Annotated in this window: 47 protein-coding genes and 1 riboswitch (1 of these 48 cut by a window edge); of the genes, 17 read left to right on the top strand and 30 right to left on the bottom strand. The window is 39.0% G+C overall.

Annotated features, from left to right (window positions below):
• The 3 genes from ACERII_RS03585 to ACERII_RS03575 form a co-directional block, all read left to right on the top strand.
• Positions 1-901 carry the 3' portion of an ABC transporter substrate-binding protein gene (locus ACERII_RS03585; RefSeq protein WP_373640105.1) on the top strand. It extends 800 nt beyond the left edge of the window, so the window shows 901 of its 1,701 coding nt (coding positions 801-1,701); its start codon lies off the left edge, out of view; it ends in the stop codon at positions 899-901.
• Between the two features lie 141 nt (positions 902-1,042).
• Positions 1,043-2,044, top strand: a complete 1,002-nt coding sequence (locus ACERII_RS03580; RefSeq protein WP_373640206.1) for an ABC transporter permease — start codon at positions 1,043-1,045, stop codon at positions 2,042-2,044.
• A gap of 21 nt (positions 2,045-2,065) precedes the next feature.
• On the top strand, positions 2,066-2,986 hold the full coding sequence (locus ACERII_RS03575; protein ID WP_373640104.1) for an ABC transporter permease: 921 nt from the start codon (positions 2,066-2,068) through the stop codon (positions 2,984-2,986).
• A gap of 754 nt (positions 2,987-3,740) precedes the next feature.
• On the opposite strand, the gene ACERII_RS03570 is transcribed toward ACERII_RS03575, so the two are convergent.
• Positions 3,741-4,889 carry a thiolase family protein gene (locus tag ACERII_RS03570; RefSeq protein ID WP_373640103.1) on the bottom strand — a complete coding sequence of 383 codons (1,149 nt, stop codon included), beginning with the start codon at positions 4,887-4,889 and terminating at the stop codon, positions 3,741-3,743.
• A gap of 101 nt (positions 4,890-4,990) precedes the next feature.
• Positions 4,991-5,485: a large conductance mechanosensitive channel protein MscL gene (mscL, locus tag ACERII_RS03565; protein WP_373640101.1), complete on the bottom strand. Its 495-nt coding sequence runs from the start codon at positions 5,483-5,485 to the stop codon at positions 4,991-4,993.
• A gap of 185 nt (positions 5,486-5,670) precedes the next feature.
• Between mscL and ACERII_RS03560 the strand changes: the two genes are divergently transcribed.
• From ACERII_RS03560 to ACERII_RS03530, 7 genes are all read left to right on the top strand, one after another.
• On the top strand, positions 5,671-7,218 hold the full coding sequence (locus tag ACERII_RS03560; protein ID WP_373640100.1) for an FAD-dependent oxidoreductase: 1,548 nt from the start codon (positions 5,671-5,673) through the stop codon (positions 7,216-7,218).
• Between the two features lie 110 nt (positions 7,219-7,328).
• The gene (locus tag ACERII_RS03555; protein WP_373640098.1) at positions 7,329-8,495 is read left to right on the top strand and encodes a M20 family metallopeptidase; all 1,167 of its coding nucleotides are present in this window, start codon (positions 7,329-7,331) and stop codon (positions 8,493-8,495) included.
• 451 nt (positions 8,496-8,946) lie between these two features.
• The gene (locus ACERII_RS03550) at positions 8,947-10,248 is read left to right on the top strand and encodes a homoserine dehydrogenase (RefSeq protein ID WP_373640096.1); all 1,302 of its coding nucleotides are present in this window, start codon (positions 8,947-8,949) and stop codon (positions 10,246-10,248) included.
• Positions 10,245-11,309, top strand: a complete 1,065-nt coding sequence (gene thrC, locus ACERII_RS03545; RefSeq protein WP_373640094.1) for a threonine synthase — start codon at positions 10,245-10,247, stop codon at positions 11,307-11,309. Before ACERII_RS03550 ends, thrC begins: the two co-directional genes overlap by 4 nt.
• Entirely contained in the window at positions 11,306-12,220 is a 915-nt protein-coding gene (thrB, locus tag ACERII_RS03540) for a homoserine kinase (protein WP_373640093.1), read from the top strand. Before thrC ends, thrB begins: the two co-directional genes overlap by 4 nt.
• A 401-nt stretch (positions 12,221-12,621) precedes the next feature.
• The gene (locus ACERII_RS03535; RefSeq protein ID WP_373640091.1) at positions 12,622-13,716 is read left to right on the top strand and encodes a saccharopine dehydrogenase family protein; all 1,095 of its coding nucleotides are present in this window, start codon (positions 12,622-12,624) and stop codon (positions 13,714-13,716) included.
• A gap of 220 nt (positions 13,717-13,936) precedes the next feature.
• Positions 13,937-14,428: a CarD family transcriptional regulator gene (locus ACERII_RS03530; RefSeq protein ID WP_373640089.1), complete on the top strand. Its 492-nt coding sequence runs from the start codon at positions 13,937-13,939 to the stop codon at positions 14,426-14,428.
• Between the two features lie 775 nt (positions 14,429-15,203).
• Here ACERII_RS03530 and ACERII_RS03525 read toward each other — a convergent pair.
• On the bottom strand, positions 15,204-15,404 hold the full coding sequence (locus ACERII_RS03525; RefSeq protein WP_373640088.1) for a cold-shock protein: 201 nt from the start codon (positions 15,402-15,404) through the stop codon (positions 15,204-15,206).
• A 353-nt stretch (positions 15,405-15,757) separates the two neighbouring features.
• Complete coding sequence (locus ACERII_RS03520) at positions 15,758-17,401, bottom strand: glutamine--tRNA ligase/YqeY domain fusion protein (protein ID WP_373640087.1); 1,644 nt, start codon at positions 17,399-17,401, stop codon at positions 15,758-15,760.
• A 363-nt stretch (positions 17,402-17,764) separates the two neighbouring features.
• Here ACERII_RS03520 and ACERII_RS03515 point away from each other — a divergent pair, with 363 nt between their 5' ends.
• The 3 genes from ACERII_RS03515 to queF all read left to right on the top strand — a co-directional run bounded on the left by ACERII_RS03515 (position 17,765) and on the right by queF (position 19,943).
• Positions 17,765-18,577, top strand: a complete 813-nt coding sequence (locus ACERII_RS03515; protein WP_373640086.1) for a DUF2935 domain-containing protein — start codon at positions 17,765-17,767, stop codon at positions 18,575-18,577.
• A gap of 201 nt (positions 18,578-18,778) precedes the next feature.
• Positions 18,779-19,459, top strand: a complete 681-nt coding sequence (locus ACERII_RS03510) for a queuosine precursor transporter (RefSeq protein WP_373640085.1) — start codon at positions 18,779-18,781, stop codon at positions 19,457-19,459.
• Positions 19,449-19,943 (top strand): preQ(1) synthase, encoded by a 495-nt coding sequence (gene queF / locus ACERII_RS03505; protein ID WP_373640083.1) that lies wholly within the window; start codon positions 19,449-19,451, stop codon positions 19,941-19,943. Before ACERII_RS03510 ends, queF begins: the two co-directional genes overlap by 11 nt.
• 553 nt (positions 19,944-20,496) lie before the next feature.
• Here the strand turns inward: queF and ACERII_RS03500 are convergent.
• The 5 genes from ACERII_RS03500 to ACERII_RS03480 all read right to left on the bottom strand — a co-directional run bounded on the left by ACERII_RS03500 (position 20,497) and on the right by ACERII_RS03480 (position 25,044).
• Positions 20,497-21,255 carry a SurA N-terminal domain-containing protein gene (locus ACERII_RS03500; protein WP_373640081.1) on the bottom strand — a complete coding sequence of 253 codons (759 nt, stop codon included), beginning with the start codon at positions 21,253-21,255 and terminating at the stop codon, positions 20,497-20,499.
• Between the two features lie 410 nt (positions 21,256-21,665).
• The gene (yidC, locus tag ACERII_RS03495; RefSeq protein WP_373640080.1) at positions 21,666-22,499 is read right to left on the bottom strand and encodes a membrane protein insertase YidC; all 834 of its coding nucleotides are present in this window, start codon (positions 22,497-22,499) and stop codon (positions 21,666-21,668) included.
• Positions 22,448-22,810 carry a hypothetical protein gene (locus ACERII_RS03490; RefSeq protein ID WP_373640078.1) on the bottom strand — a complete coding sequence of 121 codons (363 nt, stop codon included), beginning with the start codon at positions 22,808-22,810 and terminating at the stop codon, positions 22,448-22,450. The genes yidC and ACERII_RS03490 overlap by 52 nt, the downstream gene beginning before the upstream one ends.
• Before the next feature lie 211 nt (positions 22,811-23,021).
• On the bottom strand, positions 23,022-24,005 hold the full coding sequence (locus ACERII_RS03485; protein ID WP_373640076.1) for a Gfo/Idh/MocA family protein: 984 nt from the start codon (positions 24,003-24,005) through the stop codon (positions 23,022-23,024).
• A gap of 88 nt (positions 24,006-24,093) precedes the next feature.
• Positions 24,094-25,044 (bottom strand): dimethylarginine dimethylaminohydrolase family protein, encoded by a 951-nt coding sequence (locus tag ACERII_RS03480; protein ID WP_373640075.1) that lies wholly within the window; start codon positions 25,042-25,044, stop codon positions 24,094-24,096.
• Positions 25,045-25,227: 183 nt separating this feature from the next.
• On the opposite strand from ACERII_RS03480, the gene ACERII_RS03475 reads away from it, so the two are divergent.
• Complete coding sequence (locus ACERII_RS03475; protein WP_373640073.1) at positions 25,228-25,542, top strand: hypothetical protein; 315 nt, start codon at positions 25,228-25,230, stop codon at positions 25,540-25,542.
• Between the two features lie 78 nt (positions 25,543-25,620).
• Positions 25,621-26,328: a CPBP family intramembrane glutamic endopeptidase gene (locus tag ACERII_RS03470; RefSeq protein WP_373640072.1), complete on the top strand. Its 708-nt coding sequence runs from the start codon at positions 25,621-25,623 to the stop codon at positions 26,326-26,328.
• Positions 26,329-27,057: 729 nt separating this feature from the next.
• Here the strand turns inward: ACERII_RS03470 and ACERII_RS03465 are convergent.
• A complete protein-coding gene (locus ACERII_RS03465) occupies positions 27,058-28,041 on the bottom strand; it encodes an aldo/keto reductase (RefSeq protein ID WP_373640071.1) in 984 nt (327 codons plus the stop codon).
• 184 nt (positions 28,042-28,225) lie between these two features.
• Here ACERII_RS03465 and ACERII_RS03460 point away from each other — a divergent pair, with 184 nt between their 5' ends.
• Positions 28,226-28,417, top strand: a complete 192-nt coding sequence (locus ACERII_RS03460; protein WP_373640069.1) for a YwbE family protein — start codon at positions 28,226-28,228, stop codon at positions 28,415-28,417.
• Positions 28,418-28,606: 189 nt separating this feature from the next.
• On the opposite strand, the gene nrdG is transcribed toward ACERII_RS03460, so the two are convergent.
• The 6 genes from nrdG to ACERII_RS03430 all read right to left on the bottom strand — a co-directional run bounded on the left by nrdG (position 28,607) and on the right by ACERII_RS03430 (position 38,140).
• Positions 28,607-29,104 carry an anaerobic ribonucleoside-triphosphate reductase activating protein gene (gene nrdG / locus ACERII_RS03455; protein WP_373640204.1) on the bottom strand — a complete coding sequence of 166 codons (498 nt, stop codon included), beginning with the start codon at positions 29,102-29,104 and terminating at the stop codon, positions 28,607-28,609.
• Positions 29,098-30,921 (bottom strand): anaerobic ribonucleoside triphosphate reductase, encoded by a 1,824-nt coding sequence (locus tag ACERII_RS03450; protein ID WP_373640067.1) that lies wholly within the window; start codon positions 30,919-30,921, stop codon positions 29,098-29,100. The genes nrdG and ACERII_RS03450 overlap by 7 nt, the downstream gene beginning before the upstream one ends.
• 32 nt (positions 30,922-30,953) lie before the next feature.
• The gene (locus tag ACERII_RS03445) at positions 30,954-31,988 is read right to left on the bottom strand and encodes a ribonucleotide-diphosphate reductase subunit beta (RefSeq protein WP_373640066.1); all 1,035 of its coding nucleotides are present in this window, start codon (positions 31,986-31,988) and stop codon (positions 30,954-30,956) included.
• Between the two features lie 73 nt (positions 31,989-32,061).
• Entirely contained in the window at positions 32,062-34,224 is a 2,163-nt protein-coding gene (locus ACERII_RS03440) for a ribonucleoside-diphosphate reductase subunit alpha (protein ID WP_373640202.1), read from the bottom strand.
• 191 nt (positions 34,225-34,415) lie between these two features.
• A riboswitch (cobalamin riboswitch) is annotated at positions 34,416-34,612 on the bottom strand.
• Positions 34,613-34,981: 369 nt separating this feature from the next.
• Positions 34,982-35,773 (bottom strand): formate dehydrogenase accessory sulfurtransferase FdhD, encoded by a 792-nt coding sequence (gene fdhD / locus ACERII_RS03435; protein WP_373640064.1) that lies wholly within the window; start codon positions 35,771-35,773, stop codon positions 34,982-34,984.
• Positions 35,774-35,788: 15 nt separating this feature from the next.
• Entirely contained in the window at positions 35,789-38,140 is a 2,352-nt protein-coding gene (locus tag ACERII_RS03430; RefSeq protein WP_373640062.1) for an FdhF/YdeP family oxidoreductase, read from the bottom strand.
• Positions 38,141-38,448: 308 nt separating this feature from the next.
• On the opposite strand from ACERII_RS03430, the gene ACERII_RS03425 reads away from it, so the two are divergent.
• Entirely contained in the window at positions 38,449-39,345 is an 897-nt protein-coding gene (locus ACERII_RS03425; protein ID WP_373640061.1) for an AraC family transcriptional regulator, read from the top strand.
• Positions 39,346-39,492: 147 nt separating this feature from the next.
• On the opposite strand, the gene ACERII_RS03420 is transcribed toward ACERII_RS03425, so the two are convergent.
• The 14 genes from ACERII_RS03420 to argC all read right to left on the bottom strand — a co-directional run bounded on the left by ACERII_RS03420 (position 39,493) and on the right by argC (position 56,947).
• Positions 39,493-40,227: a Cof-type HAD-IIB family hydrolase gene (locus tag ACERII_RS03420; protein ID WP_373640060.1), complete on the bottom strand. Its 735-nt coding sequence runs from the start codon at positions 40,225-40,227 to the stop codon at positions 39,493-39,495.
• 21 nt (positions 40,228-40,248) lie between these two features.
• Complete coding sequence (locus tag ACERII_RS03415) at positions 40,249-41,496, bottom strand: ATP-binding protein (protein ID WP_373640058.1); 1,248 nt, start codon at positions 41,494-41,496, stop codon at positions 40,249-40,251.
• A 114-nt stretch (positions 41,497-41,610) separates the two neighbouring features.
• Entirely contained in the window at positions 41,611-42,291 is a 681-nt protein-coding gene (locus tag ACERII_RS03410; RefSeq protein ID WP_373640056.1) for a Na-translocating system protein MpsC family protein, read from the bottom strand.
• Between the two features lie 168 nt (positions 42,292-42,459).
• Positions 42,460-43,158 (bottom strand): Na-translocating system protein MpsC family protein, encoded by a 699-nt coding sequence (locus tag ACERII_RS03405; RefSeq protein ID WP_373640055.1) that lies wholly within the window; start codon positions 43,156-43,158, stop codon positions 42,460-42,462.
• Positions 43,159-43,562: 404 nt separating this feature from the next.
• Positions 43,563-43,838, bottom strand: a complete 276-nt coding sequence (locus ACERII_RS03400) for a thiamine-binding protein (RefSeq protein WP_373640053.1) — start codon at positions 43,836-43,838, stop codon at positions 43,563-43,565.
• Positions 43,839-44,123: 285 nt separating this feature from the next.
• Entirely contained in the window at positions 44,124-45,497 is a 1,374-nt protein-coding gene (gene argH, locus ACERII_RS03395) for an argininosuccinate lyase (protein WP_373640051.1), read from the bottom strand.
• A gap of 478 nt (positions 45,498-45,975) precedes the next feature.
• A complete protein-coding gene (locus ACERII_RS03390; protein ID WP_373640049.1) occupies positions 45,976-47,247 on the bottom strand; it encodes an argininosuccinate synthase in 1,272 nt (423 codons plus the stop codon).
• 68 nt (positions 47,248-47,315) lie between these two features.
• The gene (gene argF / locus ACERII_RS03385) at positions 47,316-48,296 is read right to left on the bottom strand and encodes an ornithine carbamoyltransferase (RefSeq protein ID WP_373640048.1); all 981 of its coding nucleotides are present in this window, start codon (positions 48,294-48,296) and stop codon (positions 47,316-47,318) included.
• Positions 48,287-51,547 carry a carbamoyl-phosphate synthase (glutamine-hydrolyzing) large subunit gene (gene carB, locus ACERII_RS03380; protein WP_373640046.1) on the bottom strand — a complete coding sequence of 1,087 codons (3,261 nt, stop codon included), beginning with the start codon at positions 51,545-51,547 and terminating at the stop codon, positions 48,287-48,289. The genes argF and carB overlap by 10 nt, the downstream gene beginning before the upstream one ends.
• A complete protein-coding gene (locus ACERII_RS03375) occupies positions 51,534-52,619 on the bottom strand; it encodes a carbamoyl phosphate synthase small subunit (RefSeq protein ID WP_373640044.1) in 1,086 nt (361 codons plus the stop codon). Before ACERII_RS03375 ends, carB begins: the two co-directional genes overlap by 14 nt.
• The gene (locus ACERII_RS03370; RefSeq protein ID WP_373640042.1) at positions 52,616-53,830 is read right to left on the bottom strand and encodes an acetylornithine transaminase; all 1,215 of its coding nucleotides are present in this window, start codon (positions 53,828-53,830) and stop codon (positions 52,616-52,618) included. The genes ACERII_RS03375 and ACERII_RS03370 overlap by 4 nt, the downstream gene beginning before the upstream one ends.
• Positions 53,823-54,623, bottom strand: a complete 801-nt coding sequence (argB, locus tag ACERII_RS03365; RefSeq protein ID WP_373640041.1) for an acetylglutamate kinase — start codon at positions 54,621-54,623, stop codon at positions 53,823-53,825. Before argB ends, ACERII_RS03370 begins: the two co-directional genes overlap by 8 nt.
• Positions 54,624-54,635: 12 nt before the next feature.
• Positions 54,636-55,862 (bottom strand): bifunctional ornithine acetyltransferase/N-acetylglutamate synthase, encoded by a 1,227-nt coding sequence (argJ, locus tag ACERII_RS03360; protein ID WP_373640040.1) that lies wholly within the window; start codon positions 55,860-55,862, stop codon positions 54,636-54,638.
• A gap of 41 nt (positions 55,863-55,903) precedes the next feature.
• Positions 55,904-56,947, bottom strand: a complete 1,044-nt coding sequence (gene argC / locus ACERII_RS03355; protein ID WP_373640039.1) for an N-acetyl-gamma-glutamyl-phosphate reductase — start codon at positions 56,945-56,947, stop codon at positions 55,904-55,906.
• Positions 56,948-57,671: the final 724 nt, after the last annotated feature.

Raw genomic sequence — 57,671 nt, 5'->3', positions numbered from 1 at the left:
ACCTAAGTTAGATCGAGTTATCTTTACAGTTGTACCTGATAACTCCGCTCGATTAACGGCATTACGTTCTGGTGATATCGATATTATGGATGGTTTAGAACCAGACGATGTGGAACGTATTAAAGCGGAAGATGGGTTAACCGTATTCGAACGTACTACAAACAATATTGGTTACTTAGGTTTTAATATGGATAAAGCTCCATTTGATAACCCAATAGTACGTCAAGCACTAAACCATGCGGTTGATAAAGAGTCACTTATCGCTATTTTATACGCTGGGCTTGCTGAGCCTGCGAAAAACATCATTCCACCAATGTATCTTGGTTACAATGATGCAGTAGAAGCATACGATTATAATCCTGACAAAGCTATTGAATTATTAGCGGAAGCTGGTTTTGCTGATGGACTAGAATTCGATTTATGGACTATGCCTGTAGCACGTCCGTACATGCCAGATCCACAAAGAGCTGCTGAGGTTCTTCAAGAAAACTTTGCAGCGGTTGGTGTTACAGCTAAGATCGTTTCTCATGAGTGGGCAACATACTTAGATCTAACTCAACAAGGTGCACAAGATGTATTTATGTTAGGTTGGTCTGGAACAAACGGTGACCCTGACTACTTCTTCGGTAACCTATTACACAGCAGTGCAATTCCAGGTGGTAACCGTACATTCTACCGTAACTCAGAAGTGGATGATTTATTAAACAAAGCAAAAGTAAGTGTAGACTTTGATGAGCGTGATGCTCTTTATAAAGAGGCACAATTATTAATTCACGAAGATGCTCCAATGATTCCGCTTGTTCACACAACACCAGTGTTAGCTGGTAGCGAGCGAGTGAAAGGATATGTGGCACACCCATCTACAAGTGAGGTACTATCTCACGTTGAAATAGTAGAATAATACAACCTTCGTTTTAAAAAATAAGGCTTGTGTTTGAGGGCAGTTGTAGAATCTTTGCTCTACGTAAAGAACCTCTTCTGCCCTCTTTCTTTTTTACATATTTTCATTTGATATAAGACATGGAAGCTAGAGGTGAAATTTATGGTTTCGTATACGATACGAAGAATACTCATGCTAATTCCTGTTCTGATAGGAATGTCGTTAATAACTTACTCTATCATTCACCTTATCCCAGGGAATCCGGCTCAAGTTATACTAGGTGAACAAGCGTCTCCTCAAGCAATTGCTGATTTAGAAGAACAGTTAGGGTTAAATGAACCTTTCTTTGTTCAATACGGAAATTACATGATGGACCTATTACGAGGAGATCTAGGCACATCACTAAGAACGAAGAGTGCTATCTCAGAAGAAGTATGGCCCTATTTAGCCGCAACGATGGAACTAACCTTTTTCGCCATGCTATTTGCAATTATTGTAGGAGTCAACGCAGGTATTATTAGTGCATGGAAGCAAAACTCCTTGTTTGATTATACAAGTATGATCATTGCATTAGTCGGGGTCTCCATGCCGATATTTTGGCTAGGATTAATGCAACAGTGGGTATTCGCACAAGAATTAGGATGGCTCCCTGCTACAGGTCGTGGAAATCCACGAGATCCGGTTGAAACAACGACATATTTTTATATTATTGATACGGTCCTTAATGGAAGATGGGATCAAACCTGGACTTCTATAAGACATTTAGTTTTACCAAGTATCGCACTAGGTACAATCCCTATGGCTATCATTGCACGTATGACCCGCTCTAGCATGTTAGAGGTGTTACGTTCTGATTATATTCGGACGATCGAAGCAAAAGGTTCGAGTATGGTCTCTGTTATTTACCGTCACGGATTTAAAAATGCTGTTATTCCCGTACTTACCGTAGTAGGTTTACAAACTGGAACACTTCTAGGCGGTGCCATCTTAACGGAAACCATCTTTAGTTGGCCAGGAATTGGTCGTTATGTGTTCGATGCAATAGGAAATCGTGATTACCCTGTTATTCAGTCTGGAATCCTCATTATTGCAACGATGTTTGTAATTATTAATCTCATTGTAGATCTTCTGTACACCTACATCGATCCGAGGATTAAATATTAGACGAGAAGGGGGAGAAAAATCATGAGTACAGTTACGAAAACAACAAAAAGTCCTTTACCAGGCCCTAATAAACAAGAGTTTGAACCTCAAAAAGTAGAATCTATTTCTCCTTGGAGAGAAGCCTTCTGGCAATTAAGGAAAAACAAACTAGCGATCGTTGGTTTTGTTATCATATTTACTTTTATTTTTGTAGCTATCTTAGCCCCATTCTTAACTACTTTTGAGTACAATACAATGAGGGCTGTTGATCGTTTGCAGGGTCCATCAAGCACATATTGGTTCGGAACCGACTACTCTGGAAGAGATATTTTTACTAGGATTATATACGGTGCTAGAGTTTCCTTAATGGTTGGATTTTTCGCAGTAACTGGTGCATTGATTTTTGGTACACTGCTTGGGATTTTGGCTGGATATTATGGGAAATGGGCGGATATGCTGATTTCCCGAGTTTTTGATATTATGCTTGCCTTTCCAAGTATTCTACTTGCGATCGCAATTGTAGCTATTTTAGGTCCATCTTTACAAAACGCCATGATTGCTATTGCAATTATTAATATTCCAATATTTGGACGACTCGTTCGCTCTAAGGTTATCTCCATTCGTCAAGAAGAGTATATAATGGCAGCAAAGGCACAAGGGATGAAAAATGGTCGTATTTTATTTCATCATGTCCTTCCTAATAGTCTTGCACCGATTATCGTTCAAGCTACATTAAGCTTCGGTACCGCTATTTTAGAGGCAGCAGCACTAGGATTCCTTGGTTTAGGTGCTCAACCACCAACACCTGAGTGGGGTCGCATGCTCTCTGATTCAAGGCAGTATATCCAGACGGCACCTTGGACGGTGTTGTTCCCAGGTATATCGATTATGTTAGTTGTACTAGGGTTTAATATGATTGGTGATGGTCTTCGAGATGCGTTAGATCCGAAGATGAAGAACTAGTGAGAAATGCTTGCTAAGCCAGGCGCCGCCAGTTGGACGCCTATTAGAAAAATTAGAACGTTAGCTAATCTAAAAAGGTGTGTCATTTGGTTGTTGCTTGGACCAAATGACACACCTTTGTTTTTTGTAGGAATTCAAACCGCTCTTCGATTCCCGTTGCTTCCTTCTTAACGCTCCTTCGGGAATTCAAACCGCTCTTCGATTCCCGTTGCTCCCTTCTTAACACTCCTTCGGGAATTGAAACCGCTCTTCAATTCCCGTCGCTCCCTTTCCGACGCTCCTTCGGGAATTCAAACCACTCTTCGATTCCCGTTGCTCCCTTTCCGACGCTCCTTCGGGAATTCAAACCACTCTTCGATTCCCGTTGCTCCCTTCTTAACGCTCCTTCGGGAATTCAAACCGCTCTTCAATTCCCGTTGCTCCCTTCTTAACGCTCCTTCGGGAATTCAAACCGCTCTTCAATTCCCGTCGCTCCCTTTCCGACACTCCTTTTGCCATAAAACTCTGGGGATTCAGACGAAATGGTAATTAAACAGCTTTTGTTTGCTAATACCTCTTGTAATTTCACCTGAAATGGTAATTAAGAAGGTTTTATTTTCCAAAAAATATTCAAATTTCACCTCAAATGGAAATTAAACAGCTCTTATTTTGCCAAAACCTCTTCTAATTTCATCCGAAATGGCAGTTAAACCAGCTTTCCCTACCTAAAGCGCACAAGACCCATTTTACTACCACTGAGTCCAGCTCCCATCTACTAAATTCGCTCGATTATCGTCGTATTCGCCATCCCAAAGCCTTCGCATATCGCTTGTAGACCATATTTCCCACCAGTTTTTTCGAGGGCATTCATTAATGTAATCATCACTCGAGCGCCGCTAGCTCCTAATGGATGGCCCAGTGCAATCGCTCCACCATGAATATTTAACTTATCCATATCTCCCTTCATTTCCTTGAGCCAAGCTAAAGGCACAGGTGCAAAAGCTTCATTCACCTCATACAAGTCTATATCACCCATTGTAAGCCCAGCCTTCTCTAATGCTTTTTTCGATGCAGGAATAGGACCTGTAAGCATCATCGTAGGATCTGATCCTACAACAGTCCGAGTTACGATTCGAAATGTCGGCTTCAATCCTAATTTCTCTGCTTTCTCTCTGCTCATTATAAGGATCGCGGATGCGCCATCACTAATTTGAGATGCGTTTCCTGCAGTGATCACACCATTCTCTTTGAAAACTGTTTTTAGTTGACCTAGCTTCTCAAGTGTAGAGCCTTCTCGAGGTCCTTCATCATGCTGTACCAACTCTTTCGTTCCGTCTTCATTTACTACTTCTATAGGCAGGATTTCAGAAGAAAACACACCTTCTTTTTGAGCACGTAATGCTCGTTCATGACTTTGTAATGCAAACTGATCTAATTCTGTTCTCGTCATACCCCATTTTTCCGCAATACGCTCGGCAGATAGTCCTTGGTTAATCATTTCATACTTCTCCTTTAAAACCGGACTGTAATCCGTTCCCTGCATATTTGAAAACATAGGTACACGAGACATACTTTCCACACCGGATGCGATAACAACGTCCATATCTCCACTTGCAATGGCCTGAGATGCAAAGTGAACAGCTTGTTGGCTCGAACCACATTGGCGATCAATCGTTACACCAGGTACCTCCATTGGGAAGTCAGCCATCAAGAGAGCGGAACGCGCGATATCCGGCGCTTGCTCACCTACTTGTCCAACACAACCAGTTATCACATCTTCCACTTCTTTCGGATCTACTTTTGCTTTTTTCATAAGTCCTGAAAGAGTTTTTGCTAATAGTTCATCTGGACGAATTCCGCTTAGCTTTCCTTTTCTTCTTCCTATAGGAGTTCTTATATACTCGACGATAACTGTTTCTCTCATTTGTATACACCATCCTTATACCAGGGCTCTTAGTACACGTATTTTTTATCCAACAGGGAAAATCCTGCTTTTTCTGAAAACTTTCGAAATACTCTTGCTCGTCAACGTATTTTCACAATAGTTTCGTGACGCGTGCCATTTCTATTATAATTACGTTTATCCTCATCAATGCTAGACGTACACTTTGGACAACGTTTTGCCCGTAAAGGAATATCGGAAAAACAATAGGGACAGGTTTTTGATTTTGTGGAATCCATCGATACTCGTCGGAGTTTGTTCATTTGAATAATAATTAAATAGGCGGCGAATGCGATAATAACAAAATGTAAAATGGTTTCAAGGAACATTCCATAATTTATAGTGGCTGCCCCTGCTGCTTCAGCCTCAGCAAGACTAGTGTAATGTCCACCTGATAAGTTAATATATAGATTCGAGAAATTAACTCTTCCTAAAAATAATCCTAATGGTGGCATCAGCATATCAGAAACAAAGGAAGTCACAATTTTTCCGAAAGCAGCCCCGATTATGACACCTATCCCCATATCGACGACATTCCCTCTTACTGCGAACTCTTTAAATCCTTGAAAAAAACTCATAGAAACACTTCTCCTCCATCGTTTATAGCTTCTACACCTCTCTCCTTCAATGTATGAGGTTGTCCATTATAAATATGCCAAAACAATTATTCACACCATTTTTTTACATTGGATGCATAGAAATCTATCTTCCTAGTCAAAAATAGATAGTAGTATTGGTCTTTTAAATGTAAGGAGGAGAATTCATGAGTAAACTTCCAAAATATCCTGAATCCTATTGGCTAGCGTCAACAACTCGACCTGCCTTTGATAAGCTAATGGAGAACCGAGAGTTTGATGTGGTTATTGTAGGTGGTGGTATTACTGGGATCACAACTGGCTACTTATTAAGCCAAGAAGGTGTAAAGGTAGCAATTTTAGAAGCATCACGCATTATGAACGGAACAACTGGACATACAACTGCGAAAATTACGGCACAACACAACATTATCTACGATGAATTAATAGAGCATTTCGGTGAAGACTTTGCCAAACAATATTATGAATCTAATATGAATGCACTTGGCTTTATCCGTTCTACTATTGAAAAATATAATCTGGATTGTGAGTTCGAGGAAAAGGATGCGGTTTTATATGGAGCTAGTAGCCAATCCGTGCGCAAACTAGAGAAAGAATATAAAGCATATCAAAAACTAGGAATACCTTCAGAGATGATTGATTCTCTTCCATTCCCTGGTCAAATAGAAAAAGGGCTAGTAATGAAAGGGCAAGCACAGTTCCATCCATTACAATACGTTGGAAAACTTGTAAACGAGTTTATCGCAAACGGTGGCGAGATATTTGAAGATACTACAGCCGTTAGTGTTATGACAGAATCGCAAACTGGGATGGACAGTTTAAATGTAGAAACGAATGATGGACATTACATATCATGTCATAAAGTAATGGCTTGCAGTCACTACCCTTTCTATGAGGGAGAAGGCTATTATTTTATGAGAATGCATCCAGAACGCTCTTACATTGTTGCTGGAAAAGGAAATGTGGAGCATTTAGATGGGATGTATTTAAGTGTAGATAGCCCTAGCAGATCTGTTCGTACAGTAAAAATTAATGGAGAAACTCACCTACTCCTTGCAGGTGAGGGCCACAAAACTGGACAAGGGAAGCCTGAAATGGAGCATTACGAGGCACTACAAGCTTTCGGCGAAGAAATATTCCAAGTAACGGATTTTCCGTATCGTTGGTCTGCACAGGATTTTTACACACAAGATAATGTTCCTTATATTGGGCCAGCTTCTGCAAATGAAACAAATATCTTTGTGGCAACAGGTTATCGTAAATGGGGTATGAGTACTAGTACGGTGGCGGCAAATGTGTTAAGAGATTATGTGTTTGAAAAGAATACACCGGAAATGGAGATCTACTCTACAGAACGGTTTCATGCAGATCCTAGCTTAAAGCATTTCTTTAAAGAAAATTGGAATGTCACAAAGCATTTCGTCAAGGGAAAGCTGGAAAGATTAAGAAAAACACCAGCAGATGTGGAAATTGGTCAAGGGGCTGTTGTCCATATTAACGGAAGCCGTGCAGGTGCTTACCGAGATGAAGATGGCATTCTTCATTGTGTCGATACAACATGTAAACATATGGGCTGCGAGGTAGAATGGAATAACGGCGATAATACGTGGGATTGTCCATGTCACGGATCACGTTTTTCCTATACCGGTGAGGTTATCGATGGACCTGCAAAAGAGGCTCTACGTAAAGTTCATCCTGAAGAAGGTTTAAGTTAATATTTTTCAGAAGGGTAGTTCCTGATTGAAAAGAACTGCCCTTTTACTCTTTATAAAGTTTGGATAAAAGATTATGATTCTTATATAGATAATGCCTTAGGAGGTTACATATGAGAGATACAATTATTCAAGCAATGGAAACTAATAGGTCAGAATATTACCGGATTAGTCAATTTATTGGTAAAAATCCTGAATTAGGTAATCAAGAATTTAAAGCGTGCAAAGTATTAACGGAAGAATTAGAGAACCATGGTTTTCAGGTAAAAACTGGTATTGTCAATCAACCCACCGCGTTTGAAGCTGTTTACGATAGTGGAAAACCAGGACCACATATTGGGTATATGTCAGAGTACGACGCCCTTCCAGAGGTAGGACATGCTTGCGGACATAATTTAATCGGTACGATGGGGATTGCAGCTGGGATTGCATTAAGTAAGGTGATTGCAGAAACCGGTGGGAAAGTGTATGTATACGGAACACCTGCCGAAGAAACTCGCGGAGCAAAGGTTACGATGGCCGATGATGGAGTACTAGATCACCTAGATGTTGCAATCATGGCACATCCAAGTGATTCTTATGTGAAAAGCGGTTCTTCCCTAGCGATGGATGCATTACAGTTTGCATTCAGAGGTCGTTCAGCCCACGCAGCAGCAGCTCCACATGAGGGGATTAACGCTTTAGACGCTGTGATTCACACATTTAATGGTATCAATGCGTTAAGACAGCATGTGAAAGACGATGTGCGAATTCACGGAATTATTCCAGAAGGTGGAAAAGCTGCCAACGTAGTTCCTGATTATGCGGTTGCTCAATTTTATGTACGTTCAGAAAAACGAGCAACGTTAAATCCAGTAGTGGAGAAAGTGAAGGCATGTGCCGAAGCTGGTGCTTTAGCTACTGGAGCAACGTTAGAAATATCTAACTATGAATATTCGTATGATGACATGATAACGAACGAAGTATTATCAGATTGTTTTACTAAAAACCTTATGGAACTTGGTATCTCACGGGAACAAATTGGGGAAAAAAGTGGTGGAGGTTCTCTTGATATGGGGAATGTGAGTCATCGCGTTCCTTCCATTCACCCATTCGTTAAAATTAGTGAAACTCCTATTATTGCTCATACGCATGAGTTTCGTGAAGCTGCTTTAAGCGACTATGGATTCGATGGAATGATGACTGCAGCAAAAACGATGGCATTAACAGGTCTTGATGTGTTAACGAATGCTGGATTACTTCAACAAATAAAGAACGAATTTAAAAAAGGTAACTTATAAAAATCTCTGTTAAAAGTTGCTGTTGCTATTGAGGTGGCTGCTACACATTGAACGTGACTTGCTAGACAAAATTGGGTTGAGCATGCCTGGTTTTGTCTCGAATCAAGCTCTTTCTAGACAATTTTGGGGTGGGCACCCTTCATTTTGTCTCGAATCCAGCTTTTGCTAGACAATATTGGGGTGTACATGCTCGGTCTTGTCTCGAATACCACTTACATCCATAACGTTGCTAAAAATTTCATAAAAATGTGCTATTCTCACGAAATCACCACTAAACCCTATGTTACCAAATATGATTCCGCTTACATTATTGTAAGTTTTTTGTTTTTTCTTACTATAAATAACTAAATCACTCTTTAGGGGTTGTAATCATCCCCATTCCCCACTATAATGTCTCTTATATATACACAGGTGTCTTTCTTAAGTAGACACAACCGAAGGGGCGAGGACAATGGTTCAGAAAGTTTCCGTAGGACTTTTAGGGTTAGGAACTGTAGGAAGCGGAGTCGTAGAAATCATAGATAATCATCAAGACAAATTAATGCACCAAGTTGGGTGCGAAGTAAAGATCAGTAAAATTTTGGTTCACGATGTGGATAAAAAACGCGACGTCTATTTAAACGGTACTAGACTCACGAATAACGTGGATGATATCTTGAATGATTCTGAGATAGATGTAGTTATTGAAGTAATGGGCGGAATTGATGACACGAAGGAATATATTCTGCAAGCACTTCGTAACAAAAAACATGTTATAACAGCAAATAAAGATTTAATGGCACTTCATGGTAAAGAACTTTTACAAACTGCTGCGGAAAACCAATGTGACCTTTTCTATGAAGCTAGTGTTGCTGGTGGAATTCCTATCCTAAGAAGTTTAGTAGAAGGGTTAGCTTCTGATCGTATTACAAAAATGATGGGAATTGTCAACGGAACAACAAATTATATTTTAACAAAAATGTCTCAAGAAGGCCGAAAATACGACGAAGTTTTAAAAGAAGCTCAAGAGCTTGGGTATGCGGAAGCAGATCCAACTTCCGATGTGGAAGGGTTAGATGCAGCACGAAAAATAGCGATTCTAGGAACACTCGGTTTTTCCATGCATATAGATCTTGATGATGTTTCTGTCTCAGGAATATCTCAAGTAACAAAAGAAGATCTAGAATATAGCGATCAGCTAGGATATACGATGAAACTCATCGGGCTAGCGATCCGTACGGGGGAAAAAGTAGAAATTAGTGTGCAACCAACATTAGTTCCTCATTCTCACCCGTTGGCATCCGTTCATAACGAGTTTAATGCCGTTTATGTATACGGTGAAGCTGTTGGTGAAACGATGTTTTACGGTCCAGGTGCCGGAAAGCTTCCTACTGCAACTGCGGTAGTATCGGATTTAGTAGAAGTTGTGAAAAACATGCGCCTTGGAGTTAACGGAAACTCAGCCGTTGTTCCTCAATTCAAGAAAAATCTAAAGTCTGCAGAAGATATTACTGCTAAATATTTTTTACGCATTCACGCCAAAGATCAACCAGGAACATTTGCAGCATTAACATCTTTGTTTTCCGAGCAAAGTGTTAGCTTAGAAAAAATCTTGCAACTTCCTGTTGAAGATAGTAAATTAGCTGAAATTATTATCATTACTCATAAGGCAACAAAACAAAATTTCGAAAATATTTTGATGCAGCTCAAGGATTTAGATGTAGTAGAAGCTGTGAAAAGTAGCTACCGAGTTGAAGGAGATGGCGTACGATGAAAAGATGGCAAGGACTTATCCAAGAATATAAAGAGTTTCTACCAGTAAACGAAAATACACCTACATTATCATTAAGTGAGGGAAACACTCCCCTCATTCCTTTAGAAAGCCTTTCTGAAAAATGGGGTGTGGAGCTCTACGTGAAATACGAAGGTGCTAACCCTACTGGATCATTCAAAGACCGTGGAATGGTTATGGCAGTTGCAAAAGCGAAGGAAGCAGGAAGCGAGGCAATTATGTGTGCTTCTACAGGAAACACTTCTGCGGCGGCTGCAGCTTATGCGGCTCGCGCAAACCTTCGTTGTATTATCGTTATCCCAGATGGAAAAATCGCGATGGGGAAATTAGCTCAAGCGGTTATGTATGGTGCTGAAATTTATGCTATTAAAGGAAACTTCGATAATGCGTTACAAATGGTACGTAATTTAGCTGAAGTGTCGCCTATTACGTTAGTGAACTCCGTGAATCCGTATCGTATTGAAGGTCAGAAAACGGCTGCTTTTGAAGTATGCGAACAGTTAGGCTCAGCTCCTGATGTATTAGCAATTCCAGTTGGAAACGCTGGTAACATCACTGCATACTGGAAAGGCTTTAAGGAATACCATGAGAAAAATAACACTGGATTACCTCAAATGAGAGGCTTTGAAGCAGAAGGTGCGGCTGCCATTGTTCGTAACGAAGTGATTGAAGATCCTGAAACGATCGCAACGGCTATCCGTATCGGAAACCCAGCTAGTTGGGATAAGGCAGTAGAAGCCGCTAACTCTTCCAATGGTGCTATCGATTATGTAACAGATGAAGAAATTCTTGAAGCATATAAGCTACTTGCACAAGAAGAAGGTGTTTTCGCAGAACCTGCTTCCTGCGCTTCTATCGCTGGAGTGAAAAAGGATATTGCTGCTGGAAAAATCAAGAAGGGCGCGAAGGTAGTAGCAGTTCTTACTGGCAATGGTTTAAAAGATCCTAATTGTGCAATCGATACTGCGTCATTTGAACCAGTAGTTCTTCCGAATGAAGAAGAAGTGGTGTTTGATCACATTCTAGGTCGTGTTAAATCATGATCCTGTTTTCCATTACAGTACCAGGAAGTACAGCTAACCTTGGACCTGGGTTCGATTCCATTGGGCTAGCTGTCGATAGGTATTTAACATTACAAGTAAAAAAAAGTGATACTTGGGAATTCGAATCTACCTCTGAAGAGTTAGAAGGATTACCAACAGGGAAGGATAATTTAATTTATCAGATAACCGCCTCTATCGCAGAGGATTTCGGTCGCGAGCTCCCTCCATGCTCTGTTTCAATGTATAGTGACATCCCTATGTCACGTGGATTAGGAAGTAGTGCCGCTGCGATCGTTGCAGGGATTGAGCTTGCCGACCAGCTTCTATCGCTTGATTTATCTGTGGATGACAAAGCGAAGCGAGCAAGTGCATTTGAAGGTCATCCTGATAATGTTACTGCTTCTCTATATGGTGGATTAGTAATTGGTAGCCATCGAGAAGATGACACAAACATTATTTTAGGTGGATATCCTGATGTGGAAATGGTTGCAGTTGTTCCAAAATATGAACTTAAAACTAAGGAATCAAGAGGGCTATTACCAGAACAGCTTTCATTTCGGGAAGCTGTTGAAGCAAGTAGTGTAAGTAACGTCCTTGTAGCTGCCTTATTGCAAAACAATTGGGATGTTGTTGGAAAAATGATGAGTAAAGATCTTTTTCACCAACCATACCGAGAAGCAGTAGTTCCTGAATTAAAAGTCGCAAACGAACTTGCTCCCGAGCTTCCTGTTTATGGAGTAACGTTAAGTGGTGCAGGACCTATCGTCTTGTTTTTCGCTCATAAAGGCAAAGGTGAATTCGTGAAAAACGCACTATCAGAGCATTTCAACAACCATGCTATCCAATTACTAAAAGTGGATACAAACGGAGTGACTGTTCGACAGGCAGTTTCTTCCGAGAATGTTTTATAAAACAAAGTTGGATAAATAGTAACGGGTCCGTTACCAATAGCAAAATAATACAATGTAGTTTACCTATCAAATTGTTGTTCATTTGATAGGTTTTTTTGTGTGATTTGTAGGTAATTCCCACAGGTATGCTATGCGGTTTATATGTGCAAACAAGGATACAATGCTAAGCAATATATACTCCTTAATAAAAAGAAAACTTGTATATCCCCTAACGTAAAGGCTCACAACAAATATACAAAAACATAACATTCAAACCAGTGTTTATTCGATATAATAAAATATATACGTGCAAAAGGTGGGTTTCTATTTACTACCGAGGGAACGTTTGCACAAGGTTTTTTCGCTGTCCTTGTACAGCAAACAGGAAAAACTCTGGAACTATAAGGGAGTAGATTTTTCAAATGAAAAATATTTTAGTAATTGGTGGTTATGGTCAAGTAGGTAGTGTTATTTGTAGAAATTTATCTCAAAGTTATCCTAAGAAAGTCATCGCTGCTGGTAGAAATTTTGAAAAGGCTAAAAATTTTTCCTTGTCAACGAAAGAAAAAGTACTCCCTCTGGAAATAGACATTTATAACTTGGATGAAACCCATGACATATTTAAACAGACACAATTAGTAATAATGTGCCTTGACCAAAAAGATACAAGTTTTGTTGAAAAATGTATAAATAATAAAATTGATTACATAGATATATCCCCTTCTTATAGTACTTTATCAAAAATGGAAAGTCTAAACCCTAAAGCACTTGAATCAGGATCAACTCTAGTTTTAGGAGTAGGCTTAGCCCCCGGTATATCTAATTTAATGGTAAAAAAGCTAACCTCTCAATTTGATAAAGTTAACAGAACAGATATATATTTAATGCTTGGCATTGGTGAAAAGCATGGAATTGATGGAGTAGAATGGTTGCTAAACAATATCAATAATACATATTCCATAATTGAGAATGGACAAAAAAGAAAAGTAGATAGTTTTACGGAAGGTAAATATTTAGAGTTACCTAAGAAGTATGGAAAAAGAAAAGCCTATAGATTTGACCTTGCTGATCAACATATTGTCTCTAAAACTCTTAACCTAGACAATGTATCTTCTCGATTATTCTATGACTCCGCTATTACTACAAATGAATTAGCAATACTAAAAAAATTAGGTGTTTTTAAGCTTATGAGATTAAAGTTCTTTAGCAAATTTTTTGTAAAAATATTTGATGGAGCTTTACATATTTTTGATTTTTTAAAAATCGGTTCAAATGAATACTTAGTAAAAGCTGAAGTGTATGGAGAAATTGAAGGTAAGAAAGGTACTATTGAATCTGTTTTATTTGGTTCAAATAATACAGAGATAACAGGGAATGTTGCTTCAATAATTGGAAATAAGATAATCCAAAATAAATACTCACCAGGTGTACACTTCATAGAGCAGCTTTTTGACTTAGATGAAATACTATCCGTTCTAGATGGTACAATTTCTTATCAGTATGAAGTGAAATCTTGAACTAAGAGTTCCGTAAATTTTACTATATTCGGAATCCATCGTCATTACACTTTACTTAATCATGATTCAAAGTATCAAATTATAATTCGACACTACATTCAGTACTTTTGCATTTTTGTTTTTTAAACAAAAAGTTATTGACAACAAAATATTGAATATGATATTATTAAAAATTTGATAAAAAACACCACGTATGTTAAGGTTAAGAAAGTTACTAAATATGGAGGTGGGGTATTTGTTTCAAATTGGCGATAAAATTGTTTATTCCGTGCACGGAGCAGGTATTATTAAAGGCATAGAAGAAAAGGAAATCTCAGGGGACAAACAACAGTATTATATCATAAAAATGATTATCGGTAATATGCAAGTCATGATTCCTAAGGGGAAAATAGTGAGTTCATGTATACGCCCTGTTACTGACATAAATGCATTAAAACACATCATACACATTTTTCAGCATGGAAAATCAGATAGAGTGCTGACATGGAAACAAAGGTATAAAGTGAACACGGACAAAATAAAAACTGGTAAAATACAAGATTGTGCGGAAGTTGTACGTGATTTAATGCGTATAAAGAAAGAAAAAGCTCTTAATTCAAGCGAAAAGAAAATGTTAGATAACGCACATGACTTTTTGATTAGTGAACTGGGATTAATTAAAGGGATTACTGATAATCAAATAAAAAGTTTTTATGAAGGTTCTTCAAGATAATGATTACTGCTCCCGAAAATATCTTGAATGTTTTGGGGAATATTATAAAAAGTAAATCCTTTCAAATTCAACTTCTTCAACTCACCTTTAGAGCATTAACCTCTTTTGTTATTTCTACAATCTAATCCATTTAGATATTTTAAATTTCTTTAACGAACGTTTGAAGATCTCATCTAATAACTCGAAAAAATAGTCACTTGAATTCTTCCATTTTAATTCACACCGGCAAGGACAAAGAGACTTAGTGATGATATAGAGATCGGTCTTTCATTGTTTTAGGTATACAATATTTTTTAAACTCTATCTTTAAGGTTTTTTACATCTACCGATACAGTGAGTAGTAATTGTTTCTCTTCTTTACGCAAAAAAACGTATTAGTATCTTCAAGAACAAAAGCGCAAACGCCTAAGATTACGAGCGACCAGCAAATAACCTACCAGATTAAAAGTGCGATCTTACACTTTTGTATCTGGTAGGTTATTTGACCTCGAGCAAGTAGGCGCTGGAGCTAGACTTCTTTCCATGACACAACTGGTTATCCGGCGATTATTTTATAATTTAGCTAAACAACTAGAAAAATGTTTCCCAGAACAGGGAAACCATTTTTTAGTTTTATACCAAAAGGAAAGATTACTATTGATGGTTTTAAATCTTTTTCCATTACCAGTACCATCTCCCTATTCGAACGTTGAGTAAGTTTATCTTATTGAATTTGAGGAGAACATAAAAAAAACAGGCACTATTTAAAGAGCCTGTTTGTATAAAAGATTTAAGATTAAGCTTTTTCAACGTTAGCAGCTTGAGCTCCACGAGCACCTTGCTCAACGTCAAACGTTACTCTTTGACCTTCGTCTAATGATTTGAAGCCTTCACTTTGGATAGCAGAGAAGTGTACGAATACATCGTCTCCATCTTCACGTTCGATAAAGCCAAAACCTTTTTCTGCATTAAACCATTTTACTGTACCTTTTTCCATTTTTGTTGCCTCCTAGTGCGTTACCACACATTTTATTACTATCCCTGCCCAAAGTATCATCAAGACGAAAAGTCCATATTCATACTATCATTTACGCCGAACAAAAATAATTCTTCTTTATCATAGCAGAAAACGGGGATATTTGCAAATTTTTGGTATTTAACAAAAAAATATAATTCCTACAAAGGAAAAAACAAACTATCAATAAATAAATTATATTGACCATTTTGTCTATGTTCTCTAGGTTGAATTAGGTTTGTATCTCAAGTATAGACGCTATATTTTTACGAATTAATCATAAACATATAAAAAGCTATGTACTCCTTTATATAGGATACACAGCTTTTATTATGTTAAAGCTTAAACGAGCTTTTTAGCTCTACAATTCGGTTAAACACAAGTTTCTCGTCCGTTGAATCATTCGGATCTACATTAAAGTATCCGTGACGGAAGAACTGGAACTTGTCATTTTCCTTTGCGTCACTCATGTTTTGCTCAACATATCCTGAAGCAACCTCAAGAGAGTTTGGATTCACTTGTTCAAGGAAATCACTGCCACCTTTTTCATCTAAGATAAGAGAGTCATAAAGACGGAATTCCGCTTCTTTTGCGTTCGTTGCTTCGACCCAATGCAATGTTCCTTTTACTTTTCTACCAGTAAAACCTGTACCACTTTTTGTCTCAGGGTCATACGTACAATGAAGCTCCACTACATTGCCTTCTTCATCTTTTATAACATCATTACATGTAATAAAGTATGCATGCTTTAAGCGAACTTCATTTCCTGGAAATAGACGGAAGTATTTTTTTGGAGGATCCTCCATAAAATCGCTTTGCTCAATATAAATCTCACGGGAAAACGGAATTTTTCGTGTTCCCATATCTTCATTTTCTGGATTGATTTCTGCGTCCAACCACTCCACTTCTCCCTCTGGATAGTTTGTAATAACTACCTTCAGTGGGTGCAAGACGGACATGGTTCTTGGTGCCTTTAATTTGAGATCTTCGCGGATAAAATGCTCTAGCATACGAACGTCCACTAAGTTATCCGCACGAGCAACACCAATTTCACGACAGAACTTTTTAATTGCTTCTGGAGTATAACCACGTCGTCGTAAACCAGAAATAGTTGGCATACGTGGATCATCCCAACCATCCACAAAGTTTTCATCAACTAACTGCTTTAATTTACGCTTACTCATAACTGTATTCGTTAAGTTCAGTCTAGCGAACTCAATTTGTTTTGGTTTTGCCTCCATCTCACATTGCTCTACAACCCAGTTATATAATGGGCGTTGGTCTTCAAACTCCAATGTACAAATGGAGTGAGTAACACCTTCAATTGCATCCTCTAATGGGTGTGCAAAGCTGTACATCGGGTAGATACACCAATCATCACCTGTATTATGGTGTGTAGCATGAGCAATACGATAAATAACTGGATCACGCATATTGATGTTTGGAGAAGACATATCTATTTTTGCTCGTACGACTTTTTCACCGTTTTGGAATTCACCTTTTTTCATTCGGTCAAATAGATCTAAGTTTTCCTCAATAGAGCGGCTACGTGATGGACTTTCCTTACCAGGTTCTTTTAGTGTTCCGCGATATTCACGAATCTCTTCTTGAGACATATCTTCTACATAAGCAAGGCCCTTTTTAATAAGAAGAACAGCACGATTATACATTTCATCAAAGTAATTAGATGCATAACGTAATTCATCCCATTCGTACCCTAACCATGAGATACTATCTTTGATTGATTCCACATATTCTACATCTTCTTTTAATGGGTTTGTATCATCAAAACGAAGATTCGTTCTCCCACCAAATTCATCTGCAAGCTCAAAGTTTAGAACGATGGACTTTGCATGACCAATATGTAAATACCCGTTTGGTTCTGGAGGAAATCGTGTAACTATCTCGTTATATCCGTTTGCCAAATCTTCTTTTATAATGTGCTTAATAAAATTAGATGACGTGTTATTTTCGCTCATACGTAACCAACCTTTCCTCTCATTTTTCCATTATTTTCGTTATATCACAAAAAAGCTTATTTATCTATGTATTTAAGGATGTTCACCCTTCGATTGTAATATAAGAAGATTGAGCATTTCATTTACTTTTCTCTCAACTATATATGTTTTTGGTATAACCATATTATTTTACCATGATTTCACTTGTTTTCGTACTTATACTCATTATTGGTGAAAAAAGGTGTTTGCATTCATTATTATAGGATTTTATCATGTACAGCAGTGATTTTAGCTCAACACAGATGAATATTTTTAAAACTTTTCATTTTCTCCCAAACTTTAGCATATGAATGGAAAGGTGTATAGATAATGGGGGTGGAACATTTGGCAAAAAATTTCCGAGATGAAGCTTTATTTGAATTAAATTTCTGGCTTCAGGTTTTAGGAGATCACAGTCGATTCATACATGATACATTATCTCCAAGTGAAAAGGACTACGTGGAGCACGCAAACTATTTTATCGAGCGCTTCGATCAACTATTGGAAGGTGCTCGTAAACCATCATTAAATGACCAAAACCTTATGTCTCTTTTGGAAAAATCAGAGGTGGAAGGAAAAAAACTTAGAGAACTTAAACTAGCTATTTTAAAGGATCATTTAGTCGGCAACGTAAAAATAAAATTACCGCCTTCCTTTCTAAACCATATGGTGAATGAGTTGGATGAAGCATTACGATTGCTTTCTTATTTTGTGAAAGGGAAGATTCCACCAGACGTCCATGCGCTTCACCATGACTTAATTTGGTTGTTAGATGCAGCTGGACACGCAAATGCGATCCACGATGATATGGATCATGTCGAGTCAAAGATACGGAAAAAAAGTTACATGTTCACAAAGGAATGGGAAGCCTTCTACTTAAAAGCAGTAGAAATGGCTGGGTACCTTCGCGCAAATGTCACTCACTTCCCAGCATTGTCAAAGTTTCATAAAGACATTGAGTTAGAAATGGAATTATTTAAGACGTTTTTACGTGAAATAGAAGAAATGGAGTTAAATAAAGAAACACTAAGTGTATTTGAACCACTCATGGCTGATCACATGTTTAGGGAAGAATGCTACTACTTAATGAAATTAGCAGAAACAACGGAGCTATCACCACCGAAATGTGATCCAACAAAACCTAGAACAGAAACATAAGGGGAACAGGAAGGAAAGTTCACAATATTGCCACGGGCCTGGTCCCTGAACTTTTGTTCAGGGACCAGGCCCGTGACTATTTATTGAACAAAATTCCTTGAATTTCCCTTATACTTTTTTCGTGTTTTATGATAAAGTAGTTTAGTTAGCGGAGTTCGAAACCATCCTCCGCTTTATAAATAAAAACTAGGAGCTGATAAAATGAATAACACGATTACAATGGACGAGAGTAAGTTAACAAAGCTTATCTTATTAGCGGGTCTTTTTATTGCTGCATTGCTCGTCTCCAACGTCATTTCTACGAAGCTTTTTGATATAGGCGGAGTAGTATTAACTGCAGGGTTGTTAGCATATCCCCTTACCTTCTTAATTTCTGACTCTATTTCAGAAGTTTACGGTAAATCAATTGCTAAAAAGGTCATCCTCATTGGATTACTAGCAAATATTCTCATGCTTGGTTTTTTCTATGTTGCGATTTCATTACCAGCAGCATCTTTCTGGCCAATGCAAGGAGAGTTTGAAGCAATTCTTGGAGCTGTTCCAAGAGTAGTTGCAGCATCGTTAGTTGCCTACTTCTTCTCCCAGCTGTTTGATGTGAACTTGTTTCATAAACTAAAAGAGAAAACACAAGGGAAACACCTTTGGTTACGTAATAATGGTAGTACGTTAGCGAGCCAGCTGTTAGATTCCATCATCTTCGTGTTTATTGCCTTTTATGGAACAATGCCACTATCTGCATTATTTGTCATGATTGGTACACAATATCTTGTGAAGCTACTCATCGCATTAGCGGATACACCATTCATTTACTTAACAGTGAAATGGTTAAATAACGATAAAAAAGCAACGCCAAAAAAGGAGGCAGTAGCACATGTCTCATAAACATGATCGAAGTGATGAAGTAAACTTGCTAGGTGAAGCAGGCACACAATATCATTTTGAATACAATCCTGGGATCTTAGAATCATTCGAGAATCGTCATGATTATCGTGATTATTTTGTAAAGTTTAACTGCCCTGAGTTTACAAGCCTTTGTCCAAAAACAGGTCAGCCTGACTTTGCAACAATATATATAAGCTATATACCAGATAAAAAAATGGTAGAAAGCAAATCATTGAAACTTTATCTATTTAGTTTTCGCAACCACGGAGATTTCCATGAGGATTGCATGAACATCATTCTAAATGATTTAGTAAAGTTAATGGATCCTCGTTACATTGAGGTTTGGGGTAAATTTACGCCACGTGGTGGGATATCCATCGACCCTTATGTGAACTACGGAAAACCAGATACAAAGTGGGAAAAATTCGCTGAAAGCCGTTTGCTTCAGCATGACCTATATCCTGAGAATATAGATAATCGTTAAGGTTATTTGAAAACGAAGACTTTTGCTATGGTCCTTCATAGCGACGTCTTCGTTTTTTTGTCTAGAGATGCAACCTATTGTCCAAACATCGACAAAGTAGAGTTTTAATAAGGTAAATGGGTTTTAAATCTCGGTTCTTATCACCATTCTTATTTGTTTTTGACAATTAGTAAGCGATATCTGAATTTTTTTAGCTTCATTTCCGTCACCATGTACCAGACAGAGGGTCGATTCTCACTTTTAGCAAGTTCTAAAATTAATTTTGCGCAAATTCCGGTTATGGAATTCCACATATTTGGTAAATGTAAAAATAGAGCCTCAGTATCTAACAATTCAACTGTCTTTTCTAACAAATAGAACTTGTATACTAACAATTGAACTGTCTTTACTAACAATTCAAGCGTGTTTACTAACAATTTGTCGAAACTTGTCAAATAATCAACGGAAATTCCCCTACAAAAAAATAAAATTTCCAATATAAGTTTTTGTAATTAATTATCTAAATATAAGAAAAGCCGCCTAATCCAATGAAGATTAGCGGCTTTCTTTCTTTTTATATATTTATCGTAATATCGCTTTCTTCTCTAATGCGCTCTAGTATCTCCGCATACTGACCTTCTTGATGTTCCATTTCAAGGTAATCGCGAATTTCACCTTGAACCTCCTCAAGTGGTGGGATTTCGCTATCTTCTCCACTCTCTTCTATCTGTGCAACTAAGTTATCATACTCTTCTTGGATTTGTTCATCCGTAATGGTTGTAGAATCTAGTTGCTGCTCAATAAATTTTTGTCTTTTCACGAACATTGCAATATCGTCACGGAGCTCATCTATGGACGCGCCTTGCTGTTCAAGGATTTGAACAAGATCTTCTTCTGATGGTATTTGGTTTTGTGCCATCACCGTTTCTAATTCTTGTTTCACTTCCTCATCAGTTGCATCTAACCCTGCTTTTTCCGCCTCAAAGTTAAGTGTCTTTTCGGTAATAAATTGCTCTAGAAGCTGTTGTTCCAGCATCGTTAAGTATTCAGCTGCCTCTTCACCTTGGAAGTCGAACCCTTGAGCTTGTAGCATAAGGGCTTCTTCTTCAAGAGCTGTTACATATACTTCCCTTTCAAGCTCTTCCCCATTGACGACAGCAATCACCTCAGGATAATCCTCTATATTAAATAGGGCTTCCGCACTTTGCAATTCATTTCCTGCATCACCAGGTGGTTGGCCCCCTTCTAACATTTCTGAACTATTATCATTACTACACGCCATCAATCCTATAAAAGTAAGCGAGATTATTGCGGCTCCAATAACTTTCTTCATTCAAAACATCCTTTCTTTTATAACAACATTGGGGCAATTGTAACATATATTTTTTGGACGTGTTGGCTGAGCTAACCCTTTCATTACGTTGAAAAATAGGGAAATTTGTAATTATGAAATGATGTGGGAAACCAAGGATTTCAAATCCCTTTCATAGCGGCTTCGGGGAAAAATAAAGTGTACAAGTTAAAAAATTGTGGGAAAGTCTATAAATTCTTGTTTTATAAGATTACCAATGATTTTCTAGACAATCTTCAGCTTGTTCACCTCTAGTTTGTCTCGCATCTGCCGCTATCAAGACATTTTCAAACCCGCCCTCTCCCAAACAACAGCCTAAATCACGAAAAACCCCCTCCCACACAGAAATCCTGTGTGAAAGGGGGCGAGACTCATGTCACATCTTATCAACTTTATTTTTCCACTGAAGCCGCCAAAGCTGGTGCAGGTGACTTATACATCCACTTAGATAATAACGTTTGGAAAATAAGGAACAAACCACCGATCGTCCAATATAACGGAAGTGCTGCTGCCATACCAAACGAGATCGCACCCATCATGACCGGCATTAAATACCCTACGATCGCCATGATTTTTTGTTGCTCAGGCGCTATTTCCATACCGATCTGTGTTGTCTTGAATTGAACAAAATACACGAGCGTCGCCAAAAACGGTAGAATCATATCTGGTTCACCTAAGTTGAACCATAAAAATGAATGCTCCGCAATTTCAGGCGTTCTCATAATTGCCCAATAGAAACCAATTAAAATTGGAAACTGAATTAACATCGGTAAACAACCAATCGACTTGATTGGATTAAATTTATGCTCCTGATAAAGCTTCATTAGCTCCATTTGCATTTTTTTCGTAGCTTCTGGATCAGGCTTCTCGCCTTCCTTTGCTTTGAATTTCTCTTTTAACGCTTCTATTTCAGGCTTCATAACAGCCATTTTTTCCCGCGTAATTTTTTGATTTTTATATTGCTTCATCATTAGCGGCATTAACGCCAAACGAATGATAAGCGTCATTAGAATTAACGATAACCCGTAATTCCCATCAAACAAATTTGCCAACGCTTTAATTAAAAACGAGAACGGATACACCACATAGTGATTAAAGAATCCCGTTGTTTCCGAATTTATCGGCTCGTTCGTTTGTCCACAGCCCGTTAACGTTAATAACACAAGTCCTATTACTATAAAAGCCCCATATTTTTTAAAGAATTTGAATACAGATTTGTTTTCCATGATTGTCCTCCTTGAGTAGTTAAACTTAGATGTTTTAAAACCAGAAGGAAATAATCCGCATCATCTTCAGGAGCTTCCTTTCGCTTCACAATCCGTGTAATAAAAGTTAGCTGCTGCCCACGTTCCTCATACACAGCACTCTCCTGTAGAGAATCCCCATGAATCACCTGTAGCTTTCCATTCGACATACACCGATGCTTCACAAAGGTATCCTTAAGCATCAAATTGCAAAGATGGAACGTCAATATCGAAATACAAACACTAAACGACAGAAGTATAGGAACAACATCATTAGAAAACTCAAAAATCATCTGCATTCACCTCCTTTAAGTAAACGTTTCACAATCTCTCATGCATATCATCTTAGATTTGAGAATAAAAGTCAAAGAATAATTTTAGACTTTTTTCCATTATTACCTAACTAACGACTTATTCTGCAACATGAACCGTTTATTTATGCGACTTTTATAACATTTTCCACAAATATGTCTATTTTGTAGCAGGTCCACCAAGCCACCAGCATTACTCATCAGCTGGAAAGACTACCCCCAACTGCCTTCTTGCTTCCTCTATTATTTTCGAAGTAATCCGAGAAGTTTCATAACTATTTATATCCGACTCAATCTTCCCCTCATTAATAAGAGAAACAAACTCCTCCATCTCATACCGCATAGACCCCGAATCCTGTGCAACAGTGTGATCCTCATACCCACCATCGTTATAACGGATCTCCACCTTTTCCGGCGTATGGATCTTATCAATCAAAATACTCCCAAGCTCCCCTTGAATCTCCGAAGGCAAATACGAATTACTAATCTTCGAATACACAACCGTAGCCTCCATATCCTCATACTGCAAGGAAATTGTGCCTTGTCCATCCACACCAGACTCCAGTTTTACCCCCATCGCCTGAACACGTTGTGGCGCACCAAACAGATATACCGCAGGATAAACACAATAAATACCAATATCCATTACCGCACCATTGGAAAACTCCGGACGAAACGCATTCAAAACCGTACCATCCTTATATGCATCATACCGAGAAGAATACTGACAATAACTAGCCACATACTTCCGAACCTTCCCGATCTTATGTAAGTTCTCCCTAATGACTTGAAAGTTTGGTAAAAACGTAGTCTTTACGGCCTCCATTAAGAGTACCCTATTCCTAGTCGCCACTTCCTTCATCCGTTTAAATTCCTTTTCGTTCGAAGCGATGGGTTTCTCGCAAAGTACATGTTTTCCATGCTCCATACAGATAATCGCTTGCTCACAATGCAGTGAGTTCGGACTCGCTATGTAAACAGCATCGACATGATCCCCCTGGACCATACTTTCGATATCAGTAAAGACGTTTTCCACTCCATACTTCTCCGCAAATGCACTCCCTTTTTCCTCCGTACGAGAATATACAGCCGATAAAGAAAAACCTTTTACATCCTTCGCATCACTTAATAACCTCTCCGTAATCCAATTTGTACCGATAACACCTAACCGTACCATCGTTATCATCCTCCTCTACCCATCATTATAGTCAAAAAAGACCTAATACGAACACTCTTCACTCCGCATTAGGCCTTACTCTTATTTTTTACCCTAAAACAGGATCACGGCGTAAGAATGCTGTCATACAATGCACCGCTCCCCATCCGTTCATGATTTCGTCCATGTCTACGTCAATAACTTGCACATCATGACTTTCTAACAATGCTTTCGTATGAGGGTTACCAGAAGGCATAACGACTTTTCCTGGCTCTAACGCCACAAAGTTCATGCTCATCCCTTGTTTTAATTCCTCAATATTCGTTAACTCAATAATTTCTATTCCTAAATCTAGCAATTGTTTTGCACAATCATACGTTACATGCCATGGGAAAACAAGAAGCTTCGTCTCATCTACCATATTCATGTATCCATCTAAGTGAATGGATCCATAAGGTATTTGCGTTCGAATGATATTTTTCACACCAAGATTACGCAACTCTGATTCCACTTGAACAGCTCCCGATTCATTTGTGCGGCTACCTGTACCAATTATAATGGTATCTCGGTTCACCCACATGGCGCTGGCACCTTCAAAATAGCCATCACCGTTGATCGTTTTAATAATCGGCACCCCTAATGAAGCTAGTGTTTTAGCAACTGCTTTTTCTTCCCCACGGCGGGCAGGGATGGCAGGGCGACAAACGATCGCTCCTTCTGGTGTCATAAGCATTAAGTCTCTCATAAACATAGCATTCGGGCGATCTGTACGTTGCCCTTCCACATAGTGAACGTCTACGCCATGATCTCGGTAAATGTTTGCAAGCTCATCTTGCTGTTGTCTCGCACGAACTGGGTTCATTGCTGCTCGGAAACGATATTCCGCGAAATTATCATCCGTAATCCCTTCTACCTCTTGTCCTGGTCGATGCATCAGCACTGCGCGAAGCTTTCCAACCTCCGAATCACAGTACCAATCTCCCCATAAATCCTTCATTTCATCGGAAAACGTTTGTTCGGAAGGAAACCAACGCTCCCCCTGTACTTTCACTCCTGCCATCTCTATCCCACCTTTATTCATGATCCTATTATTCTATTATTTCGTTACTCGAATCATAACATAATTATAATACTTGCGGGAGAGGGAAGAGGGGGATTTGTGGGAGGTGCAACGAGACAATGGAATATTGTCTAGGATACGGATGATAATGTATCTAAAACAATAGATTCAGAATTAGATACTGTGGTAGAATCATTGGAGACAAATGTTATTCATCCAGGTGATGATTTTATACCACAAGCTCGAATAGCTATCTGGTTTAGGGATGCAATAGTAGGCTGGCTAGTAGATTCAGGGATAGAGTATATAACAGGAAGAGCACCTACTGACTGGTTTATATTAGGATATGATCGAATTGTCACCAACATAATGTCTATCGGTAGAACGTGGACAAAACCAATATATGTTACAACAACTGGTAATGTCGTTACAAGTTGTCCTCCTGAGTACACTTGTCCAATTGCTCCTTGGGAGACTGAACCAGAAGATGAAAAATAGAGAGACATAGATACAAATACAACCTAACTAACGTCTATTGATTAGTTAGGTTGTATTATTGGAAAAGAGGTATAAGATATGAGGTTTAGTTTTTCAGATGTAATGAGAACTATTATACTCGTTTTAATCTGGACTACATTGTTTAACATAGCTATAGGACTTTTACTAGATACTGTGGATGGCTTCAATAATCACCCTGATTCAACTATATTAAAAGGAAACATATATAAAATTAATTTTTTTATTGTTGCTATCATTTGCATAAGAAAGTATTTACTCACAAAGAACAACCTCAAGTGGAATTCATTAGGGTTTGTTCCTTTGTCCAAAAAACAAATAGTATTATTACTATGGAAAATACCTTTAATATGGATTTTGTTTATAGGTGTCACCTCCACCTTTTTACATTTTCTTTTTATGAGAGATATTGATACATCTGACGTTGTTGGTACTTCAGATTTTGCAGGCTTAACCGATCTAGATGTTACTTTTTTAGTAGTGTTCTTAGAGGTGGCTATTTTGTCACCTATTCTCGAGGAAATTATATTTAGAGGCGGTATTTTACAAGCATTAAAATTAAAATACAACGCTCATATAGCAGTGTGGGGAAGTTCCTTAATGTTTATGCTTATACATCAGTGGTCAATTGTAATTTTACCAGGAATATTTGTTTTGGGACTAATACTAGGATACCTTTACCATAAATATAACAACATTTATGCACCTATAGGTTTTCATATTTTTGTTAACGGCTTTAACGTTATCGCTGTCAATACGTTAGTTTAATAAAAGATACTCAATGCTACGGCTTATTTACAATGATGGAAGTATTCTTTCTTCTGTCTTAGTATTTTTTACTTTGCCATCGTATGAAGCAGTTTTTCCATTTGTATTTAAGTTCTCTTCTGTAAAAAATAAATGGAGATGACTGTTGTGAAGCGGGAAGCGGGGAAGGAGTATATATCCAAATCAATATGTTTTAATAACTATCTTAGACTCGCATATTGAAGGTAACAAAAAGTTTGTGAAGGAAGTTGTATTAGCCAGACCTTTAAGGTTTCAAGGATTTCTCTTACCTTCTCCAAATTTCAATCTGAAATATTGTCAATGATTTTATACAAATCTTCTCTTTTTACAGCCCTAATAATTCCTCCATGCACTTACTTCTTTTAATAATATTATTCACATTTCAAACATAGTTTCTGCTTGGTTACAGCAATACAATCAACATAGCAGAACATTACGATCTTTACTTCAGTAAAATACTGTTTCTATTGTTTCACCATTCTTTCAAAAACATGTAGGTCAATACTTTAACAGGAAAAGCTCTATTCGTTATATAGATAAAGTTTTTGTTTTTTTAGAAACTAAAAAGAGACCAACTCTTAAGAATTGGTCTCGCTGTATTTTTTCTTCCTCTATACGGTACTAGATGCCGTACTTCCATTTTGCTATGTTCAAATACTTCAAAAAAGCTAACTTGAGCAAATTACTCACTCTTTTACATCAAAAATACTAATAAGCACCTCTTACATTGCTATGCACTTCTGCTTCATAAAAAGACTTTAGTTTTTCCAATTCGGCTTCCGTGAATGCTGGTACTTCTGTCGCTGCTAGGTTGTCTTCTACTTGCTTAACATTTTTAAAGCCTGGAATTACTGTTGTGATCTCTTCCTGATCTAGTATCCAGCGAAGGCTTGCTCTCGTCATGTTGCCACGACCTTCTGCGATCCAGCGCAGTTGTTCACTAAGCTCTACACCTTTGTTGAATTCAATTCCCGCAAATGTTTCTCCCACGTTGAACGCTTGTCCATCTTTATTGAAGTTACGGTGATCATCTGCTTCAAATGCTGCATTTTTCGTAAACTTCCCTGTTAATAAACCACTAGCTAAAGGTACTCGTGCAAGAATTCCAACACCTTTCGCTTTCGCTTGTGGGAACAACTCTGCTAATGGCTTTTGACGGAATATGTTAAAAATAACTTGGAGTGCTTTTACATTGGGGTTTTCCAAACAAAGTAAGCCTTCATCTACCGTCTCCACACTTACTCCATAGTGGCGAATTTTCCCTTCTTGTTGAAGCTTATCCAACACTTCAAAAACCTTACCATCTTGTAAAATTTCCATTGGAGGACAGTGGATTTGATATAAATCAATTCGCTCACGTTGTAGACGCTTTAAGCTGTTTTCACAATAAGTTCGTACCGTTTCCTCCGAGTATGTTTTCGGATCAAATATATCTCCTGCACGGCAGAACTTCGTCCCTATGTAAATGTCATCTTCTTTTCCTTTTGTTGCCTTCGCAAGTAGCTCCTCACTATGGCCGCTACCGTAAACGTCTGCAGTATCAAAAAAGTTTACTCCTGCGTCCATGGCAACTTGTAATGCGCGTAATGATTCCGCATCGTCTGTTGTGCCCCAGTTACCTCCAATTGCCCAAGTACCAAAGCTCAATTCACTCACACGTAAATCCGTATTTCCTAATTGTCGATACTTCATTACCTTCACACTCCAATGTTTAATTTTTCTTTCACTAATGTAAGCACATTCATTTTAACATATTCACACCAAACATCTCACATTTGGACTGTGACAGATTTGTATAACCTAGATAGTTACGGTACATTAATGGAGAAGGAAGTGAAAAACTTTTTCTTCATGAAAGATTAGGAGTGATGACAAAATGAATGGACAATCAAGGAAAGATATTGTTCCTGGTATAGAAGTGAATATCGTTTTAAAGCAAGATCAACTTACTGGAAAACTTACAAGAGGTATTGTGAAGGATGTTTTAACAAAATCAAGCAACCATCCACACGGGATCAAAGTTCGCTTACAAGATGGACAGGTAGGTAGAGTAAAGGAAGTTCTCTAGTAAGAAGGGAATTTTCTTTTTGAAGTATTTTGTTTATAAAGACAAGATTGCATGAGAAATGCTCGAAATTGTCCTTATGAACCTCTCATAAGGACAAAACACCATGCTAAAAGCCCGTAATTGTCCTTATGAGCCGCCCCAAGGACAAAAACTGAGGTTTGCCGCTGATGGGCGGTTTTTTAAAACAAACTACCCAACAACTGCGTTCAACCTCTCTTCTACTTCCTCTCTCTCTAAACTATTAATTCTAATGATATGTTGATTTTTACTTCCGCGGAAAGGTAAGGTGACATCCATCTCCTTTAGAATAAATGGTCCATCGACGATAACGTCCGCTAACAGAAGAAGCTCTAGTTCATACGTAGATCCACGCTGCAAAAGCTCACTCCACGTATACCCTGTATAAATCCAAAGATTCTTCCCCGCCCCCTTTATGCGTTTAGCAAGGGGAAGAATCGCTTCTGCTTGAAAAAACGGCTCACCACCTGAGAGTGTGACATCATCATGAGGATATTTTTCAATCTCCTCCATCAAATCTTCTACAGTATACGAAACGCCGTTATTGATGCTCCAAGTGCTTGGATTGTGACAGCCAAAGCATTGATGTGGACAACCAGCAAAGAATAGGACGGTTCGTAGACCTTCTCCGTCGACAATGGACTCATGAATTATCGAAGACACTACCATCTGTGTTTCACTCGCTTCTGCTCTTCCTCTTTCTTCGCTTTGTTCCATCGCTTCAGATCACCTACTAAATAGCCAGTAATCCGACGAATCCTTTCTATATTAGAAGCATCCTTTTCTCCACACTGCGGACAACTCTCCCCAATCATTCCATGAAAACCACACGTTTTACAACGATCCACAGGATGATTGATCGACCCATAGCCAAGCCCATGCTGTTTCATCAGCTTCACAATTTGCATCATAGCGGTTGGATTAGCACTCGCATTTCCATCCAATTCAATATACGTGATATGACCTGCATTACAAAGCGTATGAAATGGCGCTTCTCTTCTAATTTTTTCTCCAATGGAGATGGTCGACTGTACAGGCACATGAAACGAATTTGTGTAAAAAGACTTGTCTGTTACATGATCGATTTCTCCAAAGTGCTCACGATCTCTTTTGATAAATTTCCCTGATAACCCTTCTGCAGGAGTTGCCAACAACGAAAAGTTTAACCCAAATTCAGCAGTGGCATCGTCCATTTTTTTCCGCAAAAAAGAAACGATCTTTTGTCCTAATTCCCATGTCTCCTCACATTCACCATGGTGCTTTCCTGTTAAAACAAGTAATGCTTCCGCTAGGCCAATAAATCCTAAACTTAACGTTCCTTGCTTCAACAACTCAGCCACCGAGGAATTAGCTGATAGTTCCTCTCCATCTCTCCAAATTCCTTGAGAATATAAAAACGGAAACTCTTCTGCTCGTCGCTCACATTGAAACCGAAAACGTTCTAACAATTGCCTTACAACTAGATCTGACACCTTCTCCAGTTTCGCAAAAAAATTGGAAAGAAACCCTTCTGATTGTAGAGCTATCTTAACTAAATTCACGGATGTAAAGGATAGATTCCCTCTCCCAATGGATGTTTCATCGCCATGAATATTTCCCATCACTCTCGTTCGGCAGCCCATGTAGGCAACCTCAGATTCAGGATCACCAGTATCAAATTGCTTATTAAAGGCGCTATCTAGAAAACTAAAATTAGGGAATAACCGTTTGCTGGTTGTTTCCACAGCAAGCTGAAACAAGTCATAATTTGGATCCCCTTCTTTACCACTTACCCCATCCTTCACCTTAAAGATTTGAATAGGAAAAATAGGGGTTTCTCCATTTCCTAAGCCAGCTTGTGTTGCCAACAGCAACTGCTTCATCAGCAGCCGACCTTCTTTGGAGGTGTCTGTACCATAATTAATAGATACGAAAGGGATTTGCCCCCCACCTCTGGAGTGCATGGAATTAGCATTATGAATAAACGCTTCGCATCCTTGGTATGTAGCTTTCTCTGTTTTTTCCCAAGCCAATTTCTCCCGCTCTTCTTCGGTTTCTGAAAAACTAGAGTCATAGTAAGACTCATAGGTTTTCCGAACATACGGCGCTAAATCATAGTCAAAGCATGGGAAAGCTTGTCCACCGTGCTGCATGTTTTGGTTAGCCTGTAAAATAATCGACGCTAAAGATAATGCCGTTTCTATGGTCTTTGGTGGTCGAATGGACCCATGACCTGTGTTGAAACCCCTTTTTAATAGTTTTCCTAACGGGATTTGACAACATGTTGTTGAACCTGTTGGATAAAAATCTTTGTCGTGTATATAGATGAGATTTTCCTTTTCTGCATTTCTTACTTCTTCTGTCAGTAGATGCTCGTCTGTGTACCATTTTGCTGTTAATGACGCAAATTGGCCTAGCTTACCAAGTGGAGTTCCCCCATCCACGTTGGCATTTTCTTTCCCCTCTTCACAGCAATTCTCCGAGATTGCTTGTAGTGTTTCTATCATATTCAACTTGATCCCCATCCCCTATTTCATTTTTACAAATCGTCAAATCCGTTATCAGTTGATACTTTTGTGTATTGGCGTGATTTTTGTTCAAAGAAGTCTGTTTTCCCGCTATTTACGTCTTCGTATATTTTTATCCAGCGCATTGGGTTGGAACGATAGCCCTCAAACGGTCTCTCTACACCTAGTTCATTCACTCGTTTGTTCGCCATGAACTTGATATATGCTTCTAGCTCATCTATATCAATGCCTTGGATTTTATCCCCGATGATATATTTTGCCCAGTTGATCTCTAGCTCCGCCGCTTTCGTAAATGTACGTTGAACAAATTTATGATTTTCAGGTGTATTTAGCTCTGGGTTTTCCCTAAGCAATTCTTTAAAAATATTAGCAAACAAATGCACGTGAAGCTGCTCATCCCGATTAATATAATTAATCATTGTGGACGTTGATACCATCTTCTGATTACGTGCTAAGTTGTAGAAAAAGCTAAATCCCGAGTAAAAATTAAGTCCTTCTAATATCACATCGTACACAATCGATTCCAAGAATGTTTGCGGAGTCGGATTGCTAACAAATGCTTCATATCCTTGAGCAATAAAATCATTTCGCTCCCTAAGAACACTGTCATGCTTCCAATACTCAAAGATTTCGTCCTGCTTTGACTTCGTTGTTACACTTGATAAAACGTACGAGTAGCTTTGGTTATGAACGACCTCTTGAAACGATAAAACCGTCATTAACGCCGACAAACTAGAGTCCGTTAAATACCGCGCTACTTGCATGGAATAGTCCGTTTGAATACTATCTAAAAACGCTAGCAGTCCAATAATTTTATCGAACGCCTCTTTCTCATGAGACTCTAGCAAATCATACTGACGAACGTCGTTGGACATATTGATTTCAAACGGTGTCCAAAAGTTTGCTAACATATTTTTATATAAAGGATAAGCCCATGGAAAACGAACATCATCCCAATTTAACACGTTCGAACTCTCTCCATTAATAATCCCTGTGGACGCATTCGGTGCCGTCACATCATACAACTTTCTTTCTTGTAATTTCATGTGTTGATTACCCCTTCCATCTATTTAACTTGCAATTTGAACGAGGGGATATCCCCTCGTTCAAACCTCTATATTAGCTCGAACAACTCTCACAATCTTCTAGTTCGCTTGATGTGGAACGAACATAATACGTCGTTTTCAAGCCTTCCTTCCAAGCCGCAACATGAATATCTAACAGTTCCTTCGCCTTCACTGTGTTTTTCACATAAATATTGAAGGAAATCCCTTGATCGATATGCTTTTGTCTCGCACCATTTTGCTTTATGCTCCAGTGTTGGTCCGTTTCATGTGCTGCTTTGTAAAACCACGTTGTTTCCGCTGAAATGTCTGGAGCTGTAACTGGAATTCGGAAGTTCTTCTTTTCCTCCGCATATTCTTTTCGATAAATCGGATCGATGGATGCTGTTGTACCCGCAATAATTGCCGTGGACGAGTTAGGAGCAACCGCCATTAAATATCCGTTTCGAAGTCCGTTCTCTTTCACTTTTGCTGTCAGGTCAGACCATTTCTCGTTCGAATACCCTCTTTTTGAAAAAAATGAACCTGTCTCCCAATCAGATCCTTCGAATACTTTGAAGGATCCCTTTTCTTTTGACAACTCCATACTAGATTCAATTGTTAAATAGGCAATTTTTTCATATAACTCATCAGCAAACTCCACTGCTTCCTCCGACTCCCACTTTATTTTTTTCAAAGCAAGAAGATGGTGCCAACCGAATGTGCCAAGTCCAATGGCGCGATATTTCTCATTCGTCAGCTTCGCCTGCGGAACTTCGATTTCATTTATATCAATCACGTTATCTAGCATTCTCACCTGGATAGGAATCAGTCTCTCTAGCACATCATCCGTAACAGCCGTAGCTAAATTGATGGAGCTAAGATTACAAACAACATAGTCACCAGGTTGTTTTGTAATAATAATGGATCCGTCTTTCGTTACCTCTTCCTTCACAAACGTCGGACTCATGTTTTGCATAATTTCTGTGCAAAGATTGGAGCCATATACCATCCCACAATGGTTATTGGGATTCATTCGGTTTGCTTGGTCTCGGTAAAACATGTAGGGAGTTCCAGTCTCGAGTTGCGAGATCATCACTCGTTTCATAATCTCAATTGCTGGTACAGACTCCTTCGTTAATTCTGGGTTTTCTACACAAAGCTTGTACTTTTCTCGAAAACTACCTGAACCTTGTTTTTCATCAAAAAAGTCTTCCAAGGAAAACCCCATTACTTGTCTCACTTCATGTGGGTCAAACAAATACCAATCTTCTCGCGCTTCCACTTTTTCCATGAACAAGTCCGGTAGGCACACACCTGTAAACAAGTCATGCGTTCGTTTTCTTTCGTCTCCATTGTTTAATTTCGCATCAAGGAAGGAGAAAATGTCTTTATGCCATACATCAAGGTAAACGGCGATTGCCCCTTGTCGTTGACCGAGTTGATCCACACTTACTGCCGTATTGTTAAGCTGTTTCATCCAAGGGAGTACCCCTGAAGATGTGCCTTTATAGCCTTTAATGGACGAGCCTCTCGCACGAATTTTTCCAAGGTAGATTCCAATCCCACCACCGTTTTTGCTTAATGTAGCAGCATCCGTTGTACTATCAAAGATTCCTCGTAAACTATCCTCGATCGTATCGATGAAACAACTAGAGAGTTGTCCGTGAGTCTTTCCTGCGTTTGCTAGTGTCGGTGTTGCTACTGTCATGTATAAATTTGAAAGTGCCCAGTATGCATCAAGGGTTAGAGATACTCGTTGGTGTTGCGGCTCCTTTTGCATCAGTGTCATTGCTATGATCATAAATCGTTCTTGTGGTAGCTCAAGGATAGATCCGTCGAAATCCTTTGTTACGTACCGGTCTACCAATGTATGTAATCCTAAATAGGTAAATTTCTTATCTCGCTCTCGTTCTAACGCTTGTCCAAGTGTTTGAATATCTTCGTTCGTATAGGCTTCTAGTAATGTGGAACGATATAGTTTTTTCTCAACTAGCTTGTGGACGACCTGCTCAAACTGTTCATATACAGTGGCTCCATTCGTATAGCGTGATTGGGCAACACTACTATATAACTGGTTGAGACGTATTCTAGCAGCAACATATGTCCAGTCTGGCTCTTGCATGGATATACGATCGAGTGCAGCTAATATTAGCTCTTTCCCTGACTTCTCAAATGTCCAACCTGTCCAATTTAGGTGGGCAAACTCCTGTTGCAATTTTGTATTTGTATCCTCCATAACATTAATCCCCATCGTTACACTCTCCCTTTATCTATCTATGATTTAGATTATATGGTAGGCTTTTTACGCATAGAAAAAGCCCTTCCCTCGATGGAAAGAGCTTTGAACGGCATGTTAATAGGAGCGTTGTCCTGTAAACGGGCAATACAAAAATACCCTGCCGTTCACGGTCTCAATCCCCGAAGCCATGAATACGTGAAAAATAGGCAGGTCTCCTGACTTATGCTTCCTCCTACTTTGAGCCTTCCCATACAGTGGCCTTTCAGCCGAACAGTACAGTGGTCGTTCTCATTTCGTCTGCATTTACAGTTGCGGGGACAGTCTCGGATTCTCACCGAATTCCCTATCAAGCTATGTTACTAGCACCTATTAATCAAATATCAATATATAGTGTTTTATTATTGCCGTTAAACATGATGTAGTATGTTGAGTTTATCTAATATAGGAAACAATTGCAATACTTAAGTGTTAAAAACATATTTTTTTAGGCAAATGTCCTAGATTTTTTTTTGGAAAAATAGGTTAGCTGGGAGTTATGTGAAGTTTGTTTTAATAGGGAGATGAAACATTATTTGTATTTTTAAAAATAGCAAATATATCAATTAGTTATTCTTTTTCTGATCCTCGCTCGCGTTACATAAACACTCCATGGAACGCGAGATTCCGTTTCTGATCCTTGTTCGCGTCTCATAAACGCTCCATGGAACGCGATATCCTGTTTCTGAACCTTGTTGACACTACATAAACGTTCCCCCTACCCCACCACCCTATCTCCTCTCGAATAAACATTAAACCTATCTCCCCTGACAAACCCCACCAAGGTAATCTCCAAATCTCTCGCCAACTCAATTGCTAACGTAGTTGGTGCTGATTTAGCAATGATAATTCCCACACCAATTTTGGAGACCTTCAGTAACACTTCCGAAGAAATCCTCCCGCTAAACACAATTACTTTATTTTTCAAAGAAACATTATTTCGCAAACAATATCCAAAAAGCTTATCTAGTGCATTATGCCGCCCAATATCAGATCGCGTAACAAGAATCCCATCCACGGAAGCAAGACTTGCGTTATGAAGACCTCCCGTTTGCTTAAAATCCTCCGCCTGCTCCTGCATCGTACTCATTAAATGACAACACTGCTTAGCAGAAATACTAGGTGCTCTCAAAATTGTCCTAGCACCCCGCACATCACTCTGAAAATAAAATTGACGACTCTTTCCGCAGCATGATCCTATAACCCGCTTCGAGAATGCCCCCTCTGGATCAAACCCCTGCTTATTTTTCAACACCACATATGCAAAGCCCTTTCCCTCATCAATCAATACGGAGTCAACCTCATCTGCCCGCCGAATCACCCCTTCTGAAGCCAAAAAACCAAGGACAAGCTCCTCTAAATCCGCTGGCGTACAGAGCATTGTTCCAAATTCATGGCCATTCACCGTAATTGTCAATGGCTCTTCCAACACGATCAAGTCATCCGCATCCTGAAGAACACCTTGCTCATATTTCTTTATCACATGCGTTTGCATCACCTTGTTTTTCATCGCGAAATCTCCCACTTAACTTATTTCCGTTTCTAAGTCGTCCATTTGTCGCTCTACATACTTGGTATCCTTCTTCGCATGAAACGTATCCGCTTTCTCCACTACCACCGTCGTATTATACTCTGGAATACGAGCATATTTTTCATAAACCCCTTTTGGAATAACCACATTCCCTTCTGGCCAATATAACGAAATATTTCCCCGACGAGTGTTATCAAACCTCGCCCTGCCGTGAAAAACTCCGTGCTTATTGTACACAACAACCGCTTCCCCATCACGGATACCTAGCTCGCCAGCATCCTCTTTATGAAGAAGCACATCGTATCGATCAGCCCCATTAAACGGATCGTCCTTCCCGTAAATCATCGAATTGAACTGTTTTCCTCGTCGCGTCGTAACGAAAAACTCGCCTTCCGATTTTCTCAACTCAGGTAGTTCAATCGGCAACAACTGCCCTCGCCCATCCTCCGTGGGACACATCCCGTCCTCACACAAATACGCTCCACCCCACTGGAAAACATCGCCCGTATCTCTCAAATTTTGAATCCCTTCATAATTTTTATTGGCCACCGCAATTTCCTCACGAATCGACTGCGCATCAGTAAACTCTATCAAATTAGCCTGCTCTGGTTTCACAAGCTTCGCAATATCCACATAAATTTGCCACTCCGGACGGGCCTGCCCGATTCGATGACCCTTGATCTCTGGGGAAAAATAGACCATCCTTTCTGTCGATGTAGACGTTCCTCCCCCAGGTTGCTCAAATCGCGTCATGGATGGCAAGATGATGACCTCTTCTTTTGCATCTACCAACGCAGACGTATTCAAAATTATGTCCTGATGAATCCGAAGCTCAACATTCTCCAAGCACTTCTGCACATAGTCAGGGTTCGGCATCGTTTCAAGAAAATTCCCTCCTGTAGTGTAAAACACCTTCGTTTTTTGTTTATGCCCCTCATGTAATAGAGCATTTTCCAACGAAACTCCTACCGTATCTCCTTGCCAACGAGGAATCTCAAATTTCCAAACACCCTCAACACGCTTACGGTTAATATCATCAAACTCTCCCCCTGGCAAAACAAAAGGATCCGCTCCCATTTCTCCAGCCCCTTGTACACCAGAATGTCCTCGAATCGGCATCAATCCACAATTTTTCCGACCGATAAATCCACGAAGCATCGCCAAATTGGCAACTTGCGAAATATTATCTGTGCCAAACCGGTGCTGCGTTAATCCCATCGACCAAACGAACACTGCCGACTTCGAATTTGCCAGCAACTCCGCCAACTCCAACATCCGCGACTTCGAAATCCCCGCAGACCTCTCCAACGCCTCCCAACTTTGTTTTTCCACATGCTTACGTAACTGCGCCAAGCCATTCGTATGCGCCTTAACAAACGAATGATCAATCGCAGATCCACGCTCCCGCTCCTCCATCACAAACCAATGCTTCATAATCCCGTTCATAAAGGCAATATCGCCACCAATATTCACCTGATACACATCATCCGCAAGCTTCGTACCAAACAACGCACTTTCTGGAATAGACGGAATCCAATATTTTTCCATAGATGGCTCATAGTGAGGGTTAATCATGATAATCTTCGTGCCCTTCCGCTTCGCCGCATACATATACTTCGTGGAAACAGGCTGATTGTTGGCTGCAACAGACCCCCAGAACAAAAGCACATCCGAGCCAATCCAATCACGATAACTACAAGTGGACGCCCCCACTCCAATCGAACGCTTCAACGCCGTTTTACTCGGTGAATGACAAATTCTCGACGAATTATCAATATTATTACTTCCTAAAAACCGCGCCACTTTTCCAGCCACATAGTACGACTCATTCGTCATTCCCCTTGCCGTCAAGAAAAGCGCAAGCTGCTTTGGATCCACAGACTTTATTTTTGCAGCAATCTTCCCGAACGCATCATCCCAAGAAATCCGCTCAAACCTCGACTGCCCCGGCTTCCGAGACAACGGATAAGGAATACGCCCAAGCTCCCGCAACTCCGAGCTAGACAACTTCCGCAGCTCCTTCACATCCCGAAGTAACACCTCATCCTTGATCGCCGGCATCGTATTCAACCGCAACACATTCAAACGAGTCGTACACAAATGAGGACCAGTCAACGTCTGATCCTTCAAACCAGCAACCCCCAACGCACAACCATCACAAACACCTTTTGTTAAAATCCGCCCAGCATAAGATAAATTATCCTTATTATCCCAAACAGCCTTCGCCGTCTCACGAACATGCTTCGGCTTCACCTTCCCAAGCCCAAACGGAACCCAACTAACCCAATACCGCGGATCCGGCAACTTCGGTAACTTCATTGGCCCTTCATGCAACGATTTCCCCAATGTTCTCCCACCTTTTTTGAAAAAAATAGATTGATAGTCCGAATTAAGTGTGACTGGAGTGTGTTTTAAACTTCAATGTAAGCACTTACATTAAACCCTACTCTAGATGGAGATATGTCTTGTAAACATAACGAGTTGTTTTAACTATATATATAGTGTTTTAGATAAGATTATTATAGCATTGTTTTCCAGGACAGAGGAGTGACTGCTACCTACCTTAAAGACAGCAATCTAGGATAAGATAATCAACCTTGGAATTGGTATTATGTAAGTATCCTAGGTAACTCTTTCAAGAAAGGGGGCTTTACATGAGCTATGTTCAACTGATCCAAGAAACACTAGACTATATTGATGAAAATATTTTGGAAGAGATAACAGTGGAAGAGTTATCAACTCAAGCTGGATTTTCCACATATCATTACTATCGAGTTTTCACCAGTTTAGTAGGTATGCCAGTCATGGAGTATATCACGAGACGAAAGCTTTCATTTGCACTTTGCGACCTTCGGAATGGTAAGAAAGTGTTAGATACAGCGTTAACGTATGGTTTCGAAACTCATGCAGGTTTTACAAAGGCTTTTAAAAAAGCCTTTGGGTATCCACCAAGCTTTTACCGTATACATGCGCCAATTGGGGTGCCACAGAAAATCAACTTATTAAAAATAAAGGAAAATAAGACAGGAGGAATTTTAATGCAGCCGAAAATAATGGAGAGAGAAGCATTCAAAATTGTCGGATATGAATTCAAAACTACTTTACGAAATAATGCTCATTCAAGAGACATACCAGCGTTTTGGGACCAATGCAATATTGAAGGCAAGGAAGCGAAGCTATATGACACGCAACAGCCACCGAAACATGGGGAATATGGAATTTGTGTAAATAACAATATGGAAACGGATGAGTTTTCCTACGTGTTAGGAGTGGAAGTAACGAATTTTCAACATGCTTTAGACGAAATGTATCAGTTAGAGGTGCCTTCAGCAACTTATGCGGTCTTTACAACCCCACCTGTTGAAGACGAGGGATTCGTTGCCTCCATACAAGGTGCTTGGAAATATATTTTAGAAGAGTGGTTTCCTAGTTCTGGTTACGAGATCGATGACACAAAGCTAGATTTTGAGTTTTATGATGAACGCTGCCACCCTTGGGAGTATGAGAGATTTGTGATGGAAATTCATGTACCTATAAAAGAAGTAGAATAATTGGTGGGAGTACGTAGCTATTGCCTCCTAAATGAAATGGCACTGAAAAAGGTAATTTTGACTTTTTCAGTGCCTTAGAGAGATTCGCTCTAACTGATTATAATATCTCTAAATAGAAGCACGAGAACCGTCCCCGTTGCTTCCTTCCTAAAGCACAAACTTCTCAATTGCTTTGGCTACTCCATCTTCGTCATTCGTGTCCGTTACCCAATCTGCAACTTCTTTTACTTTTTCTTGGGCATTGCCCATTGCAACACCAACGCCAGATTCTACGATCATGGCATAGTCATTAAGACTATCTCCTACAGCAAGGACATTGTCTAGCGTTATACCTAATTTGTCGCAAACCTTACGTAGTCCATTTGCTTTATTGATTCCAATTGCGTTTATTTCTAAATTAATTAAGCTGGAATTGCTCACTTCTAATTCAGGATGGTTAGATAACAGTCTTCTTATTTCTTCTCGCGCCTCGTCATCCTCTACATGGAAACCAAACTTTAACCATGTATGGGATGATAGATCATCAAAAGGGAATTCATCGTTCCACACTTTTTCTGAAGAAATTGCCCAGTAATTTGTATTATGCTTTTCCTTTAACTCCCACATTAGTTTCATATGTTCTTCAGGAATCGTGTTCTGCTCTATTAAGTTCCATTCGCTATCCCATATTTCACTTCCATTTACAGTAACAACATAAGAGGAGAGGTTCAGTGATTCTGCATGCTTTCGACACGTATGTATGGACCTTCCTGTACTTATAACTATATGGACACCTTTTTCTTGTGCTGCCTTGATAGCTTTTCGATTTGCCTCGGATATAGCATGCTCGCTATTAAGTAATGTACCATCCATATCTAAAGCAACTAGTTTGATTTCTTTCATTAACCATTCTCCTAACTTCTATCATGAGGCAAATTTTGGTAAGGTTACTTTCATTTCTGTTCCTTTCCCTACCTCACTAGTAATACTTATTTCTCCTTTATGCTCACGAACAATATTCATACTAATCATTAACCCTAGGCCAGTACCATCATCTTTGGTGGTGTAAAATCTTTTGCCCAACTTTGAAAGCTGTTCAGGTGGTATTCCAGGACCCTCGTCAATTATGATTATGTGTATAACACTAGTTTCCTCTATTATATTAATGGTGATTGTACCCTCTTTTGACATTGCCTCTATACCATTTTTGAGGATATTTAGAAATACTTGCTTCAGTTTATTTTCCTCACAATAAACGGTAACATCCTTCATCTTAGGTTTGTAACTTACTTTAATTTCAATATTATATAGTATTGCCTGTGTATTTACTATTGTTACAACTGTTTTAATTAATTGTACGATATTTGTTTTTTGAAACTCAAATTCTTTTGGTTTCGAAAGAAGTAATAATTCATTTACTATTAAGTTGATCCGTTGCAATTCTGAGGACATAATGTCTTTATACTTTTCCGAATCCTCGTCCGTATTTTTCATAAGCTGTAAAAAACCCATAATACTAGTTAACGGATTCCGAATTTCATGGGCAATTCCCGCTGCCAACTCTCCAATAACAGAAAGTTGTTCTGAATGCTCAAGTCTCTTTTCGTTTTGTCGCTGCTTCGTTATATCTGTAATGACTATCCCGTAACCCCATTCATGTTGAAAAAACAGCTGGTGGTAGTGAAGAATAACATCCGTCTCCATTCCCTTACAATCCGTTAGAACCCCTATAGTATTTCCTACCGTTTTCTCGTATGCAATGGAATCATCTTCTAGCGGCACTACTTTTTTTAATGCTAGATAATCAAAAAGTGAATTCCCAATAATCTCTTTTTTTCTTTTCACTTGAAATAATTGGGCACATCGATTGTTTATATATCGAATTGTGTTATTTTTTATAAATAAGATTGCTACTGGAGTTTCTTCGAGGAATCTTTCGTACTCTTTTACAATTTTAAGAGTAAGTTTCCTTTCCTCTTCTAGTGCTTTTCTTTCTCTAATAAACTTAATACGTTCAAATAGTAAGGCACTAATAATGATCATCATAAGAATCACATATAATTGTGCACCACCTACATAAGTTATAATGATTGCTACAAGCATAGTAAGGAAGTAAAGCACTGAATATATAACGTATTTTTTTGATTTAGTATGGTGCTGTCTTAGCTTCATAACGGCATTCACCTTTCATAATCGAATAAAAAAAGACCTAACCTCTATTTTTAGAAGTTAGGCCACGCGCGACGTTTATTCCCACATTTACCTTTTTCTTAACTATGCTATTTTTTATTGCACGATGATGCACATCATTGATCTATCTTCTTTGAAATTCCAATCTATAAACAAATCCAGGACGGAAGATTGAAAAATAGATTGTAAATTTACATCTCGATGAAAATGACTTTTTTCCAAGTCATCTTTCGTTATTTTTAATTCCTCTTGGTATCCTTTCTTTATCATTGCCTTTTCAATAGGAACCAATAATCCTATTCTTTCAATAAGAAGGATATTTTTTGAAACAGGATACATATATATTTTATCAGGTACTTTTTGAACTAGTTCTGTGATACGTGCTATTTCTTGTTCTAATGCTACCATATTAAAGTTTGGATTATGTACAGGCGTATCTAATTTGCTTTCCAAAACCAAAATGATGACACCTGAATTATTATTAAAGTTCCAGTCGTGAAAGTACTCCTCTACCTCTACATCAAAGCTAACTTGAACAGCTCCTTTAAGTTCTTCTAGAATATGTCCAATTATAACTTCACGAGCATTTTCCACGTAAGCAGATTGTCCTTTGTAAAGAAGCACTTCTTCCATAGGAGAAATGAAGCCTCTTATATAGAAAACCATATAATTTTTACACAATGTAGCGCTACATGATTCTGGACCTCTTCCAAATTTTTGCCGTAATAACTTAGAAGTATAGCTACTAATATGATTTATTTTATCTTGTAATTGCATATAGACACTTCTTTCGAAAGGCCTATTCAAAGTTATCACCTATAAAATGACAACCTCTTTTATCATATCATAGCAACTTTACCAAACAAAGTATAATAACTAAGATAGGCCAACATAATTGTACTTATTAAAGTACCCATTTTTAGCGTCTTTATAACACCTGTCTTTTTATTTCACAAAAAACACAACTATGTTTTTATCTTCATCATAATCCCACATAACAAATATATCATTAACAATCCGCTTAAAAGCAGATATAAACAACGGCTTATATTCTGTTAATCTTCTTTTTATATCATAAGAATGATTCAATAGAATTTCATAATTTCCTTGTTTGTATAATTCCAATTCAATAGGTAAGAAGTTATGCTTACACTCAGCAACATATATATTCTCATTAATTTGAGAAATAGTTATATCGTTTGGTTTTTTATAGGCTTCTATATATGCGTTTTGGATTTTCTCGATTATCAAGTTATTATTAATTGAATAGTTATTGTTTTTGATATGAGGAGGATTATAGGATGTTGTCATCATTAGTAGTAAGCCTGAATTTGTATCGAAATCCCAATCTTGAAAAAAGTGAGTAAAGCTTACTTTAAATATTTTATTTAACTCTATTTTTAAGTCTTCTATAATCGCTTCTAATATCACATTACGATACGTTAGTGCTAAACCTTTTTTATTTCTCTTTAACAAAACCTCTTCTGATGGTGTGATAAATTTGCGAATATGAATATACAACATACCCTCTTCAAAAGTACTGAAGCATGAATCTGGACCTTTTCCAAAACTACTTTTTAACCTCTTACTTAATTGACTACTTACATATGTTAAATCTTCCTGACGCTTTTTCTCTTTAATCATCTTTCATGTTTCCTCCTGAATTTTCCTCCACGCTGTACCAACCTGATGTATATATTTCGAATACAAAAAGGCCTAACCTCATAATGATGAAGTTAGGCCATAGATAAGACGCAATTAGTTAAAACTGTTCCTCTATTTACCAATTAGAATATGCATTTTTTGTTTGATGTTATGATTTAAATCGCTAGGAAAACAATCGTTTGATCAATGACTGCTAGACACTAATCAATTATTATTATATCATATTTTTTTTATAAATAACAGAGAAACCGACCTAAATTCTAAGACTATTTAATTGGATTTGAATTCGATATATCGTCTTTCACCCTAATGACTTCATACATCACTGTTTTTTTTCAGTAGGTGACTCAAGCGCTCCCTCCATTTGCTTATCATATATCTCTCTATTGTTTTTGATCCATTTTAATTCCGTCAGGACGATAGTGTAACTTTATATTTGTTAAAACTTCTTCTGTCTGCTCTGTCATCGCCTCTCCTTGTAGCTTAATGACCAACTCCATCACTTCATCCATCGACCCTTCAACAACAGTTTCCATTGGTCCTACTTTATAATCTAAGCCCGATTCATCAACGACTTCAATCAATTTAGGCAATACCCCATTCGTATCCATGTCCTTTCCATTCGGAAGTACTTGTATACCTGCCATTACAGTAGCCATGAGATCATCCTCCAGTAAAACTAGTTTGTTATTACTTATGTACCATTTTTGTTAATATTTTAAACATGTTTTTCTTGCGAAAGGACAAGATTACGAGTCTTTCGTTACCTTCCCACTACTTTTCTTCATGCCAAAGTCACTAATACGGCTCTTTCGTTACCTTCCCATTACTTTTCTTCGTGCGAAGGTAAGCAATTAATATTCCTTACGTAAAAAACACCTGTTATATGCATTTTGATTGCATAAACAGGTGTTAATTGTTAGGTCTGTTCTAAAACTAGAACTCTACCCGAGGTTCTTCTTCGCTAACTCAATTTGCTCTTTTACCTGTACCGGCGATGTACCACCATAGCTGTTTCTAGCCCCCATTACATGAGCAGGCGCAAGAACCTTGTAAATATCTTCTTCAAATAATGAACTGAACTTCTCGTATTCTTCCATTTTCAGATCAAGAAGGAATTTCTTTTGCTCGATAGCATATAACACGATTTTTCCAATAACTTCATGTGCATCTCGGAATGGAAGCCCCTTTGTAACAAGGTAATCAGCAATATCCGTTGCATTTGAATAGTCGTTGTTCACTGCTTTCGCCATGTTTTCCACGTTAACAAACATTGTTTCAATCATCGGAGCAAGAAGCTGTAATGATCCTTCTAACGTTTCTACCGTATCAAACATGCCTTCCTTGTCTTCCTGCATATCTTTGTTATACGCTAATGGGAGACCCTTCAACACAGTTAGAAGACCCATTAAGTTACCGTAAACACGCCCTGTTTTTGCACGTAACAATTCAGGCACATCAGGGTTCTTCTTCTGTGGCATGATGCTTGAACCAGTACAGAAGGAGTCATCTAGCTCCACGAATTGAAACTCTTGGCTACTCCAAATTACTAGCTCTTCAGATAAGCGAGAAATGTGCATCATTAAAATAGAAGCTGTTGATAAAAACTCTAAAATAAAGTCACGATCACTTACTGCATCCATACTGTTTGGATATACATGCTCAAAACCCAGTAATTCAGCAACACGTTCACGGTTTATTGGGAATGTTGTACCTGCAAGTGCACCGGCCCCAAGTGGTAGCCAGTTTACACGTTCTAAGCTGTCAACTAAACGCCCTTTGTCACGCTCCAGCATCCAAAAATATGCCATTAAATGATGTGCAAAGGAAACAGGCTGTGCTCGTTGTAAGTGAGTATATCCAGGTATGATTGTTTCAATGTTTTTTTCCGCTTGAGAAATGATTGCGCCTTGAACAGCTTCAACTAATGAAATAATGTCCTTTGTGTGATTTTTTAAGTATAAATGCATATCTGTGGCAACTTGGTCGTTACGACTTCTTCCAGTGTGAAGCTTCCCACCAACTGGGCCAATTTCATCAATTAAAAACTTCTCTACGTTCATATGAATATCTTCATTAGCTACGGAATACTCAAGTTCTCCATTTTCGAGCTTCGTTTTTACCTTTTGGAGTCCTTCTTTAATTTTATCTGCATCTTCTGTGGAGATAATTCCGCATTCACCTAGCATTTGTACGTGTGCTAAACTCCCATCAATGTCCTCATTCGCTAGCTTTTGATCAAAGGAGATAGATGCTGTTAGCTCTTCTACAAGTTTGTTTGTTTCTTTTGTAAATCTTCCGCCCCATAGCTTAGACATGTGAAAACTCCTATCTATTTTAATTAAATTTTCTTTTATTGTTAAATTCTACTATTTATAGTTGGTGATACACAAGGGTGGTGAGGATGGATTACGCGTGATTTCGAAACAATTTAGCACCTCTACAGCACGATTTTGTCTCGCATCACACGAGATTTAAAAATATCTTAGCAAATTAGCACTTTCATCGTATAAGGTAATAATTATATGTGCGGGTTTGGACAATATATGTGCGGGTTGCGCGATTATATGTGCGAATTTCAGAATATATGTGCGGGTTCAACGATTATATGTGCGAATTTCCCATTTTTATGTGCACTTCCTTCAAAGCAACATCCCAACATCCCATCCCAAACTACAAACTCAATCCCACAACCACTATCTTCCACTATTTAAAGACTTCACACACCAAAAACGGCCATGGCAACCCTGTGCCACAGCCGCCTTACTTTTTTCACGACACTATCCCAATCCTAGTCTAACCCAAAATCTCTGACTCAGAACCCTTTTCGCCTTTAACCTTAATGTGTTCGTCTTTTAACATTTTCTTTTCGCTGCTTTTGTTTACTTCGGTATACACTTTTGTTGTTAAGCCCCATAGCTTGATGAAACCAACTGCTGCGTTGTGGTCAAATGCATCACCTTTTGAATACGTAGCAAGCTCTTCATTGTACAAGCTGTGTGGTGATTTACGAGCTACAACATCGAAGTTTCCTTTGTGAAGCTTCACTTTAATCGTACCCGAAACAACTTTTTGTGTATCACTTACGAATGCTTCTAATGCATTCTTTAATGGAGAATACCAAAGTCCATCATAAATGATTTGCGTTAATTGTTGATCCACTGTTGTTTTAAATTGAGTAACCTCACGAGGTAGTGTCAAGAACTCAAGCTCTTTATGTGCTTTGATTAAGATAAGCGCAGCTGGAGTTTCGTATACTTCACGAGATTTGATTCCTACTAGTCGGTTTTCAATATGGTCGATTCGTCCTACACCATGTTTTCCACCAATTTCATTTAGAGTTTCAATTAGAGGAACAAGCTCCATTTCTACACTATTTAATGCAACTGGCTCTCCATTTTTGAACTCGATATCAATATATTCAGCTTCATCTGGAGTCATTGTGATTGGTGCCGTCCAGTCAAAAGCTCCCTCTGGCGCTTCTGCCCAAGGATCTTCTAATACACCTGCTTCACACGCTCTTCCCCAAATATTCGCATCAATAGAATACGGGTTTTCAAGAGTTGCTGGAACTGGAATGCCTTTTTCTTCTGCATACGCAATTTCCTCGTCACGAGTCATGCCCCACTCACGTACAGGTGCAATCACCTTTAAGTTCGGATTTAATGCTTGAATAGATACTTCAAAACGAACTTGGTCATTTCCTTTACCAGTACAACCATGAGCAACTGCTACCGCACCCTCTTGCTCTGCAACTTCTACTAACAACTTAGATATAAGTGGTCGGGAAAGGGCAGAGGACAATGGATACTTACCTTCATACAGGCAGTTTGATTTTAATGCTGGCATTAAATATTCCTTTGCCAAAATTTCCTTTGCATCAACCATAATCGCCTTGATTGCTCCCACTTCAAGAGCCTTGTTCTTAATAGCTTCAAAATCCTTTTTCTCACCAACATCTAAACCAAGTGCAATCACGTCATAACCGTATTGCTCTTGAATCCATTTAATTGAAACGGAAGTGTCTAATCCACCAGAATATGCTAAAACCACTTTTTCCTTACTCATTATACTCGCCCCTTATCACGAATTAATATCTACGTTACCGTATTTTTATGCATTGACTTCCAAAAAAATTAGTCTTTCATTAAGACTTTTAATAATGCTTTTTGAGCGTGTAATCGATTTTCTGCTTCATCGAACACTACAGAGTGCTTTCCGTCGATGATCTCAGAGGTAACTTCCTCTTCACGATGTGCAGGTAAACAATGTAAGAAGATGAAATCATCTTTTGCAAGTTTACATAGATTACTATTTACTTGAAATGGTTGAAGAATTTTCATTCTTTTCTCTTGTTCGCTTTCTTGCCCCATACTCGCCCACACGTCCGTCACAACAACATCTGCGTCTTTTATCGCTTCGATCGGATCATTCGATACAGAAATAGTACTTCCTTGAGATGCTGCTACTAGTTTCGCAGATTCAACAATGGAACTGTTCGGTTCATAACCAGCTGGGCTTGCAATGGCAATATCCATTCCAACCTTTGCTGATCCTTCAATTAAGGAATGAACTACGTTATTATTTCCGTCACCGAGGTAACAAAGCTTCAGTGCTTTTAGTTTACCTTTATGTTCTAAAATCGTCAAGAGATCTGCTAAAATTTGTGCAGGATGATGGGAATCTGTTAAACCATTAATTATTGGTATATCCGCATGCTCTGCTAATTCTTCCACTGTCTCATGAGCAAACGTACGAATCATGATTCCATCAAGATAACGCGACATTACTTTTGCTGTATCAGAAATGGATTCTCCTCTTCCTAATTGTAAATCTTTTGAGCTTAAGAAGATGGCATTACCACCGAGCTGCAGCATTCCAACTTCAAAGGATATTCTCGTTCTTGTAGATGCTTTTTCAAAAATCATACCTAATGTTTTTCCCTGTAAGTAAGGATGTGGAATTCCTTGCTTCTGCTTTTGTTTCATATCGAGAGCCTCATCGAGGAGATAAAGTATCTCCTCTGAACTGAAGTCTGCAATGGTTAAAAAGTCTTTTCCTTTAAACGACTCTTCTAATGTATGTTGTTTATCTTCATATTTATTTACTACTGACATGCTCCCACCTCATTCAATTTTGTTAGCTGGCGGTATTCACCAAGTGTTCTAGGTTTCTCTTCTTCATTTTCTGAACTGAATAAGTTAATCCACGGCTTTAACGTATCAAAACTTGTATAATAAGGAACTTGATATCGGACTGCTAATTCACGGATATAGAAACCTATTTTTTCCCCGTCACGTCCTTCGTTCGGTATATTTAGTACGAGATCTGGCTGTTTATTTTTCCAAAACTCGTGTAAAAGTACTTTTTCTTTCGCCAATGTCTCTGAAGAAATATTATGTTTTGCTAAAAATGCTGCTGTTCCTTCTGTAGCGATGACTTTATATCCTTCTTTTGCAAATGCTTTAATCGAATCAAGACTCTCTTCTTTTGCACGGTTCGCAATCGAACAGAATATGGTAGGTTCCTCTCCAGCAGCACTTTCCTTTGCAGAGACCTTACCACTAAGTTGTAACGCCTTTGAAAATGCTTCTTCTAACGTTACCCCTAACCCTAGTGTTTCCCCAGTAGACTTCATTTCAGGTCCTAGGACATGGTCTACACCTTTTAATTTACTAGCAGAAAAAATCGGTGCTTTCACAGAATAGTAGGCTGGTTCAGGGAATAAGCCTACGCTTCCTCCACTTAACTCTTTCAACGATTTTCCTAACTGTACATGTGTTGCCCATTCAATCATTGGAACTCCAGTGACTTTACTCATGATTGGCACCGTTCTAGATGATCTTGGGTTTACCTCTAACACGTATACAACCTCGTTATGAACAACGAATTGAATGTTCATCATACCGATAATTGGTAAGTGGTTCGCTATTTTTTCTCCATATTCTATCAATGTTTTCTTTATGGAGTCACTAATATTCACTGGCGGGAACAGCGCTACACTGTCTCCAGAGTGGACACCTGCTTTTTCCAAATGCTCGAAAATTCCAGGAACAACGATGTTTTCTCCGTCTGAAATGACATCAATTTCACATTCCATACCAGGTAAATATTGATCAACGAGTAACGGCCAACAACGGTCATTGCCGTCTTCCATAATTCTCGTTAAATATTTCTCTACTTCTTTATTGTTATAACAGATGAACATCGACTGTCCGCCAATAACGAACGACGGTCGAATAAGCACTGGATACCCGAGCTTTTCAGCTGCTGGAACTAACTCCTCTGGCTCATTTATCGTTGTTCCTGCGATATGGGGAATGTCTAGTTCGTTTAAAAGACTATAAAATTCATGACGATCTTCTAGTTGATCAATCACTTTCATAGAAGTCCCTAGAATGGTAACTCCTTCGTCTTCCAGTGCGTTCGCTAAATTAATGGCTGTTTGCCCACCGAATTGAAGAAGTACTCCTTGAACCTGCTCTTTCTCCACAACTGCCATAATATCTTCCACAGCTAACGGCTCGAAGTAGAGACGATCTGCAATGGAGTAATCCGTACTCACTGTTTCTGGATTATTATTCATAACGATTGCTTCAAACCCTAGTTTTTTCACCGCTAATGCTGCGTGAACCGAGCAATAATCGAATTCAATTCCTTGACCGATTCGGATAGGACCTGATCCAACAACTAAAATCTTCTTTTTCCCATGAGACGATTCTACCTCATCCGCTCCTTGATATGTGGAGTAAAAATAAGGTGTAACAGCATCAAATTCTGCTGCACATGTGTCTACAAGCTTGTAGCCGCGTTTCACGTTAAGCGACTTCCATTTCAATCTTATTTCCTTCTCAGGAACATTGAAAATCTCAGAAAGTCGACGATCTCCTATATTCATTCGCTTCGCTGTTTTCAACAGATCCACGGGAGCTTCTTCCCATGAATGTGATGCTAGCTTTTGCTCACAATCTACGATATTTTTCACCTTGATCAAGAACCAACGATCGATTTCTGTTTGAGAAATTACTTCTTCGATGGTAAAACCTCGCTTGAAGGCTTCTGCAATTGCGAATAAACGTAAATCTGTTGGCTTTTTCAAAAGCTCAACTAATTCTTCCTTCGTTTTTCCAGGCATGGATTTCAGATATAAGCTATGTGCGTTCATTTCCATGGAGCGTAACGCTTTATTTAGCGCTCCTTCGAACGAACGATCCATTGCCATCACTTCTCCTGTAGCCTTCATTTGTGTTCCTAATGAGCGATCTCCCTCAGAAAACTTATCAAACGGGAATCTCGGAAGCTTTACAACGATATAATCGATGGCAGGCTCAAACGACGCGTATGTGTTTCCTGTAATAGGATTTAAAATTTCATCTAAGTGATAGCCGATTGCGCATTTTGTTGCGATTCTAGCAATTGGATAACCCGTTGCTTTAGAAGCAAGTGCAGAAGAACGGCTCACACGCGGATTAACCTCGATAATGTAATATTGGTTGGATGTTGTATCTAAGGCAAACTGAATGTTACATCCACCAACCACATTTAAGGCACGAATTACTTTTAGTGATGAGTTACGTAAAATTTGATACTGCACATCAGATAATGTTTGGGAAGGAGCAACAACGATAGAGTCACCAGTATGTACCCCAACAGGATCCATGTTTTCCATATTACAAACAATCGTACACGTATCGTTCTCATCACGCATTACTTCATATTCAACTTCCTTCCATCCTTTGATGCTCTTCTCTACTAGCACTTGATGGATAGGACTTAATGTTAGACCTTGCTTTAATACCGCTTCAAATTCTTCATCATTGTTTGCAAAGCCGCCACCAGCTCCACCAAGCGTGTAAGCAGGACGGATGATAACGGGATACCCGATTTCCTTCACGAACTCTACTCCCGATTGGAAATCTTCGATGATCGCGGATTCAGGAATTGGTTCCCCAATTTCGATCATTAGGTTACGAAACTTCTCTCTGTCTTCCCCTTTTTGAATGGATTCCACAGAGGTACCTAATAGTTTCACATCATATTTGTCGAGAATTCCCTTCTCGTATAATTCCACTGTTAAATTTAATCCTGTTTGACCACCAAGGGTACCAATCATGCCATCTGGTTTTTCACGAGAGATGATCTTTTCAATTGTTTCTACGTTTAATGGTTCGATATATACTTTATCTGCCACCGACTGGTCTGTCATGATTGTTGCTGGGTTGTTGTTCACAAGCACCACTTCGATGCCTTCTTCTTTTAGTGCAAGACAAGCCTGTGTTCCAGCATAATCAAATTCAGCTGCCTGACCAATCACAATTGGCCCTGAACCGATGACGAGTATTTTATTTAAGTTGTTATGCTTTGGCATACGTTCTCCCTCCAGAGGTAGTCACTTGATGTAAAAACTGCTGAAAGATAAATTCTGTATCACTCGGTCCTGGATGTGCCTCTGGGTGAAACTGTACAGATTGTATCGGTAAGCTATTATGCTTAATACCTTCCACCGTTTTATCGTTCACATTGAGAAACAACACTTGGAACTCGTTATAATTAATGCTATCTTCCACTACTACATATCCATGATTTTGTGAGGTCATCTGAACCTTTCCTGTTAGTAGCTCCTTCACCGGATGATTTCCACCACGATGACCAAATGCCAGCTTTTTCGTCGTAGCACCATGTGCTAGCGCGATCAGCTGATGTCCTAAACAAATACCGAGAGTTGGAAAAGATTCAGTAATCTTTTTAATCTCAGAAAACCACGGCTGAAGTTTCATTGGATCTCCAGGTCCGTTACTTAATAACACACCTTCAGGCTGTAATTCCTTCACTTGTTCATAGGAAAAATGATATGGAACAACAGTCACTTTGCAATTTTCCTGTAATAAAGCATGTAGAATCGACTTTTTGTAACCATAATCCATCAATACAATATGCGGTCCTTCGTTTTCATAGGTCACAGGTTTTTTCACAGAAACGGTATCTACCCAGAAGTTTTGAGAAACATCATCACCATCTTGTAGACTAGCAACCTCAGGATTCGTTGTAATCATCCCTTTTACCGTATGATGCTTACGAATAACCTTCACTAAGGCACGTGTATCAACTCCTGTTAATCCAGGAACACCCACTTGCTCCAGTCGCTCTTGAAAACCTTTTGTTGCCTGGAAATGACTATGTTCTTCACAAATATCTCCCGTAATTACACCAGAAACAGCTGTTTGGAAACTTTCATCATCAAGATCATTTAATCCATAGTTTCCGATGAGAGGATAGCAAAATGTCAAAATTTGCCCTGCATAGGAAGGATCGGTAATAATCTCCTGATAGCCAGTCATACTCGTGTTAAAAACTACTTCACCAACCATATTGTTTAGCTCACCAATGAGTTTCCCTTCAAATATCTCTCCCGTTTCAAGAACTAAATATCCTTGTTTCATACCGATTTCCCCTCCTCTGCTATTTCTGAAAAAACAGTTTCCAGTACTGCGAGCACTTCGTCTATTTCCGCTTTCGTTGTTGTTAACGGTGGTAACAGTCGCACTACATTAGGTCCTGCTGGTAAAACAAGCACATGCTGTTCCTCTCTCGCTTTTTTCAACACATCTGCTGCAGGGCCATGTAATTCTATGCCTCGCATAAGTCCAGCACCACGAACCTCTTTTACTTGCGTAGGGAACTTCACCTTCAGTTGTTGAAGCTTTTCTGATAAATACATTCCTAACTCAGCAACTGTTGGAAGTACATTATCAACGATTTCCGTTATCGTCGCTACTCCCGCTGTTGTTACGATTGGATTTCCTCCAAATGTCGTTCCATGTGTTCCTGCTTCAAATGCCTTCGCTACTTTTTCTGATGCAACGATCGCTCCGATTGGAAAACCAGAACCTAATCCTTTTGCCAATGTCATCACATCTGGCTCAATTCCATAGTTTTCGTATGCAAATAGCTTTCCTGTACGACCCATTCCTGTTTGAATTTCATCAACCATGAGTAAAATGTCATTTTCCTTACAGATATGAGCCAACTGTTGAAGCCACTCTTCGCTAGCATGGTTCACGCCACCTTCACCTTGAATTACTTCTAGAAGTACGGCACATGTTTTCTCTCCCGCAACTTGCTCCAACGCGTTCATATCATTAAACGGAAGATAGCGAAATCCAGGAACAAGTGGTGCAAAGCCATCTTGTATTTTCGTTTGACCTGTTGCTGTTAACGTTGCTAATGTTCTTCCGTGAAACGATTGTGTAAAGGTGACGACTTCAAATGCAGCCGATCCTTTCACCTTTTGCGCATACCTTCTCGCTAGTTTGATTGCTCCTTCATTCGCTTCCGCTCCACTATTACAGAAGAAGATTTTATCTCCGAAGCTATTCTCTGTGAGCAAATCAGCAAGTTTCTGTTGAGACGGGATATGAAATAAATTCGAGCAGTGCCACAGCTCTTGAAGCTGAGATTCGACTGCATTTTTCACAACATCAGGAACGTGACCTAAGTTACAAGTGCCAATCCCAGATGTGAAATCAAGATATTTCGTATCATTGTTATCCCAAACATAACTTCCTTTCCCTTTTACTAATGTGATCGGGAATCTTGCATACGTTGGCATGATAGATTCATTTTTCGCCGCTGTCACCGTTTCATTAAACATTTTGCATCTCTCCAGCAATAATTTTCGTTCCAATACTCTTTCCTTGTAAAAAATGAGTGAGGCTATTTACCGTCATTCCATTTAGAATGACTACTTCTTCCACGTTATGAGTGAGACCATCGATCGCCGCCTTCACCTTCGGAATCATTCCTCCCGTGATAACCTTTTGTTCAATGAGACTTTCCACTTGTTTTTCCGTTAGCTCATGGAATGTCTTTGTCTCTCCGTTTTCTTCTGCATAAATTCCAGGAATGTCGCTGATGAAACAAAGCTTTGCTCCTAACGCCTGTGCTACTGCCGACGCTGCAACGTCTCCGTTAATATTGTATTTCTGGCCATTTTCATCGATGGCTACTGGTGAAATGACGGGAATCTGACCTTGTTCGAAAATCGCATCGATCAGTTCTGACTTAACATGTACCACCTCTCCAACGAAGCCTAGCTGCTCCGCGTTTTGAGAAGGTTTCGCTTGTAGAAGTCCTCCATCCACACCGCTGATACCGTAAGCACTTCCCCCAACTTTTTGAAGTCTCTCCACGATTTTTTTGTTCACAGATCCACTGAGCACCATTTCTACCACGTCTAGTACTTCCATCGTTGTTACTCGAAGTCCGTCAACGAACTTTGTTTCTACACCAATCTTAGTTAAAAGGGAAGAGATGAGCGGTCCGCCACCGTGGACGATTACCGGCTTACATACCCCCGATTTGTATAGCTCAACGATATTGTTGTAAAACGTTTGTGGTAGCCGCTCTAACACACTTCCTCCACACTTAATGACTAAATAGCTCATCCTTTCCCCTCCTTAAGTTCGATATGATGCGTTTATTTTTACGTAATCGTACGTTAAGTCACATCCCCAAGCGACCGCACTGCCTTCCCCTTGCTGTAGATCCACGAATATTTGTACTGTTTCGGAATGTAAATAATCCGTCGCATCTTCTTCGCTGAAAAATAATGGTAATCCGTTTTCTACAACTTTGATTGGTCCTAATGAAACAATGATTTTGTCTGGATCAATCGGTTCTTCACTATATCCAACAGCACAAACGATTCTTCCCCAGTTTGGATCCGCTCCGTAAATCGCTGTTTTTACGAGATTACTTGAGATAATTGCTTTACTAATTTTTCTTGCTCCTTCATCTGTTTCTGTACCTTTTACATGAACTTCGAGAAGCTTTGTTGCTCCTTCTCCGTCACGTGCGATTTTCTTAGCAAGCGTTTGGCAAACAAATTCTAACGCCTGGATGAACGTTGCCCATTCTGGATGCTGTTCTGTCAACGTTTCGTTCCCTGCTTTGCCGTTCGCCATCACAAGCACCATGTCGTTCGTACTAGAATCTCCATCCACGGTGATCATGTTGTACGTTTTGTTTGTTACTTGTTTTAAGGCTTTGGACAAGCTTTCATCTGCTACATCCACATCCGTTGTTACGAACGCTAGCATCGTTGCCATGTTCGGGTGAATCATCCCAGAGCCCTTTGCAGCTCCGCCAATCGTCACCTTTTTCCCATTTATCTCGATTTGCACTGCTATGTTTTTCGTACATGTATCAGTTGTTAAAATGGCCTTCTCGAAATTTTCTGCTCCTTGATTACCAGTAGCATTCATTTCGTTTATCCCAGACTCAATTTTTCCCATTGGCAGTTGTGTTCCAATTACTCCTGTAGAAGTAACAGCAACAAGATGGTCCTCCACGCCAATCGCTTTGGCAAATAACTCTCTCATCTTGTATGCATTCTGTAATCCTTCTGCACCTGTACACGCATTGGCAACACCGGAATTCACTAGTATTCCTTGAATCTTGTTTTCTACTGCGATGCTTTCTTTCGTCACTTTCAGAGGTGGTGCTTGAAACTGATTTGTTGTATACACACCCGCAGTTGTTGCTGGTACTTCTGAGTAAATCCACCCTAAATCTAACTTATATTTTTTTATTCCGCAGTGAAGTCCACCAGCTGTGAAGCCCTGTGGAGTTGTCACGTTTCCGTCGGTTACCAATTGATATTGCTGTGAAGCTACAGATTGCATATATGAGCCCATCCTTTCGTTTTGAAAAAAATTGTTTCCTTTTACGGGTACATTGGGATATCAACTAATCCCGTCCGAACATCCAAACCATTCATAAGATTCAGATTTTGAATCGCCTGGCCAGCCGCCCCTTTGACTAAATTATCTATTACCGAAATGATCGTTACTTTTCCAGTACGTTCATCTGAATGTATACCAATATCACAGAAGTTACTTCCGCTCACTTCTTTTGTTGACGGGAATACTCCCGCTTGCCTGATTCGAACGAAGGGATGATTTTTGTATATCTCTGTATAAAAATTAATTAGCTCCTCTGTGGACTTTGGTTGCTTCAAATCAAGATAGATGCTACACATAAGCCCCCTTGTCATAGGCATTAAGTGCGTCGTAAAGGTTACCTTTACATCCTCTAAGTTTGCTTCCTTTTGAATAAACTGCTCAATTTCTGGTATATGTTGATGTGCACCAAGCTTATAAGCTTTCACATTTTCATTGATTTCTGCATAGTGCGTTGCAAGAGAAACTTTCCGTCCTGCCCCTGACACTCCTGATTTCCCATCGATAATGATGGATTGCTCTTTAACCCAACCTTCTTTTACGATAGGTAACAGTGCCAACAATGTTGCTGTCGGATAACATCCTGGGTTTGCAATTAATTTACTGTTTTTAATTTGAGATTCATAGATCTCAGTTAACCCATACGTTGCTTCTTCTAAGTATGCTTGCTCTGGAGCTATTCCTCCGTACCAAGTTTCATAGACTTCTGGTTTTTCCAAACGAAAGTCACCAGATAAATCAATACACTGTATCCCTTTTTCTATACAACTTGGCGCGAGCTTTTGACTAACCCCAGCTGGTGTTGCGAAGAAGACCACATCCACGTCTTTTTCAATGTGATGTATACTCCATTCATCCATTACTTCATTTATAATATCCGTTAAGTGAGGGTAAACCTCACGAATTTCCGTTCCGCTTTGTGAATGGGAAATAATAGATTGTAACTTTACGTTTGGGTGCTTATCAAGTAAGCGAATAAGCTCCACCGCTCCATATCCAGTTCCCCCAACTATTGCTGCTCTTATCACGTTAACAAACCTCCCATAACACTGATTAGTTCATTATTATACTCTCCGATACATTTTTATGCAATACGTATGAAAAAAATAGTTATAATTTTTTTCTACTCGATGAAAAAGCCTTTTGTAACAGGGTTATATCTGATGTATGTAACATACATCTAGTGAAATTCTATGTAAGGTTTTGAATATGGTTACTTATCCAACAGAATTGGAATTTTTTTGAGAGTCTACCCTGAAAATACGTGGGTTCATGGTAGTCAAACTTATCTAGTATTACTAATTTTGTTGAATAATATTCCATTCGCTCCTGTCCACTCCTTTCCTGTGGGGAGTTGCCGAGCCACCTTCACGACTACGTCGCTACGGTGTCTCGCCTCTACTCTACTTCCCACTGGAGTTCGTGGACATGCGCTCATTCCATATAAAGTTGATGTTACTTAATCATCTAATAATGTATTTTCATCCACCATGGTGAAAATGTTCACTTTCATGGAAGTCTACCCTGAAAATACGCGTTAACTAAAAGCAAACCTGGATTGCTTTTGCAATGTGCACATATATTCGTGGAAACCGCACATATATTGCTTGAATTCGCACATATAATTGCCCAACCCGCACATATATCGCGCAAACCCGCACATATATTTTTGACGAACCTTAATAAAAGCAAAATTTGTTTTTTAAGGAAGGACGGTACAGGGTGAGAAAACAAGAAAAAGGTAAGAAACAT

This window comes from Evansella sp. AB-rgal1, assembly GCF_041820985.1.
Taxonomy (GTDB): Bacteria; Bacillota; Bacilli; order Bacillales; family Salisediminibacteriaceae; genus Evansella.
The sequence above is the reverse complement of the archived record's forward strand: the minus strand, read 5'-3'. Positions and strand labels throughout refer to the sequence as shown.

Excerpts from the sequence above, each read along its gene's own strand:
- ACERII_RS03580 (WP_373640206.1), top strand. The coding sequence starts at position 1,043 with ATGGTTTCGTATACGATACGAAGAATACTCATGCTAATTCCTGTTCTG.
- ACERII_RS03575 (WP_373640104.1), top strand. The coding sequence starts at position 2,066 with ATGAGTACAGTTACGAAAACAACAAAAAGTCCTTTACCAGGCCCTAAT.
- ACERII_RS03570 (WP_373640103.1), bottom strand. The coding sequence starts at position 4,889 with ATGAGAGAAACAGTTATCGTCGAGTATATAAGAACTCCTATAGGAAGA.
- mscL (WP_373640101.1), bottom strand. The coding sequence starts at position 5,485 with ATGAGTTTTTTTCAAGGATTTAAAGAGTTCGCAGTAAGAGGGAATGTC.
- ACERII_RS03560 (WP_373640100.1), top strand. The coding sequence starts at position 5,671 with ATGAGTAAACTTCCAAAATATCCTGAATCCTATTGGCTAGCGTCAACA.
- ACERII_RS03555 (WP_373640098.1), top strand. The coding sequence starts at position 7,329 with ATGAGAGATACAATTATTCAAGCAATGGAAACTAATAGGTCAGAATAT.
- ACERII_RS03550 (WP_373640096.1), top strand. The coding sequence starts at position 8,947 with ATGGTTCAGAAAGTTTCCGTAGGACTTTTAGGGTTAGGAACTGTAGGA.
- thrC (WP_373640094.1), top strand. The coding sequence starts at position 10,245 with ATGAAAAGATGGCAAGGACTTATCCAAGAATATAAAGAGTTTCTACCA.
- thrB (WP_373640093.1), top strand. The coding sequence starts at position 11,306 with ATGATCCTGTTTTCCATTACAGTACCAGGAAGTACAGCTAACCTTGGA.
- ACERII_RS03535 (WP_373640091.1), top strand. The coding sequence starts at position 12,622 with ATGAAAAATATTTTAGTAATTGGTGGTTATGGTCAAGTAGGTAGTGTT.
- ACERII_RS03530 (WP_373640089.1), top strand. The coding sequence starts at position 13,937 with ATGGAGGTGGGGTATTTGTTTCAAATTGGCGATAAAATTGTTTATTCC.
- ACERII_RS03525 (WP_373640088.1), bottom strand. The coding sequence starts at position 15,404 with ATGGAAAAAGGTACAGTAAAATGGTTTAATGCAGAAAAAGGTTTTGGC.
- ACERII_RS03520 (WP_373640087.1), bottom strand. The coding sequence starts at position 17,401 with ATGAGCGAAAATAACACGTCATCTAATTTTATTAAGCACATTATAAAA.
- ACERII_RS03510 (WP_373640085.1), top strand. The coding sequence starts at position 18,779 with ATGAATAACACGATTACAATGGACGAGAGTAAGTTAACAAAGCTTATC.
- queF (WP_373640083.1), top strand. The coding sequence starts at position 19,449 with ATGTCTCATAAACATGATCGAAGTGATGAAGTAAACTTGCTAGGTGAA.
- ACERII_RS03500 (WP_373640081.1), bottom strand. The coding sequence starts at position 21,255 with ATGAAGAAAGTTATTGGAGCCGCAATAATCTCGCTTACTTTTATAGGA.
- yidC (WP_373640080.1), bottom strand. The coding sequence starts at position 22,499 with ATGGAAAACAAATCTGTATTCAAATTCTTTAAAAAATATGGGGCTTTT.
- ACERII_RS03490 (WP_373640078.1), bottom strand. The coding sequence starts at position 22,810 with ATGATTTTTGAGTTTTCTAATGATGTTGTTCCTATACTTCTGTCGTTT.
- ACERII_RS03485 (WP_373640076.1), bottom strand. The coding sequence starts at position 24,005 with ATGGTACGGTTAGGTGTTATCGGTACAAATTGGATTACGGAGAGGTTA.
- ACERII_RS03480 (WP_373640075.1), bottom strand. The coding sequence starts at position 25,044 with ATGGCAGGAGTGAAAGTACAGGGGGAGCGTTGGTTTCCTTCCGAACAA.
- ACERII_RS03470 (WP_373640072.1), top strand. The coding sequence starts at position 25,621 with ATGAGGTTTAGTTTTTCAGATGTAATGAGAACTATTATACTCGTTTTA.
- ACERII_RS03465 (WP_373640071.1), bottom strand. The coding sequence starts at position 28,041 with ATGAAGTATCGACAATTAGGAAATACGGATTTACGTGTGAGTGAATTG.
- ACERII_RS03460 (WP_373640069.1), top strand. The coding sequence starts at position 28,226 with ATGAATGGACAATCAAGGAAAGATATTGTTCCTGGTATAGAAGTGAAT.
- nrdG (WP_373640204.1), bottom strand. The coding sequence starts at position 29,104 with ATGGTAGTGTCTTCGATAATTCATGAGTCCATTGTCGACGGAGAAGGT.
- ACERII_RS03450 (WP_373640067.1), bottom strand. The coding sequence starts at position 30,921 with ATGATAGAAACACTACAAGCAATCTCGGAGAATTGCTGTGAAGAGGGG.
- ACERII_RS03445 (WP_373640066.1), bottom strand. The coding sequence starts at position 31,988 with ATGAAATTACAAGAAAGAAAGTTGTATGATGTGACGGCACCGAATGCG.
- ACERII_RS03440 (WP_373640202.1), bottom strand. The coding sequence starts at position 34,224 with ATGGAGGATACAAATACAAAATTGCAACAGGAGTTTGCCCACCTAAAT.
- fdhD (WP_373640064.1), bottom strand. The coding sequence starts at position 35,773 with ATGAAAAACAAGGTGATGCAAACGCATGTGATAAAGAAATATGAGCAA.
- ACERII_RS03425 (WP_373640061.1), top strand. The coding sequence starts at position 38,449 with ATGAGCTATGTTCAACTGATCCAAGAAACACTAGACTATATTGATGAA.
- ACERII_RS03420 (WP_373640060.1), bottom strand. The coding sequence starts at position 40,227 with ATGAAAGAAATCAAACTAGTTGCTTTAGATATGGATGGTACATTACTT.
- ACERII_RS03415 (WP_373640058.1), bottom strand. The coding sequence starts at position 41,496 with ATGAAGCTAAGACAGCACCATACTAAATCAAAAAAATACGTTATATAT.
- ACERII_RS03410 (WP_373640056.1), bottom strand. The coding sequence starts at position 42,291 with ATGCAATTACAAGATAAAATAAATCATATTAGTAGCTATACTTCTAAG.
- ACERII_RS03405 (WP_373640055.1), bottom strand. The coding sequence starts at position 43,158 with ATGATTAAAGAGAAAAAGCGTCAGGAAGATTTAACATATGTAAGTAGT.
- ACERII_RS03400 (WP_373640053.1), bottom strand. The coding sequence starts at position 43,838 with ATGGCTACTGTAATGGCAGGTATACAAGTACTTCCGAATGGAAAGGAC.
- argH (WP_373640051.1), bottom strand. The coding sequence starts at position 45,497 with ATGTCTAAGCTATGGGGCGGAAGATTTACAAAAGAAACAAACAAACTT.
- ACERII_RS03390 (WP_373640049.1), bottom strand. The coding sequence starts at position 47,247 with ATGAGTAAGGAAAAAGTGGTTTTAGCATATTCTGGTGGATTAGACACT.
- argF (WP_373640048.1), bottom strand. The coding sequence starts at position 48,296 with ATGTCAGTAGTAAATAAATATGAAGATAAACAACATACATTAGAAGAG.
- carB (WP_373640046.1), bottom strand. The coding sequence starts at position 51,547 with ATGCCAAAGCATAACAACTTAAATAAAATACTCGTCATCGGTTCAGGG.
- ACERII_RS03375 (WP_373640044.1), bottom strand. The coding sequence starts at position 52,619 with ATGAAACAAGGATATTTAGTTCTTGAAACGGGAGAGATATTTGAAGGG.
- ACERII_RS03370 (WP_373640042.1), bottom strand. The coding sequence starts at position 53,830 with ATGTTTAATGAAACGGTGACAGCGGCGAAAAATGAATCTATCATGCCA.
- argB (WP_373640041.1), bottom strand. The coding sequence starts at position 54,623 with ATGAGCTATTTAGTCATTAAGTGTGGAGGAAGTGTGTTAGAGCGGCTA.
- argJ (WP_373640040.1), bottom strand. The coding sequence starts at position 55,862 with ATGCAATCTGTAGCTTCACAGCAATATCAATTGGTAACCGACGGAAAC.